The sequence below is a fragment of the Pseudomonas sp. NBRC 111131 genome (genome assembly GCF_001320525.1).
Taxonomy (GTDB): Bacteria; Pseudomonadota; Gammaproteobacteria; order Pseudomonadales; family Pseudomonadaceae; genus Aquipseudomonas; species Aquipseudomonas ceruminis.
The window spans coordinates 1-56,133 of sequence record NZ_BCBH01000033.1 but is presented as its reverse complement, the minus strand read 5'-3'; the positions used below and the strand labels follow the sequence as shown (position 1 = coordinate 56,133).

Here is a 56,133-nt window from a genome sequence, read left to right as displayed (position 1 = left end):
CCTGCGCCATGCAGCATTCTGCCGCTGCCAGTGGTCGAGATCTGCACTGGTTGTCCCGATGGAGAAGCGTGATGCGCAAGGCGATATTGATCCTGCATGGCAAGCAGGCGATGAACGAAGAGGTGCGCAAGGCCGTGCTCGCGCAGCGCGAACAGGGTTGGACGCTGGACGTGCGGGTGACCTGGGAGGCGGGCGATGCTCAGCGGCTGGTCAGCGAAGCGCTGGCGGCCGACTATACGCACGTGGTTGCCGGTGGCGGGGACGGAACCTTGCGCGAAGTGGCTGAAGCCATGGGGCAGGCGGGCACCGAGGCCAGCCTGGTGCTGCTTCCGTTGGGCACAGCGAATGATTTTGCCAGGGCCGCCGGCGTTTCGCTGCAGCCTGCGCAGGCGTTGGCTCTGCTGGAGGTGCCGGCACGGCCGATCGATCTCGGGCGGGTGGGTGAGCAACTGTTTCTGAACATGGCCACCGGCGGCTTTGGCAGCCAGGTCACGGCCAGCACCTCTGAAGACCTGAAGAAAGTGCTGGGCGGTGCGGCCTACCTGTTCACCGGCCTGTCCCGCTTCAGCGAGCTGCAGGCGGCGTCGGTGGAGGTGGCCGGTCCGGACTTCCATTGGCAAGGCGAGCTGCTGGCACTGGGCATCGGCAACGGCCGCCAGGCCGGTGGCGGGCAGGTGTTGTGCCCTGAGGCGAGGGTGGACGATGGCTTGCTTGACGTTGCGATCCTGCCGGCACCGCAGCAGGTAGTGGGGGCTCTGCGTGACCTGCTGGGCGGTGAGGGGCTGTTTGTACGCGCGCGCGTGCCGTGGGTTGAAGTCAAGAGCACGCAAGGCCTGGACATGAACCTCGACGGTGAGCCGCTGCAGGCCGAAAGCCTGCGTTTTGATGTTCGCCCTGGCGCGTTGCGCCTGCACCTGCCGGGCGACTCGCCGCTGCTCAGTCGTCCAGGCTGATGATCTTTTCGCGCACGGCAAACAGCACCAGACCGGCAACGTCGTAGATCTGCAGACGCTTCATGATCTGCGAGCGGTGGGTTTCGACGGTCTTGATCGACAGGCCCAGGCCCGTGGCGATCTCGCGGGTGGACTTGCCGCGTACGATCAGGCGCAGGATTTCCAGTTGTCGCGCCGTCAGGTTGTGCCGCTCGGTATCCGGTTGTTTACCGTGCTGGGCGCGCATGAGTGCCTGGTTGATCACCGTGTGGGCGATGGCCGGGCTGAGGTAGCGCTCGCCGGTGCGCAGGGCGGCAAGCGCCTGCTCCAGTTCGGTGGCAGTGGCATCCTTGAGCAGATAGCCATGGGCGCCGCTCTCCAGGGCCCGCATGATCAACTCCGGGTCGGTGTGCATCGACAGGATCAGCACCTTGCACGTGTTGCCCGTGGCGCGCAGCAGGGTGAGGGCGTCGAGGCCACTGGTGGTGCGCATGGAAATGTCCAGCAGGACAATGTCCGGGTGCAGTTGCTGAACATGCTCGAGCAGCTGACCACCATCGTCGGCCTCGCCAACGACGGTGTAGCCGGGGATATCGGACACCAGGGCACGGACCCCGGCACGGATCAGCGAGTGGTCATCCACCAGCAGCAATCTACAGGTCATCGGGAAACAGGCGTCCTGGCACGTTCATGGGTGCGTGGTGGCCACGGGAACAGCACCACGATCCGGGTGCCCAGGCCAGGCTGGCTGGCGATCTCCAGGCTGCCCTGCAGGGCAGTGGCACGCTCCTGCATGCCGGCCATGCCCCGTTGGCCTGCCACGGCCGGGTTGGCCGCCGGCGTGAATCCCTGGCCATCATCTTCGATCGACAACGTTAGGCCGGCGGCGCTGCGCTGCAGGCGGATGGTCAGGTTACGCGCCTGGGCATGGCGCAGCATGTTGGTGACAGCCTCCTGGGTGATGCGGAAGGCGGCCATGGCCACCTCCTCGCAGATCCCGCCCAGGCGTTGGTTGCATTCCAGGCTCCAGTGCACATCGGAGTTTGCCAGCGTACGCACCAGGTGAGCGCGCAGGCTGGCTTCCAGGCCAAGGCTGGCCAACTGGCGCGGGTTGAGAATGGCGGAGACGTCACGGACTTTGCCCAGGGTGTCTTCCAAGGTGCCGCGCAAGGTCCCGAAATGCGCTTGCAAGTCGTCGGGGACACGGCGTTGCAGCCATTCCACCTGGAGTTTGGCGGCGGTCAGCAACTGGCCGATGTCGTCGTGCAGTTCACGGCTCAGGTGCTGGCGTTCGCTTTCCTGAACCTTGAGCATGCGGTCGGCCAGTTCCGCCGGGCGCATGCTGATCGACTTGGCGCCGTGCCTGAGGTGCCAGGCGACCCCGAGCATGGCCACCAGCTGCAGCAGTAGCAGGCTGGCCGGCATCGCGTTGCCCTGCACCAGCAGCAACAGATTGGCAACCAGCGAGCCCACGCACAGCAATGCCGTCGCCCAGCGCAGCAGGGTAGCGCGAGAACGGCAGCGCAAAGGGGTCTTCAAGCGTGGGAACATAAATTGGGAAGCCACTGAAGTCTTGCTGATGGAGGCCTTGCACATGTTTTGCCAGAGGCTTTGGCGTCGTGCTTTCAATTAATCGCCGAGCGGATGAGTAAGCGTTCTGTATACGGTCGGCCGGTATTTGTTAGTGCGCATGGTAACACCTCGGACCGGTTTGGTCGCGGCTGGGCAATGCTTTGAAACCTCGGGATCTGCGGGTGGAACACGACTTTTTGGCGAAGGCAATGGCTATCAAAGTGATGTCACTTAGTCCAACGGTGGGCGGCCCATTTCAACTTGGGATTGTCATGGGTCAACTGCAGGTGCCTGAACTAACAGCTGTTCACAAGTTCGACCTGGGTGCGGCATTTAATACGCACTTAGTTGGATTGCCGCCCCGCTAATGTGCCTGGTTGGGCAGGCTGGGCGTGGCGCCCTGTGGCAGGCTCTGGTGAGGATGATCGCAGCGGTTGCCCTGTTCGTGGCACGGCGCACACGTTTGCGGCACCGGTTGATCCAGCACGGTGGCCAGTTCGGTCAGCAGCGCGACTTGCTCGCTGGTGTCCAGGGCCAGGCGGCCGGTCTGGGCGTCGACCAGCTCCAGCTGCCAGGCCAGCAGGGTCAGGCAGGCATCCAGCGCCGGCAAGGCCTTGCTGTGCAGGTGCTGGCGTTGGCAGGCCGGTGCCAGCAACTGCTGCAGCACGGTGCAGTAGTGAGCGACTTCAAGCAGGCCCAGGCCGCTGGCGCGACGTGCCAGGGTATCGAGGGTGTGGCTGAGGCAATGACAGGCGTCCGGGTCATTGGCGATCAACTCCAGGTGCTGCAGGCATTCCTGGCACTGGGTCAGCAAGACCTGAGCATCCAGCAGGAATTCCTGCAGGGCGCCGCTCTTTGGGACTGTGCTGTCCATCAAGACACTCCAGTGCGCAGGGCAGGAGCAGAAAATGGGCACGCCATGTCGATCGCTAGCAAAAGCCTGACTCCATTCATGCAATGAGAATGGCGTCACATTAATGGCTAAAGGATATCGCGAACATCAGCTTTAGCCCGATTGCTACTAAGGGTTTCCCTGATGCCTGCCTAGGGGGTGGCAGGTGGGAATCGCTGTCGATCTGGGCGTTGAGGACCGCAGTAAAGCATGATGGTAATTTGATATCAATTGCCCTGTGCGGCATTTTCCCGTGAGGGTCAAGCTGCGCCTTGAGCCGCCGATACAGGGTGAATGAATTCACATTTTCCGACTCAAGCCTGGAGGTTTTCCAATGGCTGGCATTCTCGACACGGTAGACCAACGAACGCAACTGGTAGGTGAGAACCGCCTGGAAATACTGATGTTTCGCCTGGCTGGCCGCCAGCTGTTCGCAATCAACGTGTTCAAGGTGCAGGAAGTGCTGCAACTGCCCAAGCTGACCTTGATGCCACAGCGTCACGCATTCGTCTGTGGTGTGGTCAACCTGCGCGGGCAAACGTTGCCTGTGATCGACCTGTCCCAGGCGATCGGCATGCGCCCGCTGCAACCCGGGCCGGACAGCACCATCATCGTCACCGAGTACAACCGCTCGGTGCAGGCATTTCTGGTGGGTGGGGTCGATCGCATCGTCAACATGAACTGGGAGGCCATCATGCCGCCGCCTTCCAGTGCGGGCCGCCAGCATTACCTGACGGCCATTACCAAGGTCGATGACAAGCTGGTGGAAGTGATCGACGTGGAGAAGGTGCTGGCCGAGATCGTGCCGTACAACGCCAGGGTGTCCGGTGACAAGCTGGCCGACCCGGTGCTGGCCCGCGCCCGAGGCCGTGAGGTGCTGCTGGTGGATGACTCCAGTGTTGCCCTGGCGCAGCTGCGGGACACCCTGTCGCAACTGGGGGTGAAGCTGCATGTGGCCAGTGATGGCCTGAAAGCATTGCGCATGCTCAAGGGCTGGGCCGACGCTGGCGAGGATGTCTGCGAGAAGCTGCTGATGGTGTTCACCGATGCGGAAATGCCGGAAATGGATGGCTACCGGCTGACGACCGAGATCCGCAACGACGCGCGCCTGCGCAAGCTTTATGTGGTGTTGCACACCTCGTTGTCGGGCAGCTTCAACGAATCGATGGTCAAGAAAGTCGGCTGTGACAACTTCCTCTCCAAGTTCCAGCCCGATCGCCTGGTCGATGTGGTCAAACAGCGCCTGCTTCTGGATACCACCACCGCGTGATCCATGCCGCTGCCGGGTATAAGCTTGCTGTTTGACATGGCACGAGGCAGGCAGGGATGTTTCTGAGTGAGCTGTACCGGTACCCGGTGAAGTCAGGCCAGGCGCAATGCCTGCAGGCATGCGCGGTAGACCCTCTTGGTCTGTCAGGCGACCGGCGCTGGCTGGTGGTCGAGGAAGACAACGGACGCTTCCTGACCCAGCGCGCCTGGCCGCAACTCAGCCAGCTCAAGGCGAGCGTAAGTGAGGCGGGGGCGTTGCGGTTGGAGACCCCAGGGCAGGCGCCGGTGCAGGTGGCAGTGCCGCCTGCTGACGAGGGCTTGCGTGGTGTGACCCTCTGGCGCGATACCTTGCGCGTGCCGGATGCAGGTGATGAGGCTGCAGCCTGGCTGTCGCAACTGCTTGGCAAGCCGGTACGGCTGGTCTATTGCCCGGAGCAGCGGGCGCGCTACCTGCCCAGTGGCTACGGCTTGAACAGTGACCGTGCGGCGTTCCCCGATGGTTTTCCGTTGTTGCTGATCGGCCAGGGCTCGCTGGATGAGTTGAACCGGCGCATTGGCCGGCCCATGGAAATGCTGCGCTTCAGGCCAAACCTAGTGGTGCAGGGGGCAGCGCCGTTTGCCGAGGATGGCTGGAAGCGCATACGCATTGGCGGGTTGCAGTTTCGTGTGCTCAAACCCAGCGTGCGGTGCATCTTCACCACGCTGGACCCGGCGACCGGGGCACGCAGCCCGGACCGTGAGCCGTTGACCACGCTCAAGACCTTCCGCGAAAAGGAGGGGGATATTTTATTCGGGCAGAACCTGGCGGTAGATGGCAGTGGCCGGCTGGCGGTAGGGATGGAGGTCGAAGTGCTGGAATAAGGGGGCGTTACCGGCCTCTTCGCGGGTTACCCGCGAAGAGGCCGGATGCGGATCACATGTCGTCGAAATACCGCTCGTGCCAATCCACCAGGGGTTGCGGTGCATTGAGCTTCTGCCCGTAGATCACCGAGTACGACAGCACGTTCTGCACGTACTGGCGTGTCTCGTCGAATGGGATCGACTCCACCCACACATCGAAACTCAGGTGTTTGGCCCCCTTGAGCCACTGGCGTACCCGGCCGGGGCCGGCGTTGTAGGCCGCCGAGGCCAATACGCGGTTGCCGTTGAACTGGCTGTGCACCTGGCTCAGGTAGGCGGCGCCCAGCTGGATGTTCTTGTCCGGGTTGAACACCTGCTGCGGCGAGGCCAGCGGGATGCTGAACTTGCGTGCGGTCTCCTTGGCCGTGGCTGGCATCAGTTGCATGAGGCCGCTGGCGCCGACGCTGGAGCGGGCATCTTCCATGAAGGCGCTTTCCTGACGGGTGATGGCGAATACCCAGCTTGAGTGCAGCCCGCGTACCTTGGCTTCACGTACCAGGGTATCGCGATGGGCCATCGGGAAGCGGATATCCAGATCGTCCCAGTACTGCGCCTGGCTGATGGTGCGAATGGCCGGGAAGTACCAGCGCAGGTCGTAGGCCAGGCGCGCCTGGGCCACCATCTCGTCACGGTTGAAGTGACGGCTGACGTGGTACCACTCACGGCGGCCTTCGACGATCTGGCCACGGGCATGGAACTCCAGGGCGCGCTGGATACCTGGGGTATTGCGTACCTTGTTCACCAGTTGCGGGCTGAGTACCAGCGGTTTGTTGTTCAGTTGATAGGGCGTTTGCGCGCGGTCGGCAGCGAGGAAGCCATAGAAGTCACGTTCACGCGCCACGGTCTTGTACAGCAGTGGAATCTGCGGGTTGTTGGGTTGCGCCAACTCCAGGCTGCGCGCCTGCCAGTACTTCCAGCGGCTACTGCTGGCCAGGTCCTGGGGCAGGCGCTTGGTCAGCTCGTAGGCGTCCTCCCAGCGGCCCAGGCGCAACAGCAGGCGCAGGCGCCATTCGCTGACGGTGTTGTCGCGCAGTTCCGGGTCGTAGCGGGTCATCAGGTCGAGGGCGCGCGGGTCGTAGCGGCGTGCCAGGGTCAGGCCGATCTCGCGCGCGATGGCGACCTTCTCGTCACGGGAGAAGTGCATGCGCTGGGCGTAGTCGTCGAGCAGTGCCATGGCGCGCTCCGGGTCCTGGCGGGCCAGGCGGCGCAAGCCCAGGCTGACCACGTCGGACATGGCCTCGTTGACCGGGGTGAAGCGCGATGGCTGGTTGAGCAGTTCAGGCTTCTGCGCCACGTCCACCAGCAGGCGGCCCTGCGCGCCAAGCGTGGTCAGGGAGTTGACCAGGTTATTGGCCAGGGCGTAGTTGCGCGCCTGGGCTGCCAGCTTGGCCCGGTTCCAGCGTTTGGCTTCGGTCAGCTGGCCTTCGGCGGCCCACATGCCAAACAGGGTGTCGCAGGCGGCCGGTTGCGACTTGCCCACGTTCCACAGTTTTTCTGCGCTGGCGTAGCCCTCGGCGCGCAGGCCGTGGCTGAGCTGGTACTGGCCGTTGAGGCAGTCCAGTTCGGTGAAGTTGAGCTTGGGGTCGTAGTACTTGACGAAGGTGTTCCACTCACCACGCTCGGCCAGCCAGCGCAACCAGCGCAGTTTCATCCAGTTGGCCTGGGGCAGGTCGCCATGCTTGGCCAGGAAACCTTCGATTTCTTCGTTGCTGGCGGTTTTCAGGCGCGCGGTAAGTTCGTCGTACGCCAGGTAGGGGGTCAACGGGTAGTCGCGCAAGGCCGGGGCATAGCGCAGGTAAGGGCCCTTGTCCCCCTTGGCCAGTGCACGCTTGGCCTCATCGTAGTACTGGCGTTGCTGGGAAAGGTCGATGGCCTGCGCCGCGCTGACGGTGGCGGCGGTGAGCAGCAGGCAGGAAGCAATCTGTAACAGGCGGCTGCGCATGATACGTCCGGGCAGTTGAACCATGGGAAAGTGACGGCGAAGCCAGCACTGTTGGAAGCTATGCCTTAGCTTAGCTGTTTGCCGGTCGCGGGTGAAAGCACTGTGCTTGTATCAAGGCATTAACTTCGACCGGATGTCGCAATACCCTGGCGGCGTGGTCAACTTAATGCCGGAATGGGCCAACTCAGGTAGAATGCGCGCCCGCTTTCTGGAGACGAACATGACCCTGCTCAAATTCAGCGATGTGTCCCTCGCATTCGGCGCGATGCCGCTGCTGGACAAAGTGTCCTGGCAGATCGCCCGTGGCGAGCGGGTGTGCATCATCGGCCGCAACGGCACCGGCAAGTCGAGCATGCTGCGCCTGGTAAAAGGTGAGCAGAAGGGCGACGACGGCGAAATCTGGCGCGCCCCCGGCCTGAAGATCGGTGAGCTGCCGCAGGAGCTGCCGGTGGCTGACGAGCGCAGCGTCTTCGACGTGGTGGCTGCCGGCCTGGACGGCGTCGGTGAGCTGCTTGCCGAATACCACCATCTGAGCCAGAACATCCACGGCGACGAGGATCTGGAAAAACTCATGCACGTCCAGCACGAGCTGGAGGCCCGTGATGGCTGGCGCCTGCAGCAAGTGGTGGAAAGCACCCTGAGCCGCCTGCAACTGCCGGCCGAAAAGACCTTGGCCGAGCTTTCCGGTGGCTGGCGCCGCCGCGTCCTGCTGGCCCAGGCGCTGGTGTCCGAGCCTGACCTGCTGCTGCTCGACGAGCCGACCAACCACTTGGACATCGGTGCCATCGCCTGGCTCGAAGAGGCCCTGAGCGGCTTCAATGGCGCCGTGCTGTTCATCACCCACGACCGTTCCTTCCTGCAGAACCTGGCCACCCGTATCCTCGAACTGGACCGTGGCGGCCTGATCGATTGGAACGGCGACTACGCCAGTTTCCTGGTGCACAAGGAGGCCGCGCTGGCCGCCGAGGAAACCGCCAATGCGCTGTTCGACAAGCGCCTGGCACAGGAAGAGGTGTGGATCCGCCAAGGCATCAAGGCGCGCCGTACCCGTAACGAAGGCCGGGTGCGTGCGCTCAAGGCCTTGCGTGTCGAGCGCAGTGAGCGCCGCGAGCGTCAGGGCAAGGCGAATATCCAGATCGAGGCAGCGGAAAAATCCGGCAAGCAGGTGATGGTGCTGGAGAACGTCAGCTTTGCGCACCCCGAGGGGCCGATGCTGGTCAAGGACTTCTCGATGGTGCTGCAGCGTCAGGACCGTATCGGCCTGCTGGGTGCCAACGGTACCGGCAAGACCACCCTGCTCAAGCTGATGCTGGGCGATCTGGAGCCTACCTCGGGCAAGGTCGAGCGTGGCACCAAGCTGGAAGTCGCCTATTTCGACCAGATGCGCCATCAGCTCGATCTGGAAAAGACCGTGATCGACAACCTCGCCGAAGGCCGCGACTTCATCGAGATCGATGGCCAGAGCCGCCATGTGCTGAGCTACCTGGGCGACTTCCTGTTCAGCCCGCAGCGTGCCCGCACGCCGGTCAAGGCGCTGTCTGGGGGCGAGCGGGCGCGTCTGCTGCTGGCCAAGCTGTTCAGCAAGCCGGCCAACCTGCTGGTGCTCGACGAGCCGACCAACGACCTCGATGTGGAAACCCTCGAGTTGCTCGAGGAGGTGCTGTGCAACTACAAGGGCACCGTGCTGATGGTCAGCCACGACCGGGCCTTCCTCGATAACGTGGTCACCAGCACGCTGGTGTTCGAGGGGCAGGGCAGGGTACGCGAGTATGTCGGCGGCTACGAAGACTGGATCCGCCAGGGCGGGTCGCCGAAGCTGCTTGGCGTGACCGAGAGCAAAGGCGGCAAGTCCGAGCTCAATACTGCGGTGGTCGAGAAGCCGGCAGTGGAAGCGGCGCCTGCACCGGTAGTCGCGGCAGCCGATGCGTCGAAGAAGAAGCTCAGTTACAAGTTGCAGCGTGAGCTGGAGATGCTGCCGGGGCAGATCGACGAGCTGGAGCAGCGCATGGCGGCAGCGCAGGAAGAGGTCAACGCGCCGGGCTTCTATCAGCGGCCGATCGAGGAAACCTCGGCGGTGCTGGCCAAGCTTGAAAAAATGCAGGGCGAGCTGGATGTGCTGGTAGAGCGTTGGGCAGAACTGGAAGGTTGAGGCAGTCCTGGCCTCATCGCCGGCTTGTGGGCGATGAGGCCGGAACAGGCTAGATCATTCCTTCTTCAGCAACCGCACAGCCAGCACATCGCACGGCGCGCCGTGCAGCACGTCGTTGGCGGTGGAGCCGAGCAGCAGTGCCAAGCCATGGCGGCCATGGCTGCCGACCACGATCAGGTCACACTTCTGGTCCTTGGCCAGTTGGTGGATTTCCTGGCGTGGCTGGCCGTAGGTCAGGTGCGAATCACCGCGGTTGATCTCAGGGTATTTGTTGAACAGGCGATCCATACGCTCCTTGGCCTGATCGAACTGCTGCTGTTGCAACTGCGACAGGTCCATCGGCACGTCACCGCCGAAGGCCATGGCCATGGGTTCGACGATATGCACCAGTGAGACTTTGGCGCCGGTCGGCTCGGCGAGCTTCATGGCACGTTTGATCACCGGGTCGCACTCTTCGGTGAGGTCGACGGCGACCAGAAGATGTTCGTAGGACATGAGCTGTACTCCTGACAATCGCGATAGTAGAAGTATGGTCGCTTTCGAGCAGGTTATCCGTGAAACCGAGTAACCCGCTCATTTGCAACGCTTTATGGGATCTACAGATATGACGGTATGGCTGGTGGTGTCAATCCTTGCGCTGATTCTCAGCCCGCTTTCCTGGTTGCGGGTGTCGCGCAAGCAGGGCGAGCAGATGAGCTTGCGCCTGGAGGCGCGGCGCATGGGCCTGGCCATGCAGTTGGCGCCGCAGCAGTGGCCGCACTGGCTCGAAAAAGAACCGCCCAGCCCGTGCCCGCAGTACCATCGAGCGCGACGCCGCGGCCATGAAGACAGCTGGTGCTACTGGCAGATCAGCCCTGGGGTGTGGTGGAACCAATGGCGCGAAGTGTGCGAGGAGGCACGCCTGGCCGAGGTGTTTGCACGCTTGCCGGCGACTGTCTACAAGGTCGAAGCCGATAAACGCATGATTGCCCTGTACTGGAGCGAGCGGGGCGATAAATCTGTATTGCAGGATATTGCCCACGCCTTCGAAACCCTCGCCTGAGCCCCCGTTAACGACAAAGCGGCAATCCGGCAGCGCCCCTGAGGGAGCGTTGCCAGATTGCCGCTTTGTCGTTTCTGCTGCGCAGAAAAGGCCAGGCAGGCCGGGTTTTCCTGAAGCCACTGGCAGTGTAGCCGAGCGTCGCCGTGCTGCTGGAAAAATGCAGCGCAGGGCAGTTTTTGTGGTCAATCGCTGACATGAATGATCTGCAATCACTGTCAGCGGGTTTTGCGCCCACCCGATGCGCGATGACCGCAAAGTCGCGTTTTCCCGGTGCCTGCGACCATTTGACAACGCTGACCTTTTCGGAGAATGTGTGCATACCCAAATCAAACGGGCGTATGAATTGAGCGTTTGTATGTCACACCGCTCGTACAGAATCCCGACTAGCGCGCTGACGGGTGTGCCTGGAGCGAGAGCAGCCAAGTGCTGCCTTGCCTCCAGCGATCGGCGTGTACAGTTCAGCTTCCATATCGTGGAGATCAGTTGATGATTTACGAAGGTAAAGCCATCACGGTTAAGGCTCTTGAAAGCGGCATCGTCGAACTGAAGTTCGACCTCAAGGGTGAGTCCGTCAACAAGTTCAATCGCCTGACCCTGGACGAGCTGCGCCAGGCCGTCGACGCCATCAAGGCCGACGCCTCGGTGAAGGGCGTGATCGTCAGCAGTGGCAAGGACGTGTTCATCGTCGGCGCCGACATCACCGAATTCGTCGATAACTTCAAGCTGCCCGAGGCCGAGCTGGTTGCCGGCAACCTGGAAGCCAACCGCATCTTCAATGCCTTCGAAGACCTCGAAGTGCCGACCGTTGCCGCCATCAACGGCATCGCCCTGGGTGGCGGCCTGGAAATGTGCCTGGCCGCCGACTACCGGGTCATGTCCAGCACCGCCAAGATCGGCCTGCCGGAAGTCAAGCTGGGCATCTACCCAGGCTTCGGCGGTACCGTGCGTCTGCCGCGCCTGATCGGCTCGGACAATGCCATCGAGTGGATCGCCGCTGGCAAGGAAAACCGTGCCGAAGACGCCTTGAAAGTCGGTGCCGTCGACGCCGTGGTCGCCCCGGAACTGTTGCAGGCCGGTGCCCTGGACCTGATCAAGCGCGCCATCAGCGGCGAGCTGGATTACAAGGCCAAGCGTCAGCCCAAGCTGGAAAAGCTCAAGCTCAATGCCATCGAGCAGATGATGGCGTTCGAGACCGCCAAGGGCTTCGTCGCTGGCCAGGCTGGCCCGAACTACCCGGCTCCGGTAGAAGCCATCAAGTCCATCCAGAAAGCCGCCAACTTTGGCCGTGACAAGGCTCTGGAGGTAGAAGCGGCGGGCTTTGCCAAGCTGGCCAAGACCTCGGTCGCCGAGAGCCTGATCGGCCTGTTCCTGAACGACCAGGAGCTCAAGCGCAAGGCCAAGGCCCATGACGAAATCGCCCACGACGTGAAGCAGGCTGCCGTGCTCGGCGCAGGCATCATGGGGGGCGGCATCGCCTATCAGTCGGCGGTCAAGGGCACCCCGATCCTGATGAAGGACATCCGCGAGGAAGCCATCCAGCTGGGCCTGAACGAGGCGTCCAAGCTGCTCGGCAATCGCGTCGAGAAAGGCCGCCTGACTCCGGCCAAAATGGCTGAGGCACTCAACGCCATCCGCCCGACCCTGTCCTACGGTGATTTTGCCAACGTCGACATCGTCGTCGAGGCCGTGGTCGAGAACCCGAAAGTCAAGCAGGCCGTGCTGGCAGAGGTTGAAGGGCAGGTGAAGGATGATGCGATCCTTGCCTCCAACACCTCGACCATTTCCATCAACCTGCTGGCCAAAGCCCTCAAGCGCCCCGAAAACTTCGTCGGCATGCACTTCTTCAACCCGGTGCACATGATGCCGTTGGTGGAAGTGATCCGTGGCGAGAAGTCCAGTGAAGTGGCCGTTGCCACCACCGTCGCCTACGCCAAGAAGATGGGCAAGAACCCTATCGTGGTCAACGACTGCCCGGGCTTCCTGGTCAACCGTGTGCTGTTCCCGTACTTCGGCGGCTTTGCCAAGCTGGTCAGCGCTGGCGTCGACTTCGTGCGCATCGACAAGGTCATGGAGAAGTTCGGCTGGCCGATGGGCCCGGCCTACCTGATGGACGTAGTCGGCATCGACACCGGCCACCACGGCCGCGACGTGATGGCCGAAGGCTTCCCGGACCGCATGAAGGACGAGCGCCGCTCGGCCGTCGACGCGCTGTACGAGGCCAACCGTCTGGGGCAGAAAAACGGCAAGGGCTTCTACGCCTATGAAACCGACAAGCGCGGCAAGCCGAAGAAAGTGTTCGACGCCACCGTGCTCGACGTGCTCAAGCCGATTGTCTTCGAGCAACGTGAAGTGACCGACGAAGACATCATCAACTGGATGATGGTCCCGCTGTGCCTGGAAACCGTGCGCTGCCTGGAAGACGGCATTGTCGAGACGGCTGCCGAGGCGGACATGGGCCTGGTCTACGGCATTGGTTTCCCTCCGTTCCGCGGGGGTGCGCTGCGCTACATCGACTCGATCGGCGTGGCCGAGTTCGTCGCCCTGGCCGATCAGTACGCTGATCTGGGGCCGCTGTACCACCCGACCGCGAAGTTGCGCGAAATGGCCAAGAATGGCCAGCGCTTCTTCAACTGAGCGGCCAACGCCTTAGAGAGAGTAGAGCGAGATTATCAATATGAGCCTCAATCCAAGAGACGTGGTGATTGTCGACTTCGGTCGCACGCCGATGGGCCGCTCCAAGGGTGGCATGCACCGCAACACCCGCGCCGAAGACATGTCGGCGCACCTGATCAGCAAGCTGCTCGAGCGCAACGGCAAGGTTGACCCGAAAGAAGTCGAGGACGTGATCTGGGGCTGTGTCAACCAGACCCTGGAGCAGGGCTGGAACATCGCCCGCATGGCGTCGCTGATGACCCAGATTCCCCACACCTCGGCTGCCCAGACCGTCAGCCGCCTGTGTGGTTCGTCGATGAGCGCGCTGCACACGGCTGCCCAGGCCATCATGACTGGCAACGGTGATGTGTTCGTGGTCGGTGGTGTCGAGCACATGGGCCACGTCAGCATGATGCACGGTGTGGACCCTAACCCGCACCTGTCCTTGCACGCTGCCAAGGCTTCCGGGATGATGGGCCTGACTGCCGAGATGCTCGGCAAGATGCACGGCATCACCCGTGAGCAACAGGACCTGTTCGGCGTGCGTTCGCACCAGCTTGCCCATAAGGCGACAGTCGAGGGCAAGTTCAAGGACGAGATCATCCCGATGCAGGGCTATGACGAGAACGGTTTCCTGAAGGTCTTCGACTTCGACGAGACCATTCGCCCGGAAACCACCCTCGAAGGCCTGGCGTCGCTCAAGCCGGCGTTCAACCCGAAAGGTGGTACCGTCACTGCCGGTACCTCGTCGCAGATCACCGATGGCGCGTCGTGCATGATCGTCATGTCCGGCCAGCGTGCAATGGACCTTGGCATCCAGCCGCTGGGGGTGATTCGCTCGATGGCGGTGGCGGGTGTGGACCCTGCAATCATGGGCTATGGGCCAGTCCCGTCGACCCAGAAAGCCCTCAAGCGTGCCGGCCTGACCATGGCCGATATCGACTTCATCGAGCTCAACGAAGCCTTCGCTGCACAGGCCCTGCCAGTGCTCAAAGACTTGAAAGTGCTCGACAAGATGGATGAGAAGGTTAACCTGCACGGCGGCGCTATTGCGTTGGGCCACCCGTTTGGTTGCTCCGGGGCGCGGATTTCCGGCACCCTGCTCAACGTCATGAAGCAAAATGGTGGCACCCTCGGGGTGGCGACCATGTGCGTAGGCTTGGGCCAGGGCATTACCACGGTCTTCGAACGCGTCTGATCGCGTAGCAAGGCAGCAGCCGGGGCCCTGTGCCCCGGTTTTTGTTTTTTTAGGCATTTGTTTCAAGAGGGTAGCGGCATGCAGATACAACCAGGCGTATACCGGCATTACAAAGGGCCTGAGTACCGTGTCTTCAGTGCTGCGCGGCACTCCGAAAGCGAGGAGTGGATGGTGTTCTACCAGTGCCTGTATGGTGATTACAGCTACTGGGTACGCCCGCTTTCGATGTTCCAGGAATCCGTCGAGGTTGACGGCGAGCAGGTGCCACGCTTTGCTTTGGTCAAGGCAGAAGCGGGGTTGTCTGGGCAGCCTGGCAAGGTGCAAGAGTGAACGACCGCGCTTGACCTCACTCTATTGCCACTATATATAGCGGTGCCGCGTCCGGCACCTGACGCGTTTTTCATCTTCAGATTCAGGAATACTCCGATCCATGGGCAAATCGCTGGTCATTGTGGAATCCCCGGCCAAGGCCAAGACCATCAACAAGTACCTGGGCAACCAGTACGTGGTGAAGTCGAGTATCGGCCATATCCGAGACCTCCCCACCAGCGGTTCGGCCAGCGCGAGCAAAGAGCCGGCCGCCAAGCGGGGCAAGGCTGCGGGTGAGGCTCCGGCCCTGTCGCCCAAAGAAAAGGCCCGTCGCCAACTGGTGGCGCGCATGGGCGTGGACCCCGAGCACGGCTGGAAGGCCAAGTACGAAATCCTGCCTGGCAAGGAAAAGGTGATCGAAGAGCTGCGCCGCCTGGCCAAGGATGCCGACACCATCTATCTCGCAACCGACTTGGACCGCGAAGGGGAGGCCATTGCCTGGCACCTGCGCGAAGCCATCGGGGGTGACGACACCCGCTACAAGCGCGTGGTGTTCAACGAAATTACCAAGAAGGCCATCCAGGATGCCTTCTCGCAGCCTGGCGAACTGGATATCGACCGCGTCAACGCCCAGCAGGCGCGGCGCTTCCTCGATCGCGTGGTGGGCTACATGGTCTCGCCACTGTTGTGGGCCAAGATCGCCCGTGGCCTGTCGGCAGGCCGCGTGCAGTCGGTGGCGGTGAAGTTGGTGGTTGAGCGTGAGCGCGAGATTCGCGCGTTCATCCCCGAAGAGTACTGGGAAGTTCACGCCGACCTGGGCACTGCGAAGAACGCCAAGGTGCGCTTCGAAGTCACCCGCGAGAAGGGTGAGGCCTTCAAACCGCTCAACGAAGCCCAGGCCATGGCTGCGCTGGACAAGCTCAAGGCGTCTAGCTACAGCGTGGTCAAGCGTGAAGACCGCCCCACCAGCAGCAAGCCTTCGGCGCCGTTCATCACCTCCACCCTGCAGCAGGCAGCGAGCAACCGCCTGGGCTTCGGGGTGAAGAAGACCATGATGATGGCGCAGCGCCTGTACGAAGCGGGCTACATCACTTACATGCGTACCGACTCTACCAACTTGTCGGCCGACGCGCTGGACATGGCGCGCAGCTACATCGAGCGCGAATTCGGCAAGCAGTACCTGCCCGAAGCGCCGCTGGTGTACGGCAGCAAGGAAGGGGCGCAGGAAGCGCACGAAGCGATTCGTCCATCCGACGTCAACACGCACCCGACCAAGCTCAGCGGTATGGAGCGTGATGCCGAGCGCCTGTACGAACTCATCTGGCGCCAGTTCCTGGCCTGCCAGATGCCGCCTGCACAGTACCTGTCCACCAGCGTTACCGTGGCCGCGGGTGACTTCGAGCTGCGCGCCAAGGGCCGCATCCTCAAGTTCGACGGTTATACCCGCGTGTTGGCGCAGCAGAGCAAACCGGGTGAGGACGACGTACTGCCAGAAATGGTCCAGGGCGAAGCACTCAAGCTGATCCAGATCGACCCGAGCCAGCATTTCACCAAGCCGCCGGCGCGCTTCACCGAAGCCAGTCTGGTCAAGGAAATGGAAAAACGCGGTATCGGTCGCCCGTCGACCTACGCGGCCATCATTTCCACCATTCAGGATCGTGGCTATGTGACCCTGCATAACCGCCGTTTCTATTCCGAAAAAATGGGCGACATCGTGACCGAGCGCCTGTCGGAAAGCTTCGCCAACCTGATGGACTACGGTTTTACTGCCGGCATGGAGGAGAACCTCGATGACGTGGCCCAGGGCGAGCGTGACTGGAAGAACGTTCTTGACGAGTTCTACGGTGACTTCAGCAAGAAACTGCTGACTGCTGAATCCGCTGAACACGGCATGCGCGCCAACCAGCCGACCATGACCAATATTCCGTGCAAGGAATGCGGGCGCCCGATGATGATCCGCACCGCCTCCACTGGCGTGTTCCTGGGTTGCTCCGGCTACAGCCTACCGCCCAAAGAGCGTTGCAAGGCCACCGTGAACCTGGTGCCGGGCGATGAAATTGCGGCGGACGACGAAGGTGAGTCGGAATCGCGCGTTCTTTTGGGCAAGCACCGCTGCCCGATCTGCGCCACCGCGATGGACGCTTACCTGCTCGACGAGAAGCACAAGCTGCATATCTGCGGTAACAACCCCGATTGCGCCGGTTACGAGATCGAAGAGGGCAGCTATCGCATCAAAGGTTATGAAGGTCCGAGCCTGGAGTGCGACAAGTGCGGCAGCGAGATGCAGCTTAAGACGGGCCGTTTCGGCAAGTTCTTCGGCTGTACCAACCCGGCCTGTAAAAACACCCGAAAACTGCTCAAGAGCGGTGAGGCGGCGCCACCGAAGATGGACAAGGTGGACATGCCGGAACTCAAGTGCGAGAAGGTCGACGATACCTACGTGCTGCGCGATGGTGCTTCGGGGCTGTTCCTGGCTGCCAGCCAGTTCCCCAAGAACCGCGAGACGCGTGCGCCGTTGGTGCTGGAAATTCTGCCGCACAAGCACGAGATCGACCCGAAGTATCATTTCCTGTGCGATGCGCCGCCCAAAGACCCGGAGGGTCGCCCGGCGGTGATCCGCTACAACCGCAAGACCAAGGAGCAGTACGTGCAGTCCGAGGTCGATGGTAAGCCGACCGGCTGGAAGGCGTTTTACGACGGCAATGCCTGGAAGGTTGAAGACAAGCGCTGATCGTGCAATTGAATGGGGCCGCTATGCGGCCCTATTTCATGGGTGACAAGTACACCCTGATCCCTGAAACTGCAGGTATTCGCCTTGCAGCCTTAGGGAGGCCACTCAAGATGGCCCAGGAACTCTACACCCGCACTAACCAGAAACTCTTCTTCGCTGGCCTTGCCCTCGAGTCCATGGCCAAGGCTGAGGGCAGTCAGGCCATGAATGCTCAGGGCCTGGTCCAGGCTGAGCGCGAATCGGCGTTGTTCCACCTGTACGGTGCGCTGTTGGGGTTATGCCATGAGATTGGCGGGTTCTACCGCCTGCCAGTGGCGGCTACCGTCGAGCAAGCGCTTGCCGACGATGCCCTCAATGGCATTGCCATTCCCGAAGTGGCGGAGCTGCTGGAATTGGCCAGGCAACGCGAAACCTGGTTGGCGCAACTGTTGGGCGCTTATGCCGAATTGTTCCGACCACCGGTCGCGAAAAAAGCCCCAAAAGGTGACGTCACCCAGCCGCTTATTCAGGCCATCAACCTCGACGAGCCCGAGCGGCCTGCGCTGTCGCGGGACGAGCTGGAAAGCTGGCGCCACAACCTCAAAGGTTTGGTGAGACGTTTCCGTGACGCGTTGAGTGAGTGCTGATACCCGCTGTGGCTGGTACAATACCGGCCTTTCGTGGAGAACAGCCCTATATGTCTACGTCTTTTCTAGAAATTGTCGAGTTGCCTGATGGCCGAATCGAGTTGCGTCGCGCCGAGGACGAAGGCTCCCTGGTAACCCTGGATTTCTCGGAAGATGCCAAGGCGTTCCTGCAGGGGCAACATGTTGAAGTGGCCAAGGCCATGCTGAGTGTGGGTGTGCAGATGGCCGGCCGTTTGATGGATGGCGAGCTTGAGCGCGACGAAGGGCCACGCGTACTGCACTGAGCATCAGGTTTTATGACAGGCAAAGCCTGAACATCAGCCGAGGCGGATGTTCAGGCTTTGTGCGTTTCCGGCACTGGCTGCGCGTACCAGTTGCTGACGTGCGGTGGCATTGACGCTGCCAAGCCAGCTGACCACCGTGTGGCTGCGCCCAAGGCGCAATGCCTCGCAGGCCAGTTGCAGGGCGCTTTGGTTGCCGCCAGGCTGCAGCAGCAGGATGCGCTCGCGGTTGAGGCCAGCGTCGCGCAGCCAGGCCTGGGTCAGGCTGGGAGGCGGTGCGATCAGGGTAAGCCAGCGTGCTTCCTGCTCTTCGCTCAACTCGCGCAAAACCGGTGCCAGCAAACTCTGGCAGTGCTCGGGTGCGCCACGCAGGGACAGTTCACTGAACAGGTCTGGTTGGCTGCTTTTGCGTGCCTGTTCGCTGGCTTTCAGGCCCGGCAATACCGGCTGGGCGAGAAAGGCTTCGAACAGTGGAAGCTGAACCTGCTGATGTGCTTGGATGAACTGTTGCATGACGCCTCCTGGATCAGCGACGAATTACGCCGACACTCAAACCCTCGATCACCAGCTCCTGTTCTTTCAGGTCGACTTCGATAGGGGCGAACTCTGGGTTTTCGGCGATGAGCCAGACCTTGCTGCCTTCGCGCTTGAAGCGCTTGACGGTGACTTCATCACCGATACGGGCGACGACGATCTGGCCGTTGCGGGCCTCGCGGCAGGTGTGCACGGCCAGCAGATCGCCGTCGAAGATGCCGACGTCCTTCATGCTCATGCCGTGTACGCGCAGCAGATAGTCGGCGCGCGGGTGGAAAAAGGCTGGGTTGATGTTGCAGGATTGCTCGATGTGCTGTTCGGCGAGAATCGGTGCACCGGCAGCGACCCGGCCGATGATGGGCAACCCGCTTTCTTCGGTCTTGGCTTCGATGCCTGGGATGCGAATGCCACGGGAGGCGCCCGGGGTCATTTCAATGGCACCTTTGCGCGCAAGGGCCTTGAGATGCTCCTCGGCGGCGTTGGGCGATTTGAAGCCCAGCTCCTGAGCGATCTCCGCGCGTGTCGGCGGGAAGCCGTTGTCTTCAAGGCTGCGTTTGATGAAGGCCAGGATTTCGGCTTGGCGTGGCGTCAGTTTCAACATGGCGGGCGCTCTGTCTTTTTATACAGTGACTGGGATTATATACAGTACTGGATGAGCTGCAAGCGCCAAGCTGCAAGAAAAACTGCCTGGCCAACGATCATGTCGCTTGCAGCGTGCAACCAAGGGCTTTTTAATGACGACCGCTCGGTCACCGAGCCTTGACATCCGCAGGGCTGAAACGTATGTTTCAAACACTTGTTTGTCAGTCTGGCGGAGTAGTCATGGCCCAATCGGAAACCGTTGAACGCATTCTCGATGCTGCCGAGCAGTTGTTCGCGGAGAGGGGGTTCGCCGAAACCTCGTTGCGCCTGATTACCAGCAAGGCCGGGGTCAACCTGGCGGCGGTCAACTACCATTTCGGCTCCAAGAAGGCCTTGATCCAGGCCGTGTTCTCGCGTTTCCTCGGGCCGTTCTGTGCCAGCCTGGAGCGTGAGCTGGAGCGGCGTCAGGCCAAGCCTGAGCAAAAGCCCAGCCTCGAAGAACTGCTGGAAATGCTTGTGGAGCAGGCATTGGTGGTGCAGCCGCGCAGCAATAACGATCTGTCCATTTTCATGCGCCTGTTGGGCCTTGCCTTCAGCCAGAGCCAGGGGCACCTGCGTCGCTACCTGGAAGACATGTACGGCAAGGTGTTCCGCCGCTACATGCTGCTGGTCAACGAGGCCGCGCCGCGGATCCCGCCGCTCGAGCTGTTCTGGCGGGTGCATTTCATGCTGGGTGCTGCGGCTTTCAGCATGTCCGGGATCAAGGCGTTGCGCGCCATCGCCGAAACCGATTTTGGCATCAATACCTCGATCGAGCAGGTGATGCGCCTGATGGTGCCGTTCCTGGCTGCCGGCATGCGCGCCGACAGTGGCGTCACCGACGCGGCCATGGCATCGGCACAGCTGCGCCCGCGCAGCAAGGCCGCCAGCACTACCGCCAAGGCCTGAAGGCTGGGCGGGGCAGGGCGCTTCAGCTAAGCTAGCGCCCATGTCCGACCTCGATTTCCTGCGCATTCCCCTCGCTGACCTGTTCTGGCGCAATGGCTATGAGCCAGGTGTCAGTCGCCTGCACAACACCAATCTGCCGGGCCTGTTTCGAGCGCACCCTGGCATGCCCGACCTGGGCTTCTCTTCGTCTGCAATGAAGGATTACCTATGACCGTCAGCCTGCAAGGCTCCCTGATGGTGGATATCGCCGGTAAATGGCTGACCGCCGAGGACCGCCAGCTTCTGCGCCAGCCGGAAGTGGCCGGCCTGATCATCTTTGCCCGCAACATCGAGAGCCCGCGCCAGGTGCGCGAGCTGTGTGCTTCCATCCGTGCCATCCGTCCTGAGCTGATCCTGGCCGTCGACCAGGAAGGTGGACGGGTGCAGCGCTTGCGCCAGGGCTTCGTGCGCCTGCCGGCCATGCGTGCGATCGCTGATAACGTCAATGCCGAGTCCCTGGCCGAACACTGTGGTTGGCTGATGGCCACCGAGGTGCTGGCGGTGGGGCTGGACCTGAGCTTTGCCCCCGTGCTGGACCTGGACCATCAGCGCAGCGCCGTGGTGGGTAGCCGCGCCTTCGAAGGTGATCCGCAGCGGGCCACGCAACTGGCCGGCGCCTTCATCCGCGGCATGAACGCAGCGGGCATGGCGGCCTGTGGCAAGCACTTCCCGGGGCATGGCTGGGCCGAGGCGGACTCGCATGTGGCTATCCCGACCGATGAGCGTAGCCTCGAGCAACTGCGCCAGGCAGACCTCATTCCGTTCAGCCGCCTCAGTGGCCAACTGGCGGCCGTAATGCCTGCCCATGTCATCTATCCGCAGGTCGACAACCAGCCTGCCGGCTTCTCGCGTCGTTGGTTGCAGGACATCCTGCGCGGCGAGCTGGGCTTTGACGGGGTGATTTTCAGTGACGACCTGTCAATGGCTGGCGCCCATGTAGTGGGTGATGCGGCCAACCGCATCGAGGCGGCCTTGAGTGCGGGTTGCGACATGGGGCTGGTGTGTAACGACCGGGCCGCGGCGGAGCTGGCGCTGACTGCGGCGCAGCGGCTGAAGGTCAAGCCCTCGCCGCGGATTGCGCGGATGCGTGGGCAGGGCTTTGCGCGTACCGATTATCGCCAGCAGCCCCGTTGGCTGGAGGCCTTGGGTGCGCTGCGCGAAGCGCAGTTGGTCGATTGATGGTATCGGCCTCTTCGTGGGGCTACCCGCAAAGAGGCCGATATTGCCTGTCGATGACTAGCCTTGCCGGCCTCGCTTCCCAGGCAAGGGCGCAAACAGCGCGTCGATTTCCTCATCCCCCAAGCGCCATTGCCCCGCCTGCCCGCCATCGAGCAGGCTCGCCGCCAGCGCGGCTTTATCCTGCTGCAGCTGCTGGATCTTCTCTTCCACTGTGCCGCGGGTAATCAACTTGAATACAAATACCGGCTTGTCCTGGCCGATGCGGTAGGCGCGGTCGGTGGCCTGGTTCTCGCTGGCCGGGTTCCACCACGGGTCAAAGTGGATCACCGTGTCGGCAGCAGTGAGGTTCAGCCCTACGCCACCGGCCTTGAGGCTGATCAGGAACACTTCGCTGTCCCCCTGCTGGAACTGCTGCACCGGCGTGCGCCGGTCGCGGGTGTCGCCGGTAAGCAGGCTGTAACGGACCTTGCGCTTTTGCAGTTCCTGTTCGATCAGTGCCAGCATCGAGGTGAACTGGGAAAACAGCAGCACCCGCCGCCCTTCACTGAGCAGCTCTTCGAGCATTTCCAGCAGTGCGCCAAGCTTGCCTTTGTCGGCCTGGTTGCCCTTGGTTTCCACCCCTTTGACCAGGCGCAGGTCGCAGCACACCTGACGCAGCTTGAGCAGGGCGTCGAGAATCACGATCTGGCTGCGAGCCGCGCCATTGCGGGTAATTTCGTCGCGGACCTTCCTGTCCATGGCCACCCGCACGGCCTCGTAGGTGTCGCGCTGGGCGTCGCTGAGTTCGACCCAGTGCACCATTTCGGTTTTCGCGGGCAGCTCGGTGGCCACTTGCTCTTTGGTGCGGCGCAGTAGGAACGGGCGGATGCGGCTGACCAGGTGCGTCAGGCGCTCGGCATCGCCATGGCGTTCGATTGGCGTCCGATAGTCCTGGTTGAAGCGCTTGACCTCGCCCAGCCAGCCGGGCATCAGGAAGTGGAAGATCGACCACAGTTCGCCCAGGTTATTTTCCATCGGTGTGCCTGTGAGGCACAGGCGCTGGTTGGCCTGCAGCTCGCAGACCGCGAGGGTGGCCTTGCTGGTACTGCTTTTGATGTTCTGGGCTTCGTCCAGTACCAGCACGCTCCAGGGTTGCGCGCGCAAGTGTTCAATGTCCCGTGGCACCAGGGCGTAAGTGGTCAACACCAGGTCGTATTCGTGCAGCTTGGCAAAATGCTTGTTACGGCCTGGGCCCTGCAGGGCCAGCATGCGTAGGCCAGGGGCGAAGCGCTGGGCCTCGTCGAGCCAGTTGGGGATCAGGCTGGTCGGCATCACCGCCAAGGCAGGGTGAGCCAGGTGGCCGTTCTGTTTTTCCAGCAGCAGGTGGGCCAGGGTCTGCAGGGTTTTGCCCAGGCCCATGTCGTCGCCCAGTATCCCGCCGGTACCCATTTCGCGCAGTGCCTGCAACCAGTTCAGGCCTTGCTGCTGATAGGGGCGCAAGGTGGCATTGAGTGCGGCGGGTGGCTCGACCTGCAAGTCGCGGGCATCGCGCAGGCGCCGGCCAAGGTCGCGCACATGGCTGCCGCCTTCCCAGTGCAGGGGCAGGTGGTCGATGTCGTTCAGGCGCGCCGCGTCGGCGCGGTCCATGCGCAGTGACGGGCCGGTGGTGTCCTCGTGCAGGTACAGCTCGCCGAGGGTGCCCATGACCGCCTTGATCCGCCCGTAGGGCAGGGCGACGCGCAGTGTCGGGCTATCCAGGCGGCCGCGGTTGAGGTCGATCACCAGGTGCTCATCATCACTGCGCCGGGCCAGTTCGCTGGGGCGCAGCAGTTCAGGGTTGCTGCGCAGCAGTTGCAGGACGATCGGCAACAGGCTGTGGCGCTGGCCGTCAACGACGATGCCCAGTTCCAGGTCGAACCATTCATGGCCTGGCGCTTCGTCGATGCTGGCGTACCAGTCCTCCACCTCTTGCAGGTTGAACGCGAAGTCCCGGTGAATGTCGATTTCCCAGCCCGCCGCGCGCAGGCGCGGCAGGCCTTCACGGGCAAAACGCAGCCAGGCCTCATCGTCGGGCAGCTGGAGCATTTCGCCGGCGCTGTCGGGCAGCGCCTTGCTCTGCCGGGTGGCGGGCTTGAAACCCAGGTCATGCAAGGCCTTGCGCAGCACCTGCTCGGCTTGGGGCTGGCGGCGGATGCGTTGGCTGGTGGCCTCTACCAGGCGGGTCAGTGGCTTGTCGTCGTTGCCGCTGGCGCGCAGGCCGTCGTAATCGAACGCGAGGGCCGCGCGGTGTTGCATCTGGCGCTGCATGCGGCCGGTCTTGGGCATGTAGGCACTGAACTCCAGGCTGCCCAGGGTCAGGTGAGGGCGCGGCTGAACCTGCTCGAGGTGCTCGACTTGCACGGTCGTGGGCGTCGGGACCTGGCGGTTCAGGGCATTCAGGCGGTGGCTCAGGGGAATGACCAGGTGTTCCGGGACGGTGGGCGCACTCGCCAGCTGGCTGGCGATGAACGGGTCCAGGTCATGCAGCAGTTTGCCTGTCTGCCCCGTTTCGGTGTCCACGTAGTACAGGGGGTCGAGCGGCAGTGCCAGTGTGTGGGCATTATCGGCGGGGTGCCAGGCGCCACGGTAACTGCCGTTGTCCAACCTCATCCAGCGGAACTCGGCTTGCAGGTCTGGCCCGTGAATCAGTGGCGTTCGCTGGGTGCCGAACAGCAGGCGCCCTGTGGCCAGGGCGTACTCGTAGAGTTCAGCGCCTTTCTTGCCTTCCAGTCGTGCGATCGGCAGGCTGTAATCCTTGCTGATGGCATCGATCAGGCGCAGAGCACGCAGGTCCTCGTCGGTCACGTAGCGCGGGGTGTAGTAGATCAGTTCGGGCATCGAGCTGGGCCGCGTCAGTTTCAGTCCCTCTTCAGCTTGTCGAGTGCCCTTGAACACGCTGAGCATGCATTGCCCGCTCTCGACGCTGACCACGTAATAGAGCGACGGCCCCTTGCGCCGGGTCGGCTCGGCGGGAGGCGTTGCTGATATTTCCAGTGCCTGCACCCAGTGCGCGAGATCGGGGGGGAGGTCCACCGGTTGCCCCGTTGTCTGCGCGTTCGCAAGCGGGTTGGCAGGCGCGCCTTCGACCCAGTTCGGGCCGCGTTCCAGGACATAGAGCGCGGCCGCGCAATGCTTGCAGTTGTTCCCGACCGGGCATGAACAGGTGCCGATGCATTCGACGCCCTCTTCGGTCATGTCCAGGGAAATGCGTTGGTGGTAGGCGCCGCCCTGTGAGCCTGCGCACTGGGCGTGGATGGTCAGGCCCCGGATCGATACGATTTCACTCTTGCCTTGCTCTGCGTAGTCCAGGCCGCGTTGCAAGGTTTTACGGTCGAACGCATAGGTCCAGCCGGCGTGTTCCCGGACGAAGGACTGCGCATCGCTTTCGCTCACGTCACTGCTCCATCATTTCCGGGGTCATCACCGGTATCTTCGGCGCGCCCGCAGGCGTGACCTTCAGCAGGACTGCCAGGTGCCCACCGTCGAGAAAGGTGAGTTGGCCGCCCTTCATGGTGCTGTTGCTCTGCTTGAACTGCTCGCTTTGCAGCACGCTGCCGTTGCCGTCGAGCTGGTTGACCCAGAAGTTGGCTTCCACGGCGATGAAGCGACCCTCCGTGATGCTGAGGTTGCCCTCGATCGGGAAGTGGCCGAACTGCTCCTCGCCTGCGCCCAGGGCGATGCGGCTGGGCTGGCTGCCAACCTGTTGCTGCCAGGCTTTGTGCAGCAGCACGGTGTAGTCGGCGGTGGCCTGCAGGCGGGTGGCTTCATCGTCCAGTGCCAGTGGGCGCTCGGCGCCTTTGTCCAGGCGCGGGGCGCCGGCGCTCCAGTCCTCAGGTGCAAACGGGCTGGTAAAGGCGGGCACAGTGTTTTGCCGTACGAGGAGCATTTCCACCTGATACAAGCCTTCGGCGAAGGCAGCCGGCGCGAACAGCGCAAGCAGCAAGGTCAGGCAACGAATGGCACGCATGGGGCTTCCTTAGGCGGTCTGTGGGGTCAGGCGCTCGAACAGCGCCTCCAGGGTGTTGAAGCGTTCGTCGGGGCGCTCCATCGGCACCAGGAAGCGGAACTGGGTTGCGCCTTCGAACTTGTAGCGTTTGGGCTGGCCCTGAATCAGCTTGATCAGGGTCAGCGGGTCGACCGGGGTCTCGGCCTCGAACTCGAGCTTGCCGCCGTTGGGGCCAGCGTCGACTTTCTTGATGCCGAGCTTTTCCGCCTGCAGCTTGAGCTGGGTCAGGCGCATCAGGTTTTTGGTCGGCTCGGGCAACAGGCCGAAGCGGTCGATCATTTCTACCTGCAGGTCCTTGAGGCCTTCTTCGTCGGCCGCAGAGGCGATGCGCTTGTAGAGGATCAGGCGCGCGTGCACGTCGGGCAGGTAATCCTCGGGGATCAACGCCGGCAGGCGCAGGTTGATCTCCGGGCCGCCGCCGAGCGGTTGCTCCAGGTTTGGCTGGGTGCCCTTGCGGATGGCCTTGACCGCGCGCTCGAGCATTTCCATGTAGAGGGTGAAGCCTACTGCCTGGATCTGCCCGCTCTGGCCCTCACCGAGCAGTTCGCCGGCACCGCGGATCTCCAGGTCGTTGGTGGCCAGCACGAAGCCGGCGCCAAGGTCCTGGGTGTTGGCGATGGCTTCCAGGCGCTTCTCGGCATCGGCACTGACCTTTTGCCGTGCCGGGGTCAGCAGGTAGGCGTAGGCCTGGTGGTGGCTGCGGCCGACCCGGCCGCGCAGCTGGTGCAACTGGGCCAGGCCGAACTTGTCGGCGCGCTCGATGACGATGGTGTTGGCGCTGGGCACGTCGATGCCGGTCTCGATGATCGTCGAGGCGATCAGCACGTTGAAGCGCTTGTGATAGAAGTCGCTCATCACCTGCTCAAGCTCGCGCTCGCGCATCTGCCCGTGGCCGATGCCGATACGCGCCTCGGGAACCAGCTCGGCGAGGTCTGCGGCGCACTTCTCGATGGTTTTCACGTCGTTGTGCAAGTAGTACACCTGGCCGCCACGCAGCAGTTCACGCAGCAGGGCTTCCTTCACCGTGCTGTTGTTCTGTTCCATGACGAAGGTGCGTACCGACAGGCGCCGCGCCGGCGGCGTGGCAATGATCGACAGGTCGCGCATGCCGGCGACGGCCATGTTCAAGGTGCGCGGGATCGGCGTGGCGGTCAGGGTGAGGATGTCCACCTCGCTGCGCAGCGCCTTGAGCTGCTCCTTCTGGCGCACGCCAAAACGGTGTTCTTCGTCGATGACCACCAGGCCCAGGTCTTTGAAGCGCACATCGTCCTGCAGCAGCTTGTGGGTGCCGATGAGGATGTCGATCTTGCCTTCGGCCAGGTCAGCGGCAGCGGCGGCCACTTCTTTGGCGGACTTGAAGCGGCTCATCACCTCCACGGTCACCGGCCAGTCGGCGAAGCGGTCGCGGAAGCTGTTGTAATGCTGTTGGGCGAGCAGGGTGGTGGGCACCAGCACTGCCACCTGGCGGCCGCTGTGCACGGCAATGAAGGCGGCGCGCATGGCCACCTCGGTCTTGCCAAAGCCGACGTCGCCGCACACCAGGCGGTCCATCGGCTTGGCGGCGAGCATGTCGGCACGCACCGCTTCGATGGCGTTCTGCTGGTCGGGTGTTTCTTCGAACGGGAAGCCAGCACTGAAGGTGGCGTAATCGGCAGCTGGGTCGGCGAAGGCGTAGCCTTTGCGGGCGGCGCGACGGGCGTAGATGTCCAGCAGTTCGGCCGCCACGTCGCGGACCTGTTCGGCGGCCTTGCGCTTGGCCTTCTGCCAGGCTTCGGAACCCAGCCGGTGCAGCGGTGCCAAGGCGTCGTCGCTGCCGGTATAGCGGGCGATCAGGTGCAGGTTGGCCACGGGTACGTAGAGCTTGGCACCCTCGGCGTATTCCAACGTCAGGAACTCGGCGGCCTGGCCGTCGATTTCCAGAGTGGCCAGGCCCAGGTAGCGGCCCACCCCGTGGTCGATGTGCACCACGGGCGCACCCTCGCGCAACTCGGTGAGGTTCTTGATGACCGCGTCGTTGGCTGCTTCGCCGCGCTTGTCGCGGCGTCGGCGTTGCATCACACGTTGGCCGAACAGCGGGCTTTCGGCGACCAGGGCAATGGCCGGGTCGTCCAGCAGCAGGCCTTCGTCGAGCGGGGCGATGGTGATTGCCAGGCGCTCCTTGCCGGTGACGAAGTCAGTCCAGCCGTCAACGGTCTGGGGCCTCAGCTTGAGGCGTTCAAGCAGCTCCAGCAGGACCTCGCGACGGCCCGCCGATTCGGCGGTGAACAGCACGCGGCCGCTGAACTGGTCGAGGAACTCGGACAACGCCGCCAGCGGCTGGTTGGCCTTGGCTTCGATAGCCAGGTTGGGCAGGGCGCGGGCGGGGAAGCGTTCGCGGCCTGCCCCAGCGTCCAGGGCCTCAGCGCTGACCACGACCCGTGGCCACTGTTTGAGCTGGGCAAAGCAGTCTTCCACAGGCAGGAACAGTTCGGCCGGCGGCAGCAGTGGGCGGGTGAGGTCGCCGCGGCGGTCTTCATAGCGCCCGCGCACGTCGTTCCAGAAGTGCTCGGCGGCCTGCTCGACGCCCGGCAGCGAGAACACCTGGGTATCGCTTGGCAGGTAGTCGAACAGGGTCGAGGTTTCTTCGAAGAACAACGGCAGGTAATACTCGATACCGGCGGGGATGATACCGCTCGCCAGGTCCTGGAAGATGGCGCTGCGGCGGAAGTCGACGTCGAAACGTTCGCGGAAGCGGGCCTTGAAGCGCGTCACCTCTTCCTTCTGCATGGGGAACTCGCGCGCCGGCAGCAGGCGGATCGAATCGACCTTGTCGATCGAGCGCTGTGTCTCCGGGTCGAAGGTGCGCAGGGTCTCGATCTCGTCGTCGAACAGGTCGATACGGTAAGGCAGCTTGCTGCCCATCGGGAACAGGTCGATCAGCGCGCCGCGCACGGCAAACTCGCCATGCTCGTAGACCGTGTCGACGCAGCGGTAACCGCTGGCCTCCAGGCGCGAGCGCATCTGCTCCACATCGATGGTCTGGCCTACATCCAGTACCAGGCTGCTGCCGAGCAGAAAGCGCGTTGGCGCCAGGCGGTGCAGGGCGGTGGTGATCGGCACCACGAGGATGCCATGGCTCAGCTCCGGCAGCCGGTAGAGGCTGGCAATGCGCTGGGAGATGATGTCCTGGTGTGGCGAGAACAGGTCGTAGGGCAGCGTCTCCCAATCCGGGAACGGCAGCACCGGCAGGTCTGGGGCGAAGAAGCGCAGCTCCTGCTCCAGACGGTCGGCAGCCTGGCTGTCGGCCGTCAGCAGCAGGGTAAAGCGGCCCGCGCTGCTGGCCGCTTCGGCGATGGCAAGGCTGAGGGCGGCACCTGGCAGGTTGCCCCAGGTTTGTTTGCCGGCCGTGGCCGACAGTTGCGGTAGGCGCAGAACTGACACGGGAGATTGCACTCCAAGCGTTGCGGCAAAGACACCGATTGTACCGGCGCCGGTGCGTGCTGTCAGGCTCGGAAAGGGCATGAGCACGGGCTTTGGCTGCTGCGACAGGCGCTCATTGCCGGTTACGCGTTAGGGCGTCATAATGTAGCCCCTTTTTTCTCCCCCTACATGTGGAAGGTTCCCGTGACTCAGAAGCCCGACCAGTGTCTTGGTGAGTGGATCGATCGTGAAGCTCTGGCTGAAGCGATGATCCCGCTTATCGGTCAGCTCTACCGCAACAACAACGTGGTGAGCTCGATCTATGGCCGCAGCCTGATCAACCGTTCGGTTATCTCGATCCTCAAGGCCCACCGCTTTGCGCGTCACCGTCAAGCCGACGAAACCGAACTGTCCGTCCACGAGACATTCCCCCTGCTCAAGGCCATGAGCGAGCTGAAACTGGGCGCCGCTTCGGTCGACCTGGGCAAGCTGGCCAACAAGTTCAAGCAGGAAGGCAACGGCCGCAGCGCCGAGCAGTTCGTGCGTGAAGAGCTGGCCGACGTGGTTGGTCAGCAGAACGCCTCGGCGCGCAAGGGCACCGACGTTGTCCTGTACGGCTTCGGTCGTATCGGCCGCCTGCTGGCGCGCATCCTGATCGAGAAGACCGGTGGTGGCGACGGCCTGCGCCTGCGTGCCATCGTCGTGCGCAAGGGCGCCGAGAACGACCTGGTCAAGCGCGCCAGCCTGCTGCGCCGTGACTCGGTGCACGGCCCGTTCGATGGCACCATCACCATCGATGAAGCCAACAACACCATCACCGCCAACGGCAACCTGATCCAGGTCATCTACGCCAAGAGCCCGAGCGAAGTCGACTACACCCAGTACGGCATCGACAACGCGCTGATCGTCGACAACACCGGCGTATGGCGTGACGCTGACGGTCTGGGCCAGCACCTGGCCTGCCCAGGCGCTGCTCGCGTGATCCTCACCGCACCTGGCAAGGGCGCGCTGAAGAACATCGTGCACGGCATCAACCACGGCGACATCGCTGCCGATGACAAGATCATCTCGGCGGCTTCCTGCACCACCAACGCCATTGTGCCGGTGCTCAAGGCCATCAACGACCAGTACGGCATCGTCAACGGCCACGTCGAAACCGTTCACTCGTTCACCAACGACCAGAACCTGATCGACAACTTCCACAAGGGCAGCCGCCGTGGTCGCGCCGCGCCGCTGAACATGGTCATCACCGAAACCGGTGCTGCCACTGCCGCCGCCAAGGCGCTGCCAGTGCTCAAGGGCAAGCTGACCGGCAACGCCATTCGCGTTCCGACGCCTAACGTGTCGATGGCCATCCTCAACCTGAACCTTGAGAAGGCCACCAACCGCGAAGAGCTGAACGAGTACCTGCGCCAGATCGCCATGCACTCGGAACTGCACAAGCAGATCGACTACGTCAGCTCGCAGGAAGTGGTGTCCACCGACTTCGTTGGCTCGCGCCACGCCGGTGTGGTCGATGCCGAAGCCACCATCTGCAACGACAACCGCGTTGTTCTGTACGTCTGGTACGACAACGAGTTCGGTTACAGCTGCCAGGTGGTTCGTGTGATGGAAGAGATGGCCGGTGTGAACCCGCCTGCGTTTCCGCGCTGATCCGCTTGTAAGGCAATGAAAAAACGGGAACCTTCGGGTTCCCGTTTTTTTTGGCCTGATGAACCGATCTGGCATCTACTGTGTCTGTACGGCGGCCATCGCCGGCGATGGGGCCTGGCCAGACAACCGAGAACCCACCTTTGCGCACAGCCCTCCTGTTCATTCTGATGCTCCTGACCGCCTGCCACCAGGGCCCGACCCTGGAGCGCTTCGGTGGCCCGACCATGGGCAGCAGCTACAGCATCCAGTACGTCCGCGAACCGGGCGGCCCCGCACCTGCCCAGGTGCAAGCCGCAGTCGAAACCATCCTGCACGAGGTCGACCGGCACTACTCCACCTACCGCGGCGACTCCACTGTCAGCCAGTTCAACCAGTTGCCCGCCAACCGGTGCCTGACCCTGCCGGCCGACATGCTCGCATTGGTCACTCTAGGCCAGCACTTGGCCGAGCAGAGCAATGGTGCCTTCGACCTTACCGTCGAACCGCTGCTGGACCTGTGGGGTTTCGGCCCTCAGGCCCGCCACGAGCAGGTTCCCGACCCGCAAGAGCTGGCCCAGGCCCACCAGCGGGTGGGTTATCAGCATCTGCGCATCGAAGGCCAGGCCTTGTGCAAGGACGCCCCGGTGCAACTGGACTTCAACAGCATTGCTGCCGGCCACGCCGTCGACCTGATTGCCGAGCGCCTGCGCGCCATGGGCGTGGTCAGTTTCGTCGCCGAAGTTACCGGGGAGCTCAAGGCCATTGGCCGCAAGCCCGATGGTAGCCCCTGGCGTATCGCCCTCGAATTACCCCGCGAAGACCGCCAGATCGCTCGCCAGATCTTCCCGGTCAATGGCCTGGGGGTGTCGACCTCGGGTGACTATCGCCACTATTTCGAGGAGAATGGCCGGCGCTATTCGCATACCTTCGATGCCCGTCTCGGGCGCCCGGTCGCGCATGACCTGGCTGCGGTGACCGTGCTCGATGCCTCGGCGCTGCTGGCCGACGGCTATTCGACACTGCTGCTGATCCTTGGGCCAGAACGTGGCTGGGACTTTGCCGTGGCCCATGATCTGGCCGCCGTTCTGGTGACTCGGGCAGAGGGTGGTTTCGTCTCCCGACCTACGCCCGCATTCGAACGGGCGGTGAAAGGCGAGTGAAAGCGCAAGCAGGGATGATTGCCGCCAGGGAGCCGGTGAATGACATGTAGTGCAGGCAAAATTGGCCTACGACGCGACCAAGGGTTAATGTGCGCGGCGTTCACGCTTGATTAGACTGCACCCGAATTTTCTCATGGCGCCGCTGGCGGCATGATCGAGTCCCGCGGCGACCGTGGCCAGCGGGCCAGTTCTGAAGGAGTACGCATGGCTGTCTACAACTACGACGTAGTGGTGTTGGGTTCCGGCCCGGCCGGAGAAGGTGCGGCAATGAACGCCGCCAAAGCAGGGCGCAAGGTGGCGATGGTCGACAGCCGTCGCCAGGTCGGTGGCAACTGCACCCACCTGGGCACCATCCCGTCCAAGGCACTGCGTCACTCGGTGCGGCAGATCATGCAGTTCAACACCAACCCGATGTTCCGTGCCATCGGTGAGCCGCGCTGGTTCTCTTTCCCTGACGTGCTCAAGAGCGCCGAGAAGGTGATCGCCAAGCAGGTCGCCTCGCGCACCGGCTACTACGCCCGTAACCGTGTCGATGTGTTCGTCGGCACCGGCAGCTTCGCCGACGAGCAAACCGTCGAGGTGGTTTGCCCCAACGGTGTGGTGGAAAAGCTCAACGCCAAGCACATCATCATCGCCACCGGCTCGCGCCCCTACCGCCCGGCCGACATCGACTTCCACCACCCGCGTGTCTACGACAGCGACACCATCCTCAGCCTCAGCCACACCCCGCGCAAGCTGATCGTGTACGGTGCCGGCGTTATCGGTTGCGAATACGCCTCGATCTTCAGCGGGCTGGGTGTGCTGGTCGAACTGGTCGACAACCGCGGCCAGTTGCTGAGCTTCCTGGATTCGGAAATCTCCCAGGCGCTGAGCTATCACTTCAGCAACAACAACATCACCGTGCGCCACAACGAGGAGTACGAGCGGGTCGAGGGCCTGGACAATGGTGTGATCCTGCACCTGAAGTCGGGCAAGAAGATCAAGGCCGACGCCTTGCTGTGGTGCAACGGCCGTACCGGCAACACCGACAAGCTGGGCCTGGAAAACATCGGCATCAAGGTCAACAGCCGAGGCCAGATCGAAGTCGATGAGGCCTACCGTACCAGCGTGCCGAACATCTACGGTGCCGGTGACGTGATCGGCTGGCCGAGCCTGGCCAGTGCCGCTCACGACCAGGGCCGTTCGGCGGCGGGCAGCATCGTCGACAACGGCAGCTGGCGCTTCGTCAACGACGTGCCGACCGGCATCTACACCATCCCGGAGATCAGCTCGATCGGTAAGAACGAGCAAGAGCTGACCCAGGCCAAGGTGCCTTACGAAGTGGGCAAGGCCTTCTTCAAGAGCATGGCGCGTGCGCAGATCGCCGGTGAGCCGCAGGGCATGCTGAAGATTCTGTTCCACCGCGAGACCCTGGAAATCCTCGGCGTGCATTGCTTCGGCTACCAGGCTTCGGAAATCGTCCACATCGGCCAGGCGATCATGAACCAGCCGGGCGAGTTGAATAACCTGAAGTACTTCGTCAACACCACGTTCAACTACCCGACCATGGCCGAAGCCTATCGGGTAGCTGCCTACGACGGCCTGAACCGGCTTTTTTGACCGGCTCCGGCCGGTGGCCTGAGCCGGTCGGGGAGACCGATTTCAGCCCTACCCGAGGGTGGTCTTGGCCAAACCGGGAAAGTCTGTAATCAGGCTGTCCACGCCAAAGTCAGCGAGCCGGCGCATCAGTGCCGGTTCGTTGACTGTCCACACCGAGACGTGCAAGCCCTGGCCCTGCGCTTTGAGCAGGCGCTCCGGGGTGCACAGCGTCCAGTTCAACGCCAGCAGCTCGCAGCCGTAGTTCTGCGCGACCTTCAGCGGGTCGAGCCAGGCATATTCGGCGACCAGCCCGCGCTTCACATCCGGCACCAGTTCCTGCGCGGCACCCAGTACCTCTCGTGAGCTGGAGGTGATGGTCACCTTGTCCAGCAGGCCGTACTGCTGGGCCAGCTCGCGGATGGCCAGCACGGTGGTGGCGGCGCGGGTGCGCGAGGCGCTCTTGACCTCCAGCTGCCAATGCTCGAAGGGGCATTTTTCGAACAATTCTTCCAACCGTGGGATAGGGCAGGGCTGCACATGGCCTGGGCCGCCCTTGCGGGCGTCGATGGTGACCAGGTCGGCCGCCGGGTGCTCGACCACCTTGCCGCGGCGGCCGGTGGTGCGCTTGAGGGTGGGGTCGTGGATCACCATCAGCTCGTTGTCGGCCGACAGGTGCAGGTCCAGTTCACAGCGGTTGACGCCGTGGGACAGGCACTGACGGAAGCTGTGCAGGGTGTTCTCGGGCGCTTCGCCCTTGGCGCCGCGATGGCCGTAGATGAGGGTCACGTTCGTTCCTTCAGGTCAAATATGAAAAGGCTCAGGAGGCGGGGTCGTTCTGTTCCAGCTGCTGGCGCCGTTGCTGCTGTTGGCGCTGCAGGATGTAGCGGGCCAGCAGTTGGCGCTGGGCGTCGGTCATGTCGGTGAATTCGGTGCCGACCTCGAAGCCGCCTTCCGCGCGCGGGTCGCAGTGGGTGACTTTGCCCCGCAGCAGCAGGCCGTGGGCGCGGGGCATCAGTACCATCTTCACCTTCACCCGCGTGCCAGGGGTTATCTGCTGCTGTTGCGCGAACTCGATGCCCCCTTCGGAAATGATCACCCGCTGTGGTTGGCCGATCTCGCCGATCAGTGTCTGCGCGACCACGGCGCTGAGCAGGTCCAGGCGTTTGTTCTGCGCCCGCAGGAAAGCGGCCAGGGTACGGTCCTTGTCGCTGAGCTGGCGCAGCAGGTGCTGTGACTCGAAGTCCGACAGGTGCAGCTCGCTGAGCAGGTTGAACAGCGGTGAATCATCCTGCAACAGTTCTGGCTCAAGGGCTTCGGCCGCGCTCAAAGGGCTGATTTCCAGTGCGATCCGATCTTCGATGCGGTAGTATTCGCGGCGATCTTCTTCGTCTAATGTCGTCATGGCGAACCCATGGTAGCGGCGGTGGTCCGAGTGTAAAGCCGCCACAGGCGCCTCGCCACAAGGACGTTCCCTTTCATCCGAACAAGCCCCGACATGTTCAGACCTCTTTTCGCATTCATCGGTACGCGTTACACCCGTGCCAAGCGCCGTAATCACTTCGTCTCGTTCATTTCCCTGACCTCGATGATCGGCCTCGCCCTGGGCGTGGTGGTCATGATCGTGGTGCTCTCGGTAATGAACGGTTTCGACCACGAGATGCGTACCCGCGTGCTGGGCATGATCCCGCATGCCACGCTGGAGAGCGGCCAGCCGATCAACGACTGGCCTGCCCTTGCCCAACAAGTAAAGCAGAATCCGCAGGTGCTGGCGGTTGCGCCCTACACCCAGATGCAGGGCCTGCTGACCCACGACGGCAAGGTGCAGAAGGTGCTGCTCAACGGCATCGACCCGGCGCGCGAGCATGACGTGTCGATCATCGACAACTTCATCCAGCAAGGCCGGCTCGACCAGTTGGCGCCGGGCGAGTGGGGCATAATGATCGGCGACAAGGCCGCCGCCAAACTGGGTGTGGCTGTTGGTGACAAGCTGACGTTCGTCGCCCCGGAGGTCAGCGTGACCCCGGCCGGGATGTTCCCGCGCATGAAGCGCTTCACCGTGGTCGGCACCTTCCACGTTGGCGCCGGCGAGATCGACGGTTACCTGGGCCTTACCAACATCACCGACCTGTCCCGTCTGCACCGCTGGAAGCCCGACCAGGTACAAGGCCTGCGCCTGAAGTTCGACGACCTGTTCCAGGCGCCACGGGTGGCCTGGAACATCGCCCAGCAGTTGGGCGAGCAGGAGTACTACAGCCGCGACTGGACCCGCACCCACGGCAACCTGTACCAGGCGATCCGCATGGAGAAGGCCATGATCGGCCTGCTGCTGCTGCTGATTGTCGCGGTGGCGGCGTTCAACATCATTTCCACCCTGGTGATGGTGGTCAACGACAAGCGCGGGGACATCGCCATCCTGCGCACCCTGGGCGCCACGCCCGGGCAGATCATGGCCATCTTCATGGTCCAGGGCACGGTCATCGGGGTCATCGGTACCTTGATCGGCGCTGGCGTCGGGATCGTTGCCGCGCTCAATGTCAGTGCGGTGATCGCCGGCATCGAGAAGCTGATCGGGCACAAGTTCCTCAACGCCGACGTGTATTTCATCGATTACCTGCCGTCGCAGATCCAGGCCCAGGACGTGTACATGGTCTGCGGTGCGGCGCTGGTCCTGAGTTTCTTCGCCACCCTGTACCCGGCCTGGCGTGCTGCCCGCACCCAGCCTGCAGAGGCGCTACGTTATGAGTGAGTCGCGCATGAGTGATAAAGCCGTTCTGAGTTGCCGCAACCTGGGCAAGTCCTACGACGAGGGCCCGGAGTCGGTGCAGGTGCTGTCCGGGCTCAACCTCGAGCTGCACGCCGGTGAGCGGGTGGCCATTGTCGGCAGTTCGGGCTCGGGCAAGAGTACCTTGCTCAACCTGCTGGGCGGCCTCGACCGGCCAACCCAGGGCAGCGTGTGGCTGGCCGGCGAAGAATTGTCGGCGCTGGGCGAGCGCGCCCGCGGCCTGTTGCGCAACCGTGAGCTGGGCTTCGTCTATCAGTTCCACCACCTGCTGCCGGAGTTCACCGCCATGGAGAACGTGTGCATGCCGCTGTTGATCGGCCGCACCGCAATCCCCGAGGCCCGTGAACGTGCCGAAGCACTGCTCAAGCGCGTTGGCCTGGGCCACCGCCTGCACCACAAGCCGGCTGAGCTGTCCGGGGGCGAGCGCCAGCGCGTGGCCATCGCCCGTGCTCTGGTCAACCGTCCGGGCCTGGTGATGCTCGACGAACCTACCGGCAACCTCGACCACCACACCGCCCAGGGCATCCAGGAGCTGATGCAGGAGCTGTCCAGCGCTTCGCGTACTGCGTTCCTGGTGGTGACCCACGACCTCAACCTGGCGCGCCAGATGGACCGGGTACTGAAACTCGACGACGGTCACCTGGTGGCGATCTGAGCCGCTTGCACGGGGTGGCCTGAGCCGCCCCGCAACTCTTTCATTGGGTGTTTTACATGTTCAGACCCTTGCCCTTGTTCATCGGTGCGCGCTACACCCGTGCCAAGCGCCGCAACCATTTCATCTCGTTCATCTCGATGACCTCGATGATCGGCCTGTCCCTGGGCGTGCTGGCGATGATTGTGGTGCTTTCGGTGATGAATGGCTTCCAGCGCGAAATGAGCTCGCGCATCCTTGGCCTGGTACCGCATGCCAGTATTCTGGGCGTGCAACCCCTGGACGACTGGCACCAGGCGGCTGATGCTGCGCTGCAAAACCCGGCGGTGATGGCGGCGGCGCCGATCACCGAGATGGAAGGCATGCTCTCTTACAAGGGCGCGATGCAGCCGATCCAGGTGAGCGGTATCGACCCTGCCGAGGAGGGCAAGGTCTCGATCGTCGGCCAGCACATCGTGCAGGGGCGTCTGCAGGACCTGCAACCGGGTGAGTACGGCGTGGTCATCGGCGAGTTGACCGCACGCCGCTTCCGCCTCAATACCGGCGACAAGCTGACCTTGATCGTGCCGGAAATCAGCAAGGAGCCAGGCGGGATCACCCCGCGCATGCAGCGCCTGACGGTGGTCGGCATCTTCAAGGTGGGCGCCGAGCTGGATGGGTCGCAGGCCTACATGCACGTGGCCGACGCCGGCGAGATGCAACGCTGGGCGCCAGGCCAGGTGCAGGGGGTGCGGTTGAAGCTGCATGACCTGTATGCCGCGCCGCAGGTGTCCAAGGCCATCGCTGCCGGTCTGGGTGATGCCTACCGCGCCGATGACTGGTCGCATACCCAGGGCAGCCTGTTCAGTGCCATGAAGATGGAAAAGACCATGATCGGCCTGCTGCTGCTGATGATCATCGCCGTGGCGGCTTTCAACATCATCGCCACCTTGGTGATGGTGGTGAACGACAAGGGGCCGGATATCGCCATTCTGCGTACCTTGGGTGCCACGCCAGCACAGATCATGGGCACTTTCATGGTCCAGGGCAGCCTGATCGGCATCGTCGGGACCTTGATCGGTGGCGTGCTTGGGGTGATAGCCGCGTTCAACGTCAGCCAGATCGTCGGTTGGCTGGAACGGGTGAGCGGGCAGCACATCTTCACCTCGGATGTGTACTTCATCAGCAGCCTGCCGTCCGAGCTGCAATGGGGCGATGTGGTGATCATCTGCGCGGCCGGGTTGGTGATGAGCTTCCTGGCGACCATCTACCCGGCGTACCGGGCTTCCCAGGTGCAGCCGGCGATTGGGCTTGCGGTCTGAGTGATTGCTGAGGGCGCCATCGCCGGCACGCCGGCGAAAGGGGCTGCGTAGCAGCCCTGGCGGCCTAACGATTCTCGCTGAACTCGATCACAAACCGCGTCCAGCCACCCTCGCACTGCGCCCGAATGCTCCCGCCATGGGCCTGGATGATTGACCGGGTGATCGCCAAACCCAGCCCCGCATGTTCACTGCTGCCTTCGCGCCGCGCCGGGTCCACGCGATAGAACCGGTCGAACAGCCGGGGCAGTGCCGCCGGCGCGATCGCCGTGCCGGTATTGGCCACGCAAATCCGAACCGCTGGTTCCAGCGTTACGCGTATCTCCCCGCCTGCCGGGGTAAAGCGCAGGGCATTGTCGAGCAGGTTGGACAGCGCCCGGCGCAGCATATGCCGGTCGCCCTGCAGCGTTGCCTCACCCTCGCGCAGCATCTGCACTGCGCTGTCCTCGGCCAGTGGCGCGTAATACTCCAGCAACGCATCCACCTCTTCATGCAGCGCCAGCGTCACCTGGCCTGGCACCAGCAGCCCGTGGTCGGCCTTGGCCAGGAACAGCATGTCGTTGATCATCTGTGCCATCCACTGCAGCTCTTCCAGGTTGCCATGCAGCGCCTCGCGGTACTCCTCGAGGCTGCGTGGGCGGGTGAGGGTGACCTGGGTATGGGTCAGTAGGTTAGACAGAGGCGTGCGCAGTTCGTGGGCGATATCGGCGGAAAAGGCCGACAGGCGCTGGAACGCATCGTCCAGGCGCTGCAGCATGGCATTGACGGTGCCGGCCAGCTGCGCCAGTTCCTCGGGCATTTGCGCCTCTGGCAGGCGCGTGGTCAGCGAGCGCGCTGAAACACTGGCAGCCACCTGGCCCATCTGCCGCAAAGGGCGCAGCCCGCGGCGCGCGGCCCAGGCGCCGAGTAGCGCGGTGGCCAGCGCCGACAGGCCGACCGTCAGCCAGATCAGACGCTGCATGCCTTGCAGGAAGTGCTGGTGGTGGGTGATGTCCAGGTACAGGGTCAGGCGGGCCTCACTGTTCAGTTGCACGGCGAGGCTGCGGTAGTCGATGCCGTTGCCATGCACCGTGGCCAAGCCCAGGGCGGCGGGTGCCTCGGGCAATGCATCACGGCTGGCGTACCAAAGGTTGCCGTCACTGCCAGTGATGCGCAGGGCCAGGTCGGCCTGATGGCTGAGCTCGGTGTGCAATGCGGGCAGCCGTGCCTCAAGGTCCGCGTGGTGTTCAAGGCCCGACAGCTGGGTGCGCAGCAACGACAGGCGCGACTCGAGCAGTTGTTGGTCCAGCTCGATGAAGTGTTGCTCGCTGGCGTGGTTGAACAATAGCCCGGCACCCAGCGAAACGGCGGCGGTACAGGCCGCGAACAGCAGGGCCAGGCGGCCGCTGAGGGAGAGCCTGCGCATCAGTCGTGGCGCTCCTCGAGCACATAGCCCATGCCCCGCACGGTGTGGATCAGCTTGTTGGGGTGAGGGTCGTCGATCTTCAGGCGCAGGCGGCGGATGGCGACTTCGATCACGTTGGTATCGCTGTCGAAATTCATGTCCCACACCTGCGAGGCGATCAGCGACTTGGGTAGCACCTCGCCCTGGCGCCGCAGCAACAACTCCAGCAGGGCGAATTCCTTGGCAGTCAGGTCGATGCGCTGGCCGCCACGCTCGGCGCGGCGGCGCATCAGGTCCAGGCGCAGGTCGGCCAGCGCCAAGGTGGTGTCCTGGCTGGTGCTGGCGCCACGGCGCAGCAGGCTGCGGACCCGGGCGAGCAATTCGGAGAAGGCAAAGGGTTTGACCAGGTAATCGTCGGCGCCCAGCTCCAGGCCATGCACACGGTCCTCGACTGCGTCACGGGCCGTGAGGAACAGCACGGGGGTATCCATGCCGGCCTGGCGCACCGCCTGGAGGATCTGCCAGCCGTCGCGACCTGGCAGCATGACATCGAGGATCAGCAGGTCGTGATCGCCGGTCAGGGCCAGGTATTGGCCGGTTTCGCCATCGGCCGCCAGTTCGGTGGCAAATCCTGCTTCGCTCAACCCCTGGCTAAGGTATTGGCCGGTGCGGGCCTGGTCTTCGACGATCAGCAGTTTCATGCGGTATTCACTTTATCGGGAGGGTGCGCGGCCCCTGTGGGAGCGTCGGTATCACAGCGGCGGCGGTAGGTTGAAATGATACGTGACTATCCCGGGCGCCGCCCTAGCTGACGAAGTTGTAATCTTGCCGTCAGGTACCTGCCAGTCAGTGCTTTTTAAAGTGGCGTTATCCCGCAGTACGTTTTTGGAGCCTTCATGAAACATCTGTTCATCGCCGCTGCCCTTGCCGTGGTAAGCCTGCCCAGCCTCGCCGATAGCGGCAAAAGCTTCGCCTTCGGTGAGCCGGCCCCGGCCGCCAAGGCCACCCGCACCGTCGAAGTGGTGCTCAAGGACATCGCTTTCGAGCCCAAGGACCTGCAGGTCAAGGCCGGTGAGACGGTGCGCTTCGTCCTGATCAACGAAGGGCAGCTGCCCCATGAGTTCAACCTGGGTGACAAGGCCATGCATGCCGAGCACCAGAAGGAAATGCTTGCCATGCAAGGCAAGCTGTTCACCGCTGGCATGAACCACGAGGGCATGGAGCATGGCCAGATGGACCACGGTGTCCACGGGCATGACGGCGGCAATACGGTGCTGGTGCAGCCAGGCCAGCGCGCCGAGATGACCTGGACCTTCCGTAAATCGGCACCCATCGAATTCGCCTGCAACGTGCCTGGGCATTACCAGGCCGGTATGGTCGGGGCGTTGACCATCGAGTGACTTGCGCTCCAAGGTGGGGTGCAAAACCGGTAGACTAAGGGCATTCCCGAACCTTCAGGTCAGTTTTCATGCATCCCGCCGCCGAACACTCTCCGCTGGGCAAGTCCAGCGAATACATTGCCACGTACACGCCTTCGCTGTTGTTTCCGATCCCGCGCACGGCCAAGTGGGCCGAGCTGGGCGTGACGGCCCAGACCCTGCCGTGGCAGGGCGTGGACTACTGGAACTGCTTCGAGCTCTCGTGGTTGTTGCCGTCGGGCAAGCCAGTGGTGGCCATCGGTGAGTTCGCCATTCCCGCCGACTCGCCGAACATCATCGAGTCCAAGTCGTTCAAGCTCTACCTCAACTCTCTGAACCAGACGGTGTTCGCCACGCTTGGCGAGCTGCAGGCGTGCCTGGAAAAGGACCTGTCGGCCGCTGCTGGCAAGCCTGTGAAGGTGCAGGTGCGCACCCTGGCAGAGGTCGAGGCTCAGGGCGTGGTGGCGCTGCCGGGGCTGTGCATCGATGCGCTGGATGTTGCCATCAGCAATTACGAACAGCCCCAGCCAGAATTGCTGCGCTGCAACCCCGAGCGCGTGGTGGAAGAAACCCTCCACAGCCACCTGCTCAAATCCAACTGCCCGGTTACCGGCCAGCCGGACTGGGGGAGTGTGGTGGTCGCGTACAAGGGCAGGGCGCTGGATCATGCCAGCCTGCTGACCTACCTGATCAGCTTCCGTCAGCATGCCGACTTCCACGAGCAGTGCGTGGAGCGCATCTACCTGGACCTGAAGAACCTGCTGCAGCCGGAGTATTTGACGGTGTATGCCCGTTATGTGCGCCGCGGGGGGCTGGATATCAACCCGTACCGCAGCACCGGTGCGATCAGCGCTGAGAACCTGCGCCTGGTCCGTCAGTAAAGCAGGCTACAGGCGCCTGTGGGGCGGTTTTACCCGCTCCCACAGCGCCCTTGCTCGTTCAGATTCCCATGCTGTGCAGCGAGTTGGCGATGCTGCGCAATGTGGCGGTGAGGTCCGGGTGATCGGCCTCGAAGCGTTCGATGGCCAGGTTCACACCATCCACCAGGTTGTTGTCTGGCGTGGCTTCCTCAAGCTTCAGTTGCGCCTCGATCTGTCTGGCCTCCTCATGCAGCGCGGCCAGTTCCTCTTCCGAAAGCGGCACGTTTCGATCCAGTTGCTCGCGCAGGCTATTCAAACGCTCTTGCAGTTCGCGGGCAGGCATTGGTTGTTCTCCATCAATGGCTTGGCAAGGCATGGACCTCAGCGAAGCGGCAAAGGTTCGCGCCTGCTTCCTAGGGTAATCCACTCGCCGACGCTTTGCATGATCCGCATCAAGGCTGCTGCGTCAGGGTTTTTCACCCTTGCGCCGCCGCTGGGCGATGTCCAGCAGGCAGGTGTCGAGCGCTTCGAGGTGGTCGATCACTGAATGCACCCCCAGGCGGAACAGTTCGAGGGTGGCCTTACCGCGGGCAAGTTCCTGTTGCTGCTGACTCATCGCTTGCCATTGCTGGGAGCCCAGGTCGCAGGAAGGGCTGCAGGCGGCCAGGCCAACGGTCCACAGGCCAGCATTGAGGCCCGACTGCAGCAGGCGCGGCTCGCCACTGACCAGCACGCAACCTTCCAGGCGTTGGCTGTCGAGGGCCATCAGGGCTTGCCAGCAGGCATTTGGCGCCGGCCACTGCACGCCATTGACCGCATGCCCTGGCAGCCAGTCGGGCAGTACGCTGGCCAGGCGTTTACCCTGTACGCCGCTCAGGTCGTCCAGCCAGATGCAGGGCACTTGCTGGCGTCGCAGGCCGGCCAGGGTGTCGAGGGCGCCGGGTGCGGGCAACGGGCTGCCGCTGGCGGCTTGGACCAGGCAGCCACGCAGGCCGAACAGCACAGCGGTGAAGGCGGGCGCATCGTGCATGGCAACTTCCCTGAAATACTCCGCAGGCTATTCGGCGATTGTTACGGTGCTGTGACGAGCAACAGTTGTTCACAAAATATTCAGCAAGAATGTGTAAAACTGTTTATCAGCCCGCGAGCCACTATACTGCCGCCTTACCAGCAGCGCGACCTACTGCGCTTGCGGCCGAGAAATTCGATGGAGAGACATCTATGCGTAGGATCGGTGCCGGTGTGATCGAGCGAGTCACCCAGGCCTGTGTCTGTGCCAGCTTGCTGCTGGCCCCCGTGGCAGCCACCCAGGCGGCCACCGAGGAGGATCCCTGGGAGGCGGTCAACCGGCCGATCTTCCGTTTCAACGATACCCTCGACACTTATGCCCTCAAGCCATTGGCCAAGGGCTACCAGGCAGTTACCCCACAGTTCCTTGAGGATGGCATTCACAACATCTTCCGCAACCTGGGGGATGTGTCCAACCTGGCCAACGACTTGCTGCAGCTCAAGCCGCGTGCCGCGGGTGTGGATACCGCACGGTTGATCGTCAATACCACCTTCGGGCTTGGCGGCTTCTTCGATGTCGGTACCAAGATGGGCCTGCAGCGCAACGACGAGGACTTCGGCCAGACCCTCGGCCGTTGGGGCGTGCCCAGCGGCCCCTACGTGGTCATTCCGCTGCTTGGCCCAAGCACCGTGCGTGACGGCCTGGCCAGGTACCCGGACACCTACACCGAACCCTACCGCTACATCGATCACGTGCCCACGCGTAACTCGATCTTTGCCCTGGACGTGATCGATACTCGCGCCAGCCTGCTGTCGGCAGAAAAGCTGATTCAGGGTGACAAGTACATCTTCATCCGCAACGCCTACCTGCAGAACCGCGAGTTCAAGGTCAAGGACGGCGAAGTGGAAGACGACTTCTAAGCCATGCGAGCAGGAGAAAGGCGACCCTTGGGTCGCCTTTTTCGTAACAGTTCAATGCATGGCCAGCACGCGCAGGCCGAGCTTCTGCTGTCCGCCGGGCTGGTCGGCGATCCACACCACTTCGGTACTGGCATGCAGCCCTTCGAGTGCGGGGTGGTCCGAATCGATACGTACCTCAAGATGCTCCCCGACCTGGACGTGCTGCCCAGCCTGCACCTGCATGCCGCCACTGGACAGGTCCAGGCACACGGCAGCGAACACCTGCCCAGCCTGCAACAGGCTGACCTGGGTGTCGATGCGCATGCGGATGAAATCGCGTTTCTCGCTGTGGCTGCAGGGCGTTTGGGGCATGCTGCGTCCTTCCCTTTGGGCTGCGCTGGGGCGCTTTCTTATAACTCCCGGTGATTTGCCCTGTAAAGTGCAGCCAACTCGACCCACGTATGCTTGAAACCCCTGGCGGATGGGAGTACCGTCTGCGCCTTACAAGGTATCTCTGCCGGTTGCCTGGGCCGTCTTCTTGGCCTACAACTCAAGTAGAGCGTTACCATAGAGTATTCCAGCAGCCGGATGTCAGCCTTGCAGACGCCCCTGCACCAACCCAAATCGGCGCCGTTCGCCCACATGCAGAAAATCAGTGCAACGCTGCTGATCATCGATGATGACGACGTGGTCCGTGCGAGCCTCGCCGCCTATCTGGAAGACAGTGGCTTCAGCGTCCTCCAGGCCGGTAATGGCCAGCAGGGGCTCCAGGTCTTTGAAGAACACCAGCCCGACCTCGTGATCTGCGATCTGCGCATGCCGCAGATGGGCGGCCTCGAACTGATCCGCCAGATCAGCGAGCGCGCGCCGCAGTTGCCGGTGATCGTGGTGTCGGGTGCCGGCGTGATGAGCGATGCGGTCGAGGCTTTGCGCCTGGGTGCTGCCGACTACCTGATCAAACCGCTGGAAGACCTAGCCGTACTTGAACATTCGGTGCGCCGGGCGTTGGACCGTTCTCGCCTGGTGCTGGAAAACCAGCGTTACCGCGACAAGCTCGAAGCGGCCAACCGCGAACTGGAGGCCAGCCTGCACTTGCTGCAGGAAGACCAGACCGCCGGTCGCCAGGTGCAGATGAACATGTTGCCGGAAAGCCCCTGGGTTGCTGGCGAGTTTGCCTTCGAACACCAGATCATCCCGTCGCTGTACCTGTCTGGCGACTTCGCCGACTACTTCCGCGTGGATGAGCGGCGCATCGCCTTCTACCTGGCCGATGTTTCCGGGCACGGTGCGTCGTCGGCCTTCGTCACCGTATTGTTGAAGTTCATGACTACCCGGCTGTTGTTCGAATTCAAGCGCGGTAGCAAAATGCGTGAATTCAAGCCTTCGCAGGTGCTCAGCCACATCAACCGTGGCCTGATCAACTGCAAGCTGGGCAAGCATGTGACCATGGTGGGCGGGGTGATCGATGAAGACACCGGCCTGCTGACCTACGCCGTGGGCGGCCACCTGCCGCTGCCGGTGCTGTATACCCCCGGGCAGGCCCGCTACCTGGAAGGCCGTGGCTTGCCGGTGGGGCTGTTTGATGAGGCGACCTACCAGGACCTGGTGATGGAGCTGCCGCCGCAATTCAGCCTGAGCCTGATGTCCGATGGCATTTTGGACCTTTTGCCAGGGGACACGCTCAAAGATAAAGAAGCCGCCTTGCCGGACATCGTCAAGGCAGCGGGTGGCAGCCTGGATGGGCTGCGACAACGATTCGGATTGGCTACGCTTGGGGAGATGCCGGATGATATCGCCCTATTGGTGTTGAGCAGGAACCTTCAATGAGTACCGGTAGAATCCAGTTCGCCGAGCAGAGCGGTACCTTCGTCCTGAAATTCGTCGGTGAAGTGCGCCTGACCCTGTGTTCAGCGCTGGATGCCACGATCGAGAAAATCTTCACTGCGCTGAATTTCTCGGCCATCGTCATCGACCTGACCGAAACCGAGAGCATCGACAGCACCACCCTGGGCCTGCTGGCCAAGCTGTCGATCCTGTCGCGGCAAAAGGTGGGGCTGCTACCGACGGTGGTTACCACCAACCCGGATATTTCGCGCTTGCTGCAGTCCATGGGGTTCGACCAGGTGTTCAATATCGTCGACCGCCCGGTGCCGTGCCCGGAGTGCCTGACTGATCTGCCTTCCCAGGATCAGAACGAAGACGTGGTACGCTCCAAGGTGCTGGAGGCGCACAAGATTCTCATGGGGTTGAACGACTCCAACCGTGAAGCCTTCCATGATTTGGTGAATGCGCTAGAGCGCTCCTGACTCCTGGGTTTAATCAGGCTCTTGCTGAGGATGCCATTGTGGGAGCGGGCTTGACCCGCGAAGAGGCCGGCAAAACCACCCCAGCGCCTCGCCCCTTGTTCACTCCCGCCGCGTAAACGCCGTCGCCTCGCCCCCCTGGGCATTGAGCTGAAACACCTGCGCAGGCCGCCCCTGTTCATCGAACAATACCTGCCCCAACCCCGCGCCATTCCACAACCGTTCCCCGGCCTTGCTATGGCTGGGCGAGCGCGGTACCACCTGCATTTCCCGCCGCCGGGTAAACCAGTTGAGCGGCGAGCGCGGTGAATAGAGCCAGCGGTTGAGCCGATCGAGCACATCCAGCAGGCGCCGGGGGAATTCGTTCTTGATCCCGCTGCTGGTGACCTGCCACAGGTGCGGGCTGCGCTGGCGGTGGCGGATCAGCACCTCGTAGACGAACGAATAGTGCACATCACCGGACAGGATCACATAGTGCCCTGGCGTGCGCGAATGGCGGAAAATGTTGAGGATCACCTGTGCCGCGCCGCGGTGCGCCATCCAGTTTTCGGCGTCCACCAACAGCGGGTAGCCTAGGCCGCTGAACACCTTCTGTATCGTTTCGATCAGCTTGACCCCGAAGATCGGTGCCGGCGACACGATGACTGCCGAAGGGTGGTCCAGCAAGGCGTGCTGCAGTTCGCAGAGCGCCTCCCAATCCAGCAGGCCGGACGGCTTGGCCAGGTTGCTTTCGCTACGCCACCGGCGTGTGCGGGTGTCCAGCACCAGCAGCGGCGGGTTGCTGGGCAGGCTGAACTGCCACCCCTGGAAGCGCAGCAATTCACCGATCAGTTCATCCTGGCGCTGGCCGTCCAGCTGCGGCCGGGCAAGGGCCTGGCAGGGCGCTATCATCGCGGCACACGCATCCGGGTCATTGCCCCAACCTTGGCACAGCAGGTAACCCAGCAGGGCGTTGCCGATGATGCGCCGCGAGAAGGGGTGCCCATAGGCGGTGTGTTCCCACTGCGCCGAGAGATTCCAGTCATCAGTGATGTCGTGACCATCGTAATCTTGAGTGACCGTCGTGTGGACATGACGGAAGCCAAGCGCGTGCTGGGTTTCATAGATTTCCTGCATGTCCATATGGACGAAGTAAAATACGGACTTTCTGTTGATTATGTCTACATCAGTCCTTGAGACCATTTCCCTTCGTGCTCGAAGTAAGATTAAGTGGAAATGAATTCACTATAGATTTCTCTTTTGTAAGATTTTCAACCTCTAGTTTAAGCCTATGGTTCTCCTCCACCAGTGAGACGACTTTCTGAAGTGCCAACTCAAGTTCCGATTTTATTGTTTGAAGTTCTCTGTGGTGAACCTGTCTTGCAGTGTTCGCTCTGTGGGGCGTTGGTTGAACGACCGAGTCAAAAGCTGTAGCTCTTGCTTTAGCCGCCGCCTGTATGTCGTTTATGAGTTCCTTGAATTCTTGGCGGCTTTTCTTTATGGATCCGCGCTTGCGTCCCGCTTCAATAGCGACTGTGTCTTTATTGATTGTGTACGGGGGTTGTATGTTGATTGGCGTATTGGTGATCAATCGCTGTAAGGCTGATCGATAATTATCAGTCGCGCTCATTCTTATTCTCCATTTTCTCAAGTAATCCTCTTTTCTTAAGCTCTTTACAGATCGTATCAATCTCTATATCGAGTTGAAGTTTATGTGGGGAGTCTGAGGTGAAAAGTGCCTGCTCTCGCCTTAGTTTGTTTATGGAGTGTTTAATTTTTTTTAGGCTTTTGTCGTCGTCTAAGATGGATTTTTCGCAGAATACGCAAGCGGTAACGCTTGTGAATGATATTTTTTCACAGGGCTCTAAATTTGTGCATCCCCCGATTGGACCGTTTTTGTAAACCATCTCGCCCTTTTCAAATTTCCGTCTTGTCTCGGCTCGATCAGTTGTAATGATGAGAGGTTTTCCTTTGTCGCGAGCATTTTGAATTCTGTTGCCTTCGCCGCCCCATAGTATGTTTGTCGAGTTAATGACATCTGATTCGTAATCAAAATATTGTGCGACTCGACGTTCATGCTCTAACTCATCTATCCATCCGTTAGCATCATCGCTTTTGACAAAATTCACTGCAAAAGCGCTGCCTCTCCGATAGTATGAAGCCATTGCGTCTGTAAGCTGCTTAAATTGAAGAGCCATTGTGCCAAGGGAAACGAGGCGCGAGCGCGCACAGTACACTGCAAGAGAACGTCTGCACTGATGGGTTGCAAAGGGCCAGAACTGGCTAATTTTAACATCAGGATCGTTACGCCAGTCCCTGAAACCATCAAATCTCTCAAGCTCACAGATATCGGCTTCCTGGACCTTTAAAGCGGGCCATCGATCTATAATTCGGCTAATTCTACTTTTATGAGAGGGGCAGACGACGGGGGCGGCCGAAAAGGCCTGATAACCCGCCTCGGGCTTCTTCTGAATCAGATTAGGGAAAAGAGGGTATTGGCTAAGATCCGTATTTGAATAGTTATGCCGCAAGGCGCAAACAGTTCCAGCATGGTGAGCTGCGGCGATGGCCTTCTCCACAATTGGTGCCGTAACCCAGAATGTTCTAGTATGATTATTTCCTGAGTATTTGGAGGTGTAGCCATCTAATATGCTTACCTCAACACCGCTACTGATTATTTTTTTGTATGTGTCAGCAGGCAGGTGCCGTACCTCGTTGGCGCGCATTCCTGAGAATAAGTGTATCCAATATTGAGCTGCAGTTTGTGCTTCGTTTACATAGTGCATGAGTCGATTCCAGTCCGTGATCGAATGCTTATAAAACAATGAAGATAGTCCGATCTTTTTGACTGCGTCAGGCCAAGAAATACTTTCTTTGTTGCAGGCTGCTCTATAGGTGCCTACTGCGAATAAGTGATTTGTATTTCTCTTTTCAAAAAATGAGCATATCAATGCGCCGTATTTATTAAATTCATCTAGTTCCGTGCTTAATGCCATTATGAACTCGGCGTAGAGTCGGGATGGAATCAATTTTGTTTGTTGAGGTTTGTCTCTTTGGGCTTTGGGGAATCTGTCGTAAATATTTTGCATTAGCTCGATTGTGTTATGTTCGGTTAAAGTTAATTGAAAGCTTGGTTGCAATAGGCTGATGCTGAAAAGTTCTTTGATTAGAAACAAGAGGTCTCGCATGGGGTGCTGGCTTAGTGCGGAGTAGCTAGGTATTAATAGTCGATTGCAGTTGGTTGCGTTGAATAACTCTTTAATCGAAAGGGCGTTTTTAAAGGCGAGCTTCGCTATCCTATAAAGCGGTGTCATTACGAGTGATCTTGGTTTGCGCAATTTAGGAAATAGATGTAGGCGGGCAAGTTGTATTTGCTTCATTTCATCCGATATTAGTAAGCTCAGTTCGCTTTCGTCTTCATGGTGCCAATTTGAGAACGAAAAAATGGTTACTGCTGCTGGGTCGTACATTTTCATGTTCCATACGTCGTCTTTATACCGAGAGACTACAGATCCGTCTGCAGCCTTTGATATGACGAATTCTGAGCGTGCTGCGGCCTCGTTCTCATTGTTTGACAGAAGGCTTCGTGCTTGCTCATCCAGATGATGACGTAGGTCTATAGTGGAAATGAAACTCATAAAATTACTCCTGCTATAACTAGTGCATCAAAATGAATGGCCCAAAATGAATCAAGTGCACCTTGTTTTATCTCTTGTCGAATTGTATCAATCAGTTCGCCTGAGGCTTTTCCAGCGTCTTCGATCGCAGTAATAATTTCGTCTATGCGGTGAAGTGTAGGACCAAATTTGTTTTCCCAATGCTCGAGCGAGTTATCGACTTTCGATGATTTGATTAGATAGTGCAGAGATAACAAGCGACGGATGTCTTCTTCATCTGCGTGCAGGGCGTAGTATGCACAAAAAAGACAGTTTTCAGGATCGCGGCATGTAGGGGCGGGAGAAAGAAGAGTAAAACCTGGGGCGCGTTCTGGTATCGAGTCAGGGGCCTTCTCACATGACCCCACTCCTATAACTGCCTCGGGTCTTTTTTCCTCAATAAATTTTACGGAGATCTTGTCTGAGAATCGTGTTCGTTCTATGGCTGCTTGGTGTACGGACTCCAAAAAAAGTGTCATCTCTGCTGCAAAGTCGTCAAGTGACGGTCGGCCATAGTTGCTCTTTACTGTCGATTCGTTGTTGCTCAGCTTCTCCGCTGTCAGCGCTAAGTCGCCACCGCTAAGCTTCAAATATTGGTAGCCCACGTTCTTTCGCCAGTAGGGTGAGGGGACCCAAGTTGTTTTTGGTAACGCCTTTGTGAATAGGGTTTTGAATACTTGTATACTTCCGCTGCAAACGATAGTGGGTTCTAATTCATAAGAAGCAACTGGAAACACTAGGTCACTTTCTTTTCCATTGAGAACCCATTCTCTTATCTCTAAGTGCTTTCTGAAGATTGGGGAGAATTGTGCTCCAAATTCCGGGAATACTGGCTTTCCGAACGCTCTACCTTTGGTGCCTGAATAACGTTGCCCCTGAGTGCTGGGTACAATTTTTAGGGTGTCTGATTCGAGGTTTTTAGCCACGCTTAAGTTGCAGCCTGTTGCAGCCATGAATGCCATCATTCCCGCAACGATCGCGTGATTACCGATTCTCCGTCTAAGATCTGAGCGAAGATTCTCATTGTTATACTCGTAGCGCTGATGTGCCTTGTCGTAGATTGATCTTTCGATGCGCAGACTATTGCTGTCTCCGCTTAAATTAAAATGACGTTGAGTTTCTTTCCAGCTGGGGAACTCAGGCGAACATACTAATAATGATGCTGGACTGAATGGCGCTTTTTTTGTGGATCTTGTAGTGCCTACTAAAGAATACATGTAGTAGGGGGTGTCGGTTGGAGATTTAAATTGTAGTGGGAGTTTTCCGCCCCCTACGAGAATTCTATGAGCCTCTTCAATGAAATTGATCAGTGCAGCAAATGTTTTGGCCTGGGAGTCCTCACTTGGAAGCTTAAGATTGATTTGGTTTGATTCTTTACGGTTCTTTTTGATGAATGTGGCTGATGTCTTTATCTCTGGTTCGCTGAGGTCCGTAGCAAGTGTCACCGCTAGTCGTGCTTGTGCTTGAAGGTTTCCGGCAGTTCCCAATTTGATCGGTTGCCCATTAATGGATGAGGTATTAATGCGATGGTACAGATAGGTCGTATATTCCCTATACGCCTTTATCATGCATGCAGTGTCATTAAACGGATAGTTGTCTGGTTGGGAGTCGATCCAGCCTATGAAGGCTTTGACACCGACATACACGCTATGCGCAGTGGACCTGGTTTTGAGGCCTTTTATGTATGCAATAAGCGCTTTTGTGAACGGTATTCTGGAGTGGTCCAGTGAGCTGGGGTCTACTGGGCATGCAGTTCTGGGTGGAGGTGGTATTTCACTTCTCCGGGTATAGCAGAAGGAACCAATATCCAGATAGCTATTTGCTCCTGGACTACTGCTAATCAATACCACTAGGTGCGGATTGATAGCTTCGACTTCAGACTCTTTTACATTGATGAATATTGCTGGTCGTTGTGTAAGTTTGTTATTCATGTGATCAATTATTTTGCGGTGTGTTTACATGTCTGAATAGGCTCACCTCGAATTCGTTTTGAATGCTACTTCTCCATTCTAGTCGGGATTTGTAGTTCAAGTATTGCAAAGTGGTTTCTTTGTTGGAGTGACCCATTCGTTGCTGTGTATATTCCAGTGCAGCAGTTACATTTCCACTGCCCGAGTGTTTCAGTTGACTTTCCAACAAGTTCATGCCGAACGAAGCCCGCAGGTCGTGGAAAGTAAATCTTTGAAACGAAGGGTTTTTAACGCGTATCCTAGGAAGCAATATGCTGTGGATATGCTGCCGTAGTGCTGCCCCATCTTGAATGGAAGTATTTTGGAGCTTGGTTGCTTTTGTGGGGGTTGTTTGGTGCTCTTGGTTTGATCTGTCGATTAGCTCGCTTTTTGCCGTGTAGTAAGGGATGCCGTTTTTACTTAGAAATATGTAATTGTTATCGTTGTCGCCGTAAAAAGATCTTGATCTTCGTTTTTTTGCTTCTTGGCTAAGAGAGTAAATCTTCATGTCTTGAACCAGCCACCCAGGTACAAGTAAAGTCATATGCTTGCCAAGCTTTGTATCTGCGAGAGTGCCATCTCCGATGGGAAGCCTTAAGTTTCCATCTTGGTCGAGACTCCCTTTCAGATGGGTTAGTCGTAAGGTGCATACCGTTTGGATGCGAGCGCCTGTGAATAATGCAAGGTAGAACATGAGTTGATATTCTCGCGATGATTTTCTCAAAGCTACCAGCATTGTTTCTTGCTCTGAGAATGTAAGTGGGCGCAGATCTCCACCATCGCTGATACATTCAGGGTCCCTCTGTTTTTTTGGTTTTCTTATGCTTAAGTTATGCGAGGTTTTGATGACGGTACTGTCTCTACCGTTCTTTGACACTATGTGAATGTATTTTACTGTTTCCTCGAAAGGAAGTTTTTTGAGTTGCGTGCTATCTAACAGTCGCCACTTTATTATCTCGCGATAGAAGTTTGCAATCGCATTGATTCGGACTTTCGCAGTGCTGGTCTCAATCTTGCCTGAAGAAATCTGTTCAATAAGTTCTTCTCTGTAGCGGAATGTAACTTTCAGGCGGTCATTTTCTGGGAGGTATAGGTAATTGAGCCCTAAATCTTCGAGAAAGCGGAGGTAGTCAAGCAAGTGGTCTGCTAATCCTCGTATGGTCCGGTGTTCGTAAGTGCCGCATTCCTTAATTTTTGCCGTCAGGTAAAGAATGCTAATCTCCCAAGGGGTTCCGTCACTTTGGATGAGGACTGGGAAATTTGGAAAATAGTTGGCGCTATTTGGTGTAAATGTATAATTCAGTCCGCTGCCAGAGTTTGTAAGTGAAGAGGGGGTGTGAAAATTGATATGTTGAAATCGAAATTCGCGAATGAGTACGCGTCGAGCATTGGAGTTATAGTGAGTTTTTTTGCCAAACTTATTATGATTACTATCAGTCATTTTCTTTGCCTTGATTTCATGCTGTCAAAAGTATGGCGTGAGGAGAAGTAATTGAGGTGTGAGTGGGTTGTAAAATTAAGGTTTGTGATTGCAAACTATCTTGCGTGAAAGGGTAGGCAAGTTTATGAGGTCGTTTTAAGTTTTTGCTAAATGGAGCGCTTTTTTGGTAAGTGTGAGGCTGGATAAATTCTGGGGCGATCAACATGGCTGCAAGTGTTTTAAACTGCCCTTGTTTTTTGATCGTTTTTTTGCAGATGCAGTTGAAATTCCTTTTCCGTATAGGATTGGGAACTGCCGGGGGCTGGAGTTGACGTGAAAAATGGAATGACACAGACATACCTACTCTCCATAAAGTATCTGGAAAGTAAGGTCGTCTATGTCCTCTAGTGGGAGCCGCCTTACGTGCTTTTCAACTTGAGACTAGCCATTTTTACCCTGAAATGGCAAATAGGCTGAAAATATTAAAATATATTGATTGATAGTTTTTGTTGATTTTCAATGGGCGTTAGGTAGCTGCATATCGATTGGTCACCTTTTGGCAAGGGAGTTCTGCCAGCGCCCCAAGTCACCTTCACTTGTGTTAACGAATGCCCAATTCCATGAGCTCATCCTGAATTCTCTGGATAAGGTCGGGCGTATCAATCCGTTCCTCCTGATGGATGAAGGTTGCAAGCAGGAGTGTGACGGGATGGACGTTAAGCACTCCTGCAAGCTGCGCGACTTTCTCGATCGTAGGGGCCTTAAGACCCCGCTCCAGTGTGCTGAGGTAGGTTCGACTGCTCACGTTTGAGAAATCCTCCTGTGTGAGGTGTCTGTGCTTCCGTATCTCCCGTAGCACCAATCCAAATGCCGTATTCAGTTCCAATTTGCATACCCACAAAAGGAACGATCAAGCCTTTTTGCGCCCTATAGGGCTACAATCTATAGTGTTCATTTTCTGGGGGTGACCAATGTTTACTACCTATCGAAGCGCCGAGGTTGAGTTCTCATGCATGGGGGATCCTCGCTATAGCGGAACTCAGATCTGGCGCTACGTTGAGCAGGAACTGATGTGTCCGTGGTTCTACGTCCAGGTGCTACGACCCGGATCGACCGACACAGACCTCTCGATGCTGATGCTCCCATGCGCGAAGGACATCGCTGCCATGGTTGATTGCGAAACCCCAAATTGGTGTATTCAGCAGGTCCAAATCGTTACTCCAGCCCGCATGAATGGGACTGATCGGTGGCAGATGGAGCCTCTTCGCAGAATCACTCTTCTTGAGTCGCCGGCCTTAGCCAGTGTCTGCGAGTGCTTTGAAGTGACCAGCGGACGGCTCTACACATCCGGCGGCCCCCGGGTCTTGGAAGGCGCTACCTTGCTGCAAGTGCTATTTGATGCCGCAGTACATCTCAAAAAAACACAATAATTGGTATGTGATTAGCTTTCGCGAGCATGGCGGCCACTCGCTTTCCTTGGCGTAGAACGCGGATTGCCATGCTAGCAGGCATTAAACTTGACGATCTCGGAGCAGCTTTCCGGCGAAATGGGTTATTCAGCGGCACTGTCCTCTAACTCAGCTCCACTGGCCACCAAGCTAATAGGGTTTCGGACAGGGTAGGCGTGACTCCCAGCACGCCAAGATCAGGAAAAAAGAGGTTCAAGCGGTGCGGAAAATCATGCAGACCGGGCTGCCGGTCTCGATCTGATGCTCCAGCAAAGCCAGTTCGCCTTTCGGGGTAATGGAGAAGGTCTTGATGTTGTCGCTGTCTTCGTTAGCGACGAACAGGAACCGCCCGTTAGGAGATGCCGTCATGAAGCGTGGCTTCTTGCCTTGGCTAGGTACGTTGCCGATCGGGTTGATCTTGCCGGTAGGCTGATCCATCGAATAAATGGTCACGCTGTCATGCCCCCGGTTGGAAGAGAACAAATGTTCTCCATTCGGTGCCATGACCAATGCTGCTGCACGGCTATCGCCAACGAACTCCTGAGGCAGTGCTGGAACCATCTGGAATGGAACCAGGGAGCCGTCCTTCTGGTTGTAGCGGTAGCTAGTGATCGTGCTATCCAGCTCGTTCACCACGTAGGCAAAAGAACCGGTCGGAGAAAACACCACATGCCGAGGGCCGGCACCTTCGCGTGCTTTGATTTCATGGGCCAGTTCAGGCTTCAGCGCGATGCCGTCCTGCTTCAGATCGAACACGAAGACCTTGTCCAGCCCTTTATCCGGTACCACCAGGAAGCGACCTGATGGATCGCGTGGGATCATGTGGGGGTGGGAGCTCGCCTGCTCGATCTTGTGCGGGCCAGGGTTGCCCGGAAGGTCGTATTTGCTGATGACGGGTTGCAGGTGGCCGGTCTTATCGAACGGCAGAATGACAATGCTGCCGGTGGCATAGTTGGCCACAGCGAGGAATGTGTTGCTTTTGTCCACGGTAAGGTGGACGGGGTTGTTCCCTTCGCAACCAACCGAACTCACCTTGGTGAGCGTTCCGCTGGCTGGCTCAATTTGGAATGAGCTGACAGTGGACTGGTCGCCATGCACGCAGAACAGCAGGCTCTGGGTTTGGTCGAGGCACAGGAAGGATGGATTGGTCAGATCGCCGACGGTTTGAACCAATTCGGAGCGACCTGTCTGCGGGTCATGTCGATAAACCGTGATGCCTGCGCCGCGGGCGTTTCGCTCGCGAGTGGTTCTGGAGCCCACATAGACAATTTGGGTTTTGTTCGAGATGGCAGGCTGCATGGAGTTCTTCTCAGGTCCTGATTTGGCATCTGCCGCTCCCGCGCCGAGGCCCAGAATGGTTGCCGCAGCGACGATGGAAGTAGAAGAGAGCAGCGTGCGTCGAGTAATGGCGGGTAAGAACGGTGATGGGCGCATAGCAAAATCTCATCGTTGTTTTTGTTGTGATGAGTACTCGACCGATTCCACGGGTTTAAGCACACATCCTCG

The 56,133-nt window shown here is 60.4% G+C and carries 50 protein-coding genes and 1 pseudogene; 25 read left to right on the top strand and 26 right to left on the bottom strand.

The annotated features are described in order from the left end of the window. Nucleotides 1–71: 71 nt before the first annotated feature. Complete coding sequence (gene yegS, locus APH34_RS23130; protein WP_054903106.1) at nucleotides 72–953, top strand: lipid kinase YegS; 882 nt, start codon at nucleotides 72–74, stop codon at nucleotides 951–953. Here yegS and APH34_RS23125 read toward each other — a convergent pair. The 3 genes from APH34_RS23125 to APH34_RS23115 form a co-directional block, all read right to left on the bottom strand. Then, a complete protein-coding gene (locus tag APH34_RS23125) occupies nucleotides 937–1,596 on the bottom strand; it encodes a response regulator transcription factor (RefSeq protein ID WP_054903105.1) in 660 nt (219 codons plus the stop codon). The genes yegS and APH34_RS23125 overlap by 17 nt on opposite strands. After that, nucleotides 1,593–2,483, bottom strand: a complete 891-nt coding sequence (locus tag APH34_RS23120) for a sensor histidine kinase (protein ID WP_054903120.1) — start codon at nucleotides 2,481–2,483, stop codon at nucleotides 1,593–1,595. The genes APH34_RS23125 and APH34_RS23120 overlap by 4 nt, the downstream gene beginning before the upstream one ends. Before the next feature lie 385 nt (nucleotides 2,484–2,868). Then, entirely contained in the window at nucleotides 2,869–3,378 is a 510-nt protein-coding gene (locus APH34_RS23115; protein ID WP_054903104.1) for a hypothetical protein, read from the bottom strand. Between the two features lie 352 nt (nucleotides 3,379–3,730). Here APH34_RS23115 and APH34_RS23110 point away from each other — a divergent pair, with 352 nt between their 5' ends. Then, nucleotides 3,731–4,666 (top strand): chemotaxis protein CheV, encoded by a 936-nt coding sequence (locus APH34_RS23110; RefSeq protein WP_054903103.1) that lies wholly within the window; start codon nucleotides 3,731–3,733, stop codon nucleotides 4,664–4,666. 56 nt (nucleotides 4,667–4,722) lie between these two features. After that, complete coding sequence (locus tag APH34_RS23105) at nucleotides 4,723–5,526, top strand: MOSC domain-containing protein (RefSeq protein WP_054903102.1); 804 nt, start codon at nucleotides 4,723–4,725, stop codon at nucleotides 5,524–5,526. A gap of 52 nt (nucleotides 5,527–5,578) precedes the next feature. On the opposite strand, the gene APH34_RS23100 is transcribed toward APH34_RS23105, so the two are convergent. Further along, nucleotides 5,579–7,507 (bottom strand): transglycosylase SLT domain-containing protein, encoded by a 1,929-nt coding sequence (locus tag APH34_RS23100; protein WP_054903101.1) that lies wholly within the window; start codon nucleotides 7,505–7,507, stop codon nucleotides 5,579–5,581. Between the two features lie 220 nt (nucleotides 7,508–7,727). On the opposite strand from APH34_RS23100, the gene APH34_RS23095 reads away from it, so the two are divergent. Beyond that, nucleotides 7,728–9,656, top strand: a complete 1,929-nt coding sequence (locus APH34_RS23095) for an ATP-binding cassette domain-containing protein (protein ID WP_054903100.1) — start codon at nucleotides 7,728–7,730, stop codon at nucleotides 9,654–9,656. Nucleotides 9,657–9,710: 54 nt separating this feature from the next. On the opposite strand, the gene APH34_RS23090 is transcribed toward APH34_RS23095, so the two are convergent. Beyond that, entirely contained in the window at nucleotides 9,711–10,151 is a 441-nt protein-coding gene (locus APH34_RS23090) for a universal stress protein (RefSeq protein WP_054903099.1), read from the bottom strand. Nucleotides 10,152–10,260: 109 nt separating this feature from the next. On the opposite strand from APH34_RS23090, the gene APH34_RS23085 reads away from it, so the two are divergent. Beyond that, nucleotides 10,261–10,698, top strand: a complete 438-nt coding sequence (locus tag APH34_RS23085; RefSeq protein ID WP_054903098.1) for a hypothetical protein — start codon at nucleotides 10,261–10,263, stop codon at nucleotides 10,696–10,698. 7 nt (nucleotides 10,699–10,705) lie between these two features. On the opposite strand, the gene APH34_RS29380 is transcribed toward APH34_RS23085, so the two are convergent. Continuing rightward, nucleotides 10,706–11,017 carry a hypothetical protein gene (locus APH34_RS29380; protein WP_156358119.1) on the bottom strand — a complete coding sequence of 104 codons (312 nt, stop codon included), beginning with the start codon at nucleotides 11,015–11,017 and terminating at the stop codon, nucleotides 10,706–10,708. A gap of 167 nt (nucleotides 11,018–11,184) precedes the next feature. Between APH34_RS29380 and fadB the strand changes: the two genes are divergently transcribed. From fadB to APH34_RS23055, 6 genes are all read left to right on the top strand, one after another. Continuing rightward, nucleotides 11,185–13,332: a fatty acid oxidation complex subunit alpha FadB gene (gene fadB, locus APH34_RS23080; protein ID WP_054903097.1), complete on the top strand. Its 2,148-nt coding sequence runs from the start codon at nucleotides 11,185–11,187 to the stop codon at nucleotides 13,330–13,332. 40 nt (nucleotides 13,333–13,372) lie between these two features. Beyond that, complete coding sequence (gene fadA, locus APH34_RS23075; RefSeq protein WP_054903096.1) at nucleotides 13,373–14,548, top strand: acetyl-CoA C-acyltransferase FadA; 1,176 nt, start codon at nucleotides 13,373–13,375, stop codon at nucleotides 14,546–14,548. Nucleotides 14,549–14,626: 78 nt separating this feature from the next. Next, nucleotides 14,627–14,878, top strand: coding sequence for a DUF1653 domain-containing protein (locus APH34_RS23070; protein WP_054903095.1), 252 nt, complete (start codon nucleotides 14,627–14,629; stop codon nucleotides 14,876–14,878). A gap of 100 nt (nucleotides 14,879–14,978) precedes the next feature. Further along, on the top strand, nucleotides 14,979–17,588 hold the full coding sequence (gene topA / locus APH34_RS23065) for a type I DNA topoisomerase (RefSeq protein ID WP_054903094.1): 2,610 nt from the start codon (nucleotides 14,979–14,981) through the stop codon (nucleotides 17,586–17,588). A gap of 110 nt (nucleotides 17,589–17,698) precedes the next feature. Beyond that, nucleotides 17,699–18,214, top strand: a complete 516-nt coding sequence (locus APH34_RS23060) for a DUF6586 family protein (RefSeq protein ID WP_054903119.1) — start codon at nucleotides 17,699–17,701, stop codon at nucleotides 18,212–18,214. Between the two features lie 50 nt (nucleotides 18,215–18,264). After that, nucleotides 18,265–18,498 carry a hypothetical protein gene (locus APH34_RS23055; RefSeq protein ID WP_004376430.1) on the top strand — a complete coding sequence of 78 codons (234 nt, stop codon included), beginning with the start codon at nucleotides 18,265–18,267 and terminating at the stop codon, nucleotides 18,496–18,498. 33 nt (nucleotides 18,499–18,531) lie between these two features. On the opposite strand, the gene sulA is transcribed toward APH34_RS23055, so the two are convergent. Continuing rightward, nucleotides 18,532–19,008, bottom strand: a complete 477-nt coding sequence (sulA, locus tag APH34_RS23050; protein WP_054903093.1) for an SOS-induced cell division inhibitor SulA — start codon at nucleotides 19,006–19,008, stop codon at nucleotides 18,532–18,534. 13 nt (nucleotides 19,009–19,021) lie between these two features. Further along, entirely contained in the window at nucleotides 19,022–19,630 is a 609-nt protein-coding gene (lexA, locus tag APH34_RS23045; RefSeq protein ID WP_054903092.1) for a transcriptional repressor LexA, read from the bottom strand. 221 nt (nucleotides 19,631–19,851) lie between these two features. Between lexA and APH34_RS23040 the strand changes: the two genes are divergently transcribed. Genes APH34_RS23040 through nagZ form a run of 3 tightly spaced genes read left to right on the top strand, consistent with a single transcriptional unit; the run spans nucleotide 19,852 to nucleotide 21,777 of the window. Continuing rightward, the gene (locus APH34_RS23040) at nucleotides 19,852–20,559 is read left to right on the top strand and encodes a TetR/AcrR family transcriptional regulator (protein ID WP_054903091.1); all 708 of its coding nucleotides are present in this window, start codon (nucleotides 19,852–19,854) and stop codon (nucleotides 20,557–20,559) included. Nucleotides 20,560–20,599: 40 nt separating this feature from the next. Further along, a complete protein-coding gene (locus tag APH34_RS29375) occupies nucleotides 20,600–20,770 on the top strand; it encodes a hypothetical protein (RefSeq protein WP_156358118.1) in 171 nt (56 codons plus the stop codon). 8 nt (nucleotides 20,771–20,778) lie between these two features. Continuing rightward, on the top strand, nucleotides 20,779–21,777 hold the full coding sequence (nagZ, locus tag APH34_RS23035; protein ID WP_176514617.1) for a beta-N-acetylhexosaminidase: 999 nt from the start codon (nucleotides 20,779–20,781) through the stop codon (nucleotides 21,775–21,777). A gap of 57 nt (nucleotides 21,778–21,834) precedes the next feature. Here the strand turns inward: nagZ and APH34_RS28920 are convergent, their stop codons facing one another. From APH34_RS28920 to mfd, 3 genes are read right to left on the bottom strand one after another with little or no spacing between them, the layout of a single operon-like run. Beyond that, a complete protein-coding gene (locus APH34_RS28920; protein ID WP_082422871.1) occupies nucleotides 21,835–25,188 on the bottom strand; it encodes a DEAD/DEAH box helicase in 3,354 nt (1,117 codons plus the stop codon). Between the two features lies 1 nt (nucleotide 25,189). Continuing rightward, nucleotides 25,190–25,762: a CsiV family protein gene (locus APH34_RS23025; protein WP_054903089.1), complete on the bottom strand. Its 573-nt coding sequence runs from the start codon at nucleotides 25,760–25,762 to the stop codon at nucleotides 25,190–25,192. A 9-nt stretch (nucleotides 25,763–25,771) separates the two neighbouring features. After that, the gene (gene mfd, locus APH34_RS23020; RefSeq protein WP_054903088.1) at nucleotides 25,772–29,221 is read right to left on the bottom strand and encodes a transcription-repair coupling factor; all 3,450 of its coding nucleotides are present in this window, start codon (nucleotides 29,219–29,221) and stop codon (nucleotides 25,772–25,774) included. 168 nt (nucleotides 29,222–29,389) lie between these two features. Here mfd and APH34_RS23015 point away from each other — a divergent pair, with 168 nt between their 5' ends. The 3 genes from APH34_RS23015 (at nucleotide 29,390) to sthA (ending at nucleotide 33,591) form a co-directional block, all read left to right on the top strand. Continuing rightward, nucleotides 29,390–30,853: a glyceraldehyde-3-phosphate dehydrogenase gene (locus APH34_RS23015; RefSeq protein WP_054903087.1), complete on the top strand. Its 1,464-nt coding sequence runs from the start codon at nucleotides 29,390–29,392 to the stop codon at nucleotides 30,851–30,853. Between the two features lie 140 nt (nucleotides 30,854–30,993). After that, nucleotides 30,994–31,992, top strand: coding sequence for an FAD:protein FMN transferase (locus APH34_RS23010; RefSeq protein WP_054903117.1), 999 nt, complete (start codon nucleotides 30,994–30,996; stop codon nucleotides 31,990–31,992). Nucleotides 31,993–32,196: 204 nt separating this feature from the next. Then, the gene (gene sthA, locus APH34_RS23005) at nucleotides 32,197–33,591 is read left to right on the top strand and encodes a Si-specific NAD(P)(+) transhydrogenase (protein WP_054903086.1); all 1,395 of its coding nucleotides are present in this window, start codon (nucleotides 32,197–32,199) and stop codon (nucleotides 33,589–33,591) included. A 48-nt stretch (nucleotides 33,592–33,639) separates the two neighbouring features. Here sthA and APH34_RS23000 read toward each other — a convergent pair whose 3' ends face one another. Next, complete coding sequence (locus tag APH34_RS23000; RefSeq protein WP_054903085.1) at nucleotides 33,640–34,356, bottom strand: glycerophosphodiester phosphodiesterase; 717 nt, start codon at nucleotides 34,354–34,356, stop codon at nucleotides 33,640–33,642. A 31-nt stretch (nucleotides 34,357–34,387) separates the two neighbouring features. Next, entirely contained in the window at nucleotides 34,388–34,972 is a 585-nt protein-coding gene (locus tag APH34_RS22995; protein WP_054903084.1) for a PilZ domain-containing protein, read from the bottom strand. A 93-nt stretch (nucleotides 34,973–35,065) separates the two neighbouring features. Between APH34_RS22995 and APH34_RS22990 the strand changes: the two genes are divergently transcribed. From APH34_RS22990 to APH34_RS22980, 3 genes are read left to right on the top strand one after another with little or no spacing between them, the layout of a single operon-like run. Further along, on the top strand, nucleotides 35,066–36,316 hold the full coding sequence (locus tag APH34_RS22990; RefSeq protein WP_054903083.1) for a lipoprotein-releasing ABC transporter permease subunit: 1,251 nt from the start codon (nucleotides 35,066–35,068) through the stop codon (nucleotides 36,314–36,316). A 7-nt stretch (nucleotides 36,317–36,323) separates the two neighbouring features. Continuing rightward, entirely contained in the window at nucleotides 36,324–37,007 is a 684-nt protein-coding gene (gene lolD / locus APH34_RS22985; protein ID WP_176506135.1) for a lipoprotein-releasing ABC transporter ATP-binding protein LolD, read from the top strand. 56 nt (nucleotides 37,008–37,063) lie between these two features. Then, nucleotides 37,064–38,305: a lipoprotein-releasing ABC transporter permease subunit gene (locus tag APH34_RS22980; RefSeq protein ID WP_054903082.1), complete on the top strand. Its 1,242-nt coding sequence runs from the start codon at nucleotides 37,064–37,066 to the stop codon at nucleotides 38,303–38,305. 64 nt (nucleotides 38,306–38,369) lie between these two features. Here the strand turns inward: APH34_RS22980 and APH34_RS22975 are convergent, their stop codons facing one another. Together APH34_RS22975 and cinR are read right to left on the bottom strand one after the other, a co-directional pair. Further along, a complete protein-coding gene (locus APH34_RS22975) occupies nucleotides 38,370–39,707 on the bottom strand; it encodes a heavy metal sensor histidine kinase (RefSeq protein WP_177337050.1) in 1,338 nt (445 codons plus the stop codon). Further along, nucleotides 39,707–40,387: a two-component system response regulator CinR gene (cinR, locus tag APH34_RS22970; protein ID WP_054903081.1), complete on the bottom strand. Its 681-nt coding sequence runs from the start codon at nucleotides 40,385–40,387 to the stop codon at nucleotides 39,707–39,709. The genes APH34_RS22975 and cinR overlap by 1 nt, the downstream gene beginning before the upstream one ends. A gap of 195 nt (nucleotides 40,388–40,582) precedes the next feature. Here cinR and APH34_RS22965 point away from each other — a divergent pair, with 195 nt between their 5' ends. Both APH34_RS22965 and queF read left to right on the top strand, forming a co-directional pair. Beyond that, the gene (locus APH34_RS22965; protein WP_054903080.1) at nucleotides 40,583–41,086 is read left to right on the top strand and encodes a plastocyanin/azurin family copper-binding protein; all 504 of its coding nucleotides are present in this window, start codon (nucleotides 40,583–40,585) and stop codon (nucleotides 41,084–41,086) included. 68 nt (nucleotides 41,087–41,154) lie between these two features. Continuing rightward, entirely contained in the window at nucleotides 41,155–41,985 is an 831-nt protein-coding gene (gene queF / locus APH34_RS22960) for an NADPH-dependent 7-cyano-7-deazaguanine reductase QueF (RefSeq protein ID WP_054903079.1), read from the top strand. Between the two features lie 58 nt (nucleotides 41,986–42,043). Here the strand turns inward: queF and APH34_RS22955 are convergent, their stop codons facing one another. Both APH34_RS22955 and APH34_RS22950 read right to left on the bottom strand, forming a co-directional pair. After that, nucleotides 42,044–42,307: a DUF4404 family protein gene (locus tag APH34_RS22955; protein ID WP_003248815.1), complete on the bottom strand. Its 264-nt coding sequence runs from the start codon at nucleotides 42,305–42,307 to the stop codon at nucleotides 42,044–42,046. 123 nt (nucleotides 42,308–42,430) lie between these two features. Beyond that, nucleotides 42,431–42,994 carry a hypothetical protein gene (locus tag APH34_RS22950; RefSeq protein WP_054903078.1) on the bottom strand — a complete coding sequence of 188 codons (564 nt, stop codon included), beginning with the start codon at nucleotides 42,992–42,994 and terminating at the stop codon, nucleotides 42,431–42,433. Between the two features lie 191 nt (nucleotides 42,995–43,185). On the opposite strand from APH34_RS22950, the gene APH34_RS22945 reads away from it, so the two are divergent. Then, a complete protein-coding gene (locus APH34_RS22945) occupies nucleotides 43,186–43,893 on the top strand; it encodes a VacJ family lipoprotein (protein WP_054903077.1) in 708 nt (235 codons plus the stop codon). A gap of 51 nt (nucleotides 43,894–43,944) precedes the next feature. Here APH34_RS22945 and APH34_RS22940 read toward each other — a convergent pair whose 3' ends face one another. Continuing rightward, the gene (locus APH34_RS22940) at nucleotides 43,945–44,244 is read right to left on the bottom strand and encodes a PilZ domain-containing protein (RefSeq protein WP_054903076.1); all 300 of its coding nucleotides are present in this window, start codon (nucleotides 44,242–44,244) and stop codon (nucleotides 43,945–43,947) included. 270 nt (nucleotides 44,245–44,514) lie between these two features. On the opposite strand from APH34_RS22940, the gene rssB reads away from it, so the two are divergent. After that, nucleotides 44,515–45,699, top strand: coding sequence for a two-component system response regulator RssB (rssB, locus tag APH34_RS22935; RefSeq protein WP_054903115.1), 1,185 nt, complete (start codon nucleotides 44,515–44,517; stop codon nucleotides 45,697–45,699). Then, nucleotides 45,696–46,178: an anti-sigma factor antagonist RssC gene (gene rssC / locus APH34_RS22930; protein ID WP_012313588.1), complete on the top strand. Its 483-nt coding sequence runs from the start codon at nucleotides 45,696–45,698 to the stop codon at nucleotides 46,176–46,178. The genes rssB and rssC overlap by 4 nt, the downstream gene beginning before the upstream one ends. A gap of 99 nt (nucleotides 46,179–46,277) precedes the next feature. On the opposite strand, the pseudogene APH34_RS22925 reads toward rssC, so the two are convergent. The 8 genes and pseudogenes from APH34_RS22925 to APH34_RS22910 form a co-directional block, all read right to left on the bottom strand. Next, nucleotides 46,278–47,219: pseudogene (locus APH34_RS22925) on the bottom strand (alkaline phosphatase family protein); the annotation flags it as partial. A gap of 121 nt (nucleotides 47,220–47,340) precedes the next feature. Beyond that, nucleotides 47,341–47,784, bottom strand: a complete 444-nt coding sequence (locus tag APH34_RS29370) for a hypothetical protein (protein ID WP_156358117.1) — start codon at nucleotides 47,782–47,784, stop codon at nucleotides 47,341–47,343. Further along, nucleotides 47,771–49,792, bottom strand: a complete 2,022-nt coding sequence (locus APH34_RS29365; protein WP_156358116.1) for a hypothetical protein — start codon at nucleotides 49,790–49,792, stop codon at nucleotides 47,771–47,773. Before APH34_RS29365 ends, APH34_RS29370 begins: the two co-directional genes overlap by 14 nt. Continuing rightward, nucleotides 49,789–51,741 (bottom strand): hypothetical protein, encoded by a 1,953-nt coding sequence (locus APH34_RS29360; protein ID WP_156358115.1) that lies wholly within the window; start codon nucleotides 51,739–51,741, stop codon nucleotides 49,789–49,791. Before APH34_RS29360 ends, APH34_RS29365 begins: the two co-directional genes overlap by 4 nt. 4 nt (nucleotides 51,742–51,745) lie before the next feature. After that, complete coding sequence (locus APH34_RS28915; RefSeq protein ID WP_037058555.1) at nucleotides 51,746–53,200, bottom strand: site-specific integrase; 1,455 nt, start codon at nucleotides 53,198–53,200, stop codon at nucleotides 51,746–51,748. 16 nt (nucleotides 53,201–53,216) lie between these two features. Further along, nucleotides 53,217–53,537: a hypothetical protein gene (locus tag APH34_RS29355; RefSeq protein WP_156358114.1), complete on the bottom strand. Its 321-nt coding sequence runs from the start codon at nucleotides 53,535–53,537 to the stop codon at nucleotides 53,217–53,219. A gap of 243 nt (nucleotides 53,538–53,780) precedes the next feature. Beyond that, on the bottom strand, nucleotides 53,781–54,038 hold the full coding sequence (locus APH34_RS22920; RefSeq protein ID WP_371263320.1) for a helix-turn-helix domain-containing protein: 258 nt from the start codon (nucleotides 54,036–54,038) through the stop codon (nucleotides 53,781–53,783). Between the two features lie 802 nt (nucleotides 54,039–54,840). Continuing rightward, nucleotides 54,841–56,061 (bottom strand): lactonase family protein, encoded by a 1,221-nt coding sequence (locus APH34_RS22910; protein WP_177337049.1) that lies wholly within the window; start codon nucleotides 56,059–56,061, stop codon nucleotides 54,841–54,843. Nucleotides 56,062–56,133: the final 72 nt, after the last annotated feature.

What these genes read in the sequence shown, in the direction of transcription:
- APH34_RS29355 (WP_156358114.1), bottom strand. Translation starts at nt 53,537, where the DNA reads ATGTCTGTGTCATTCCATTTTTCACGTCAACTCCAGCCCCCGGCAGTT.
- APH34_RS23120 (WP_054903120.1), bottom strand. Translation starts at nt 2,483, where the DNA reads ATGTTCCCACGCTTGAAGACCCCTTTGCGCTGCCGTTCTCGCGCTACC.
- APH34_RS22940 (WP_054903076.1), bottom strand. Translation starts at nt 44,244, where the DNA reads ATGCCCCAAACGCCCTGCAGCCACAGCGAGAAACGCGATTTCATCCGC.
- APH34_RS23100 (WP_054903101.1), bottom strand. Translation starts at nt 7,507, where the DNA reads ATGCGCAGCCGCCTGTTACAGATTGCTTCCTGCCTGCTGCTCACCGCC.
- APH34_RS22975 (WP_177337050.1), bottom strand. Translation starts at nt 39,707, where the DNA reads ATGCGCAGGCTCTCCCTCAGCGGCCGCCTGGCCCTGCTGTTCGCGGCC.
- topA (WP_054903094.1), top strand. Translation starts at nt 14,979, where the DNA reads ATGGGCAAATCGCTGGTCATTGTGGAATCCCCGGCCAAGGCCAAGACC.
- fadA (WP_054903096.1), top strand. Translation starts at nt 13,373, where the DNA reads ATGAGCCTCAATCCAAGAGACGTGGTGATTGTCGACTTCGGTCGCACG.
- lolD (WP_176506135.1), top strand. Translation starts at nt 36,324, where the DNA reads ATGAGTGATAAAGCCGTTCTGAGTTGCCGCAACCTGGGCAAGTCCTAC.
- queF (WP_054903079.1), top strand. Translation starts at nt 41,155, where the DNA reads ATGCATCCCGCCGCCGAACACTCTCCGCTGGGCAAGTCCAGCGAATAC.
- APH34_RS23125 (WP_054903105.1), bottom strand. Translation starts at nt 1,596, where the DNA reads ATGACCTGTAGATTGCTGCTGGTGGATGACCACTCGCTGATCCGTGCC.
- APH34_RS22980 (WP_054903082.1), top strand. Translation starts at nt 37,064, where the DNA reads ATGTTCAGACCCTTGCCCTTGTTCATCGGTGCGCGCTACACCCGTGCC.
- APH34_RS28915 (WP_037058555.1), bottom strand. Translation starts at nt 53,200, where the DNA reads ATGACTGATAGTAATCATAATAAGTTTGGCAAAAAAACTCACTATAAC.
- rssB (WP_054903115.1), top strand. Translation starts at nt 44,515, where the DNA reads ATGCAGAAAATCAGTGCAACGCTGCTGATCATCGATGATGACGACGTG.
- APH34_RS23015 (WP_054903087.1), top strand. Translation starts at nt 29,390, where the DNA reads ATGTGGAAGGTTCCCGTGACTCAGAAGCCCGACCAGTGTCTTGGTGAG.
- APH34_RS23115 (WP_054903104.1), bottom strand. Translation starts at nt 3,378, where the DNA reads ATGGACAGCACAGTCCCAAAGAGCGGCGCCCTGCAGGAATTCCTGCTG.
- APH34_RS23105 (WP_054903102.1), top strand. Translation starts at nt 4,723, where the DNA reads ATGTTTCTGAGTGAGCTGTACCGGTACCCGGTGAAGTCAGGCCAGGCG.
- APH34_RS29375 (WP_156358118.1), top strand. Translation starts at nt 20,600, where the DNA reads ATGTCCGACCTCGATTTCCTGCGCATTCCCCTCGCTGACCTGTTCTGG.
- APH34_RS23040 (WP_054903091.1), top strand. Translation starts at nt 19,852, where the DNA reads ATGGCCCAATCGGAAACCGTTGAACGCATTCTCGATGCTGCCGAGCAG.
- sthA (WP_054903086.1), top strand. Translation starts at nt 32,197, where the DNA reads ATGGCTGTCTACAACTACGACGTAGTGGTGTTGGGTTCCGGCCCGGCC.
- APH34_RS23055 (WP_004376430.1), top strand. Translation starts at nt 18,265, where the DNA reads ATGTCTACGTCTTTTCTAGAAATTGTCGAGTTGCCTGATGGCCGAATC.
- APH34_RS23110 (WP_054903103.1), top strand. Translation starts at nt 3,731, where the DNA reads ATGGCTGGCATTCTCGACACGGTAGACCAACGAACGCAACTGGTAGGT.
- sulA (WP_054903093.1), bottom strand. Translation starts at nt 19,008, where the DNA reads ATGCAACAGTTCATCCAAGCACATCAGCAGGTTCAGCTTCCACTGTTC.
- APH34_RS22995 (WP_054903084.1), bottom strand. Translation starts at nt 34,972, where the DNA reads ATGACGACATTAGACGAAGAAGATCGCCGCGAATACTACCGCATCGAA.
- APH34_RS22955 (WP_003248815.1), bottom strand. Translation starts at nt 42,307, where the DNA reads ATGCCTGCCCGCGAACTGCAAGAGCGTTTGAATAGCCTGCGCGAGCAA.
- rssC (WP_012313588.1), top strand. Translation starts at nt 45,696, where the DNA reads ATGAGTACCGGTAGAATCCAGTTCGCCGAGCAGAGCGGTACCTTCGTC.
- APH34_RS29360 (WP_156358115.1), bottom strand. Translation starts at nt 51,741, where the DNA reads ATGAATAACAAACTTACACAACGACCAGCAATATTCATCAATGTAAAA.
- APH34_RS22990 (WP_054903083.1), top strand. Translation starts at nt 35,066, where the DNA reads ATGTTCAGACCTCTTTTCGCATTCATCGGTACGCGTTACACCCGTGCC.
- APH34_RS23070 (WP_054903095.1), top strand. Translation starts at nt 14,627, where the DNA reads ATGCAGATACAACCAGGCGTATACCGGCATTACAAAGGGCCTGAGTAC.
- APH34_RS22945 (WP_054903077.1), top strand. Translation starts at nt 43,186, where the DNA reads ATGCGTAGGATCGGTGCCGGTGTGATCGAGCGAGTCACCCAGGCCTGT.
- lexA (WP_054903092.1), bottom strand. Translation starts at nt 19,630, where the DNA reads ATGTTGAAACTGACGCCACGCCAAGCCGAAATCCTGGCCTTCATCAAA.
- cinR (WP_054903081.1), bottom strand. Translation starts at nt 40,387, where the DNA reads ATGAAACTGCTGATCGTCGAAGACCAGGCCCGCACCGGCCAATACCTT.
- APH34_RS23090 (WP_054903099.1), bottom strand. Translation starts at nt 10,151, where the DNA reads ATGTCCTACGAACATCTTCTGGTCGCCGTCGACCTCACCGAAGAGTGC.
- APH34_RS23095 (WP_054903100.1), top strand. Translation starts at nt 7,728, where the DNA reads ATGACCCTGCTCAAATTCAGCGATGTGTCCCTCGCATTCGGCGCGATG.
- APH34_RS23025 (WP_054903089.1), bottom strand. Translation starts at nt 25,762, where the DNA reads ATGCGTGCCATTCGTTGCCTGACCTTGCTGCTTGCGCTGTTCGCGCCG.
- APH34_RS29365 (WP_156358116.1), bottom strand. Translation starts at nt 49,792, where the DNA reads ATGAGTTTCATTTCCACTATAGACCTACGTCATCATCTGGATGAGCAA.
- APH34_RS23060 (WP_054903119.1), top strand. Translation starts at nt 17,699, where the DNA reads ATGGCCCAGGAACTCTACACCCGCACTAACCAGAAACTCTTCTTCGCT.
- APH34_RS22965 (WP_054903080.1), top strand. Translation starts at nt 40,583, where the DNA reads ATGAAACATCTGTTCATCGCCGCTGCCCTTGCCGTGGTAAGCCTGCCC.
- APH34_RS29380 (WP_156358119.1), bottom strand. Translation starts at nt 11,017, where the DNA reads ATGCACACATTCTCCGAAAAGGTCAGCGTTGTCAAATGGTCGCAGGCA.
- fadB (WP_054903097.1), top strand. Translation starts at nt 11,185, where the DNA reads ATGATTTACGAAGGTAAAGCCATCACGGTTAAGGCTCTTGAAAGCGGC.
- APH34_RS22950 (WP_054903078.1), bottom strand. Translation starts at nt 42,994, where the DNA reads ATGCACGATGCGCCCGCCTTCACCGCTGTGCTGTTCGGCCTGCGTGGC.
- APH34_RS29370 (WP_156358117.1), bottom strand. Translation starts at nt 47,784, where the DNA reads ATGAGCGCGACTGATAATTATCGATCAGCCTTACAGCGATTGATCACC.
- APH34_RS22910 (WP_177337049.1), bottom strand. Translation starts at nt 56,061, where the DNA reads ATGCGCCCATCACCGTTCTTACCCGCCATTACTCGACGCACGCTGCTC.
- APH34_RS23085 (WP_054903098.1), top strand. Translation starts at nt 10,261, where the DNA reads ATGACGGTATGGCTGGTGGTGTCAATCCTTGCGCTGATTCTCAGCCCG.
- yegS (WP_054903106.1), top strand. Translation starts at nt 72, where the DNA reads ATGCGCAAGGCGATATTGATCCTGCATGGCAAGCAGGCGATGAACGAA.